This is a genomic window from Desulfosporosinus lacus DSM 15449 (assembly GCF_900129935.1).
Taxonomy (GTDB): Bacteria; Bacillota; Desulfitobacteriia; order Desulfitobacteriales; family Desulfitobacteriaceae; genus Desulfosporosinus; species Desulfosporosinus lacus.
Map to the genome: position 1 here is coordinate 1 of NZ_FQXJ01000032.1, position 40,636 is coordinate 40,636.

Sequence of the window (40,636 nt, forward strand, 5' to 3'; positions counted from 1 at the left end):
TTATCGATCATCGGCAAAACATTCCCATCCAGTCAGCTTTGTTTTGCATGTGGTTATCGCAATAAGGATGTAAAAAACTTAAACCTGCGAGAATGGATATGCCCAATTTGCGGCATGTATCATGATCGAGATGAAAACGCGGCCAAAAATATCCTTAGAGAAGGATTAAGGCTGGCAGGATAAATTTCTTTGCCGCGGGACACGCGGTTTAAGCTTGGGGAGTACACGGCATAAGCCGGTATGATGAACCTGGAATCCCCTGGATTCATCCAAGGGGAGTGTCAAAGAGTACTGGGGGAACTATTCTGACTATCTTCGCCAAAAAGAGGAAGAACGCCAAAGCCAGGCTGCGAGATACGAACAATTTGTTGCTGAACGGGACAGATTAGAACGAGCCGCTGAGGAAAAGCGCAAGCAGGCACGCAAAATTGATCGCAAAGAGAAAGGAGCAGCAAAGAAAAATAGTTCCGAAAGCGGCGGGCGTTTAGGACATCAGAAAACCATGGGGAGCAAGCAAAAAACACTGTTTAATGCCGCTAAGTCCATGGAACACAGGATTGCTGCTTTGGGGGAGGCGGAAGCTCCGGAAGCCATCCGCACCATTCGTTTTCGACAGAGTAAAGCCCTTGAACTTCATAATCCCTATCCGATTATGGGTAGAGAAATCAACAAAAGGTTTGGAGATAAGGTATTATTGGAAAACGCATCGTTCAACATCCCCCTTGGGGCCAAAGCAGCACTGACAGGAGGGAATGGTTCCGGAAAAACAACCTTGATTCAAATGATATTAAACCGTGAAGAGGGTATCTCAATTTCTCCTAAGGCTGAAATAGGTTACTTTGCCCAAAACGGTTATAAGTACAACCGTAATCAGGAGGTCATGGAATTTATTCAGGAGGATTGTGATTACACTATATCGGAAATCCGTTCAGTTCTGGCCTCGATGGGTTTTGTCCAAAAAGATATTGGCAAAAAGTTAGCGGTTTTAAGCGGCGGCGAAATGATTAAATTGCAGCTGGCTAAAATGGTTATGGGCAGGTATAATATCCTGTTAATGGACGAACCGAGCAACTTTCTTGATCTGCCCGGCTTAGAGGCCTTGGAAGTACTGATGAAGGGATATGCGGGAACTATCGTGTTTATCACCCATGACCAGCGGCTGCTTGATAATGTGGCTGACCTGGTTTATGAAATCAAAGATAATAAATTGAACTTAATCCGGTAAATTGATTTACTGAGTCTATAAGATTTGAAAAAGGAGGAAGCATTCTATGCCCGGACCGGATAAGAAAAAACTTTATCCCAATGAAAAGATAAAGACGGTTTGCTATATAAGTAATCTGCCTAAAAGACCCAATGTGGAGATTGGGGAATACACTTATTATAGCGATAACAAAAAATCTCCGGAGAAATTCTATGATAATATAGAACACCACTACGAATTCCTGGGGGATAAACTGATCATTGGCAAGTTCTGTGCCATTGCCGAGGGTGTTAAGTTTATCATGAATGGCGCAAACCACAGAATGGATGGAATTACAACCTATCCCTTTAATATCTTTGCAAATGGGTGGGAAAAGGTCACTCCTGCAAGAGAGGATCTGCCTTTCAAGGGGGACACGGTGATTGGCAACGATGTTTGGCTAGGGCAAAATGTTACGATCATGCCGGGTGTTAAAGTTGGTGATGGTGCTATTATTGCCGCTAACTCGACTGTGACAAAAAATATTGAGCCTTATACAATATATGGCGGTAACCCAGCCAAATTTATTAAGAAACGATTCAGTGATGAAAAAGTTGAGTTCTTACTAAAGCTTCAATGGTGGAACTGGGATGAAGAGAAGATATTTGATAATCTTGAAAAGCTAACATCGGAAGCTGGTTTAGTTTACGGGTGAGCCAGTAGAAAAGAACAAGAAAAAATAGCCCCGCAACATCTTTAGGGGTAGTTCGTGACAGAGTGCGGTTGGCGGAACTTTCAGCGAGCCTTTAGGCTCAGCCTGTACCCAGCCCTTATAGGGCTAGAGCAAACCACCCGCTGAGCGGGTGGATGGGGATCAACGGACACCCCGGAGAGGTATGGCATTATCCCGGGTTATCCGTTTCAATATCCATATTTGTTCTAATCGCAGGCGGATATTCCTGCAGCGTCTTAACCATATTGGTCGCAATCTCCAAGGCCTTTTTCCGGTTGATTTCCTTCCGCGCCGTGTCTATCCTGCTCTGGGCAACGAGTGTTTTCAACAGCTCATTATAGGCGCTGAGCATGTTGTCGCGGTGCAGGGCAAATTGCTCGTCGTACTTCCTGTTTTCGGCGGTTGGCAGCACGGTTTTGGGCTGTATTTTTCTAAGCTTTTGGGTTACCCTTACGATCGGGACCAGTTCCTCGCGCTGTTTCTTTTCCTGAACAGCCGCCTGCAGTTCCCGTTTGCTCATATTTTCAACATCGTGGCAAGCCATAAATTCTTCCCGCTCCTCCGCCGGAATGCCCAGGAGGACGACCGCCTGGGAGAAACTAAGATTCGAATCCAGATTCGAATCTGGCAAGTCCTCGCCGGGGGAGGCGAGTTTGGACCCGAATTCCCGGTAGATCCGCATCAGGTGCTCGGCTGTCCGCTGGGAATAACTGACTTCTTCCTTCAGCCATTTCCCCCATTCCCCATACGGAAGCACTGCCTTGGCCTCCGTCAGGCAGTGCCCGATTTGAACGCAGTTTTGGAGTATGATTTTGTCGGTCCGGCTTTTAATTAAGTTAATCTCGGAGGCGATTTGCGCCGACGTTCGGGCAGATAATACAACACTCATTCTGGTTATACTCCCTTTACTGGTGATATTTTACAGAACATGCTATAAAATATTCCGGTCCCCAGGCGAGTGTGAGAGCTTCAGTAAATACGGCAGGCGGGCGTTACGCTATGTTACAAATATCGACAGACTGCGCTATTTGCGGAGAATATATGAGTATATTGCAGTCGCCTTGATTGAACCTGAGATTGCAGCAGGGCAAGTGCTAAGCAGAGAGTATTTAACACATATACAAAATAAAAAGAGTATTTCATTATATTTTCTATAAAAAATAGCGGGAAAGGAATAGCAGAACAGGATTTGCCGAAAGTTTTTGACAGATTCTATAGAGCAGACCCCGCCAGAACACAGGAAACCGAAGGGTATGGCTTAGGGTTGTCAATTGCGAAAACAACGTCAACACCTCATAACCTGAATAAATTAAGTAAAGGCAGGCTGTATACTAATTTGCAGTCTGCCTTTTTTATTTTCCAAAGTCTTATGGAGACAACTGAAGATAATAATTTTTAGGCGCTTATTTTTGACAAAAAGAAGGAAAACAAAGAAAATTGAAGAATCTTTCGAATGGGTTTAATTTCTGCTGGTAAAACCAGAGGTGACACAACATCAGTCGAATATCGGACCAGTTTAAAAAGGGGGTTGGAAAATGAGTAAAGAAACAAAGAATCTAAGTTGCGCAGACTGCGGACCTGTAAATTGCTATAGGAGAGAAAAAAGCTTTCCGCAATTCTGCCTCACAACGAATACTGATAGTGAAATGATCGAAGAAGCGAATAGGCTTTATCTAAAGGATGAGTTTGTTTCTAAGTTCTCCCATGCGGCAGCAGAAATTGAGGGGACATACTTTGGTAAGATAACTCGTGTAGAGGAAATTATTCTCTTTGCTAAAAGAATCGAAGCAAAAAAAATTGGGATCGCAACTTGTGTTGGATTAATGAGTGAAGCTAAAACCTTTGCAAAAATACTTAATGCAAAAGGGCTGGAAAGTTATTGTGTGATCTGTAAAGTAAGCTCAACTGACAAAACAGAAATCGGAATAGACGAAGAGTTTAAAATTAAAAAGGGCAGTCATGAATCCTTATGTAATCCTGTTTTGCAGGCAAAGTTACTTAATAAAGAAAAGACAGACTTAAATGTGATAGTCGGGCTATGTGTTGGTCATGACTCAATATTTATTAAGTACTCAGAGGCACCTGTGACAACGCTTATTACTAAGGATCGTGTACTTGCTCATAATCCTGCAGGAGCATTATATACAAGTGGATTTTACTATACGAGATTGCTTGAGGAAAACGATAGCGAATAAAAGAACACATCCCCCTAATTCAGGGGGATGTGAAGGTTATTGAATTTTAGCTTATATAGTATGATAAAAAGATGACAATGAAAAGTGTGAAAATTAAAAATAAAATTATTATGGAATAACAGATGCGATCTTATCCGAGAAGTATATTTACGGTTTTTTTAAAATTTCAGAATAATTAATATACTATTTGGAAGTGATGCAAGAAAGTGGTGAATAGTCAATAGATTGGGAAATGGCGGGGGATGAACTATGTTTGAACCTATGATTGCGTTATTAAAGAGGAAGCAGCGAACGCTCGTTTTTACTGAGGGATCTGATCCCAGGATTCTTGAGGCAGCAAGTCGCCTGCATAAGGAAGGTATCCTCGTGCCAATACTTCTCGGCAATCACTCTGAGGTAGAAGCTGGGGCCGAAGACATCGGTTGGCCTGTAGACGGGATTGAAATTATTGATCCCCTCACCTATGCAGGTATCGATAGAATGGCTGCTGAATTGTATGCCCTGAGAAAGGGAAAAGTGGATGAGGCTACTTGCCGTGCTCTTTTGTCAAAAGCCAATTATTTTGGCATCATGCTCGTAAAGATGGGTTATGCCGACGCTCTCCTGGGCGGAGCCACTTATTCCACGGCTGATACGGTTCGCCCCGCTTTGCAGATTATTAAGACAAAGCCTGGCAATAAGCTTGTCTCAAGCTGTTTTGTTCTGCACCGCTCTACTCCGGATGGCGAGGAAACATATCTCATGGCCGATTGCGCTATCAACGTTAAACCCACAGAGGATGAGTTGGTTGAAATTGCTGTGGAAACAGCGAGAACAGCAAGGTATTTTGCTGTAGACCCGAAGGTGGCTATGCTTTCCTACAGTACATTAGGCTCCGGTAAAGGTGAGACTGTCGATATGATGCGTAATGCTGTGGAAAAATTAAAAGCAATGAGCCTTGATTTTCCAGTCGACGGTGAGCTGCAATTTGATGCAGCTTTCTCTCCTGTTGTTGCTAAAACAAAAGCTTTTGATTCGCCAGTAGCGGGTCAGGCTAACACCTTCATTTTCCCGGATCTTAATTCAGGGAACATCAGTTATAAAATAGCGCAGCGACTAGGAAATTTTGATGCTTTCGGTCCGATTCTCCAGGGTCTGAACGCTCCTGTTAATGACCTTTCAAGGGGGTGCACTGCCGAAGAGGTTTACAAGATGGGTATAATCACTGCCAGTCTTAAGTAATGGCTAACTCAAAACCGGGAAGTTATTCAAAACAAAGGCAGGTTTATTCGAGCTGTTAATCATGCAGATGAGAAAAAATGTAAAACAGCTATTTCCAGAACGGACAAGTCAACACTTATAAAGAAGATAGCACAACTCATACTTACCTTTATCCTAAAAGTCTTGCCGCCTGAATAATAATATATTGCGATTTATTGCAATATGCGAAGGCTTGCAACATGCTAATAACAAGATCTGCAGCGAAAGGTCGCGGTAAGAGTGGAGTATCTGACAATAAAGGAAGTCGGTGAAAAATGGGGACTCGGCAATAGAATAGTGACGTTGTATTGTGCGGAGGGCCGTATCGAGGGTGCAACAAAAAAAGGAAATCTGTGGCTCATCCCAAAAGATGCTCCGAAACCAGATGACGGAAGGCGGAAAAAAACTCGTATTTTGAGAGAAACGGCTGAAGCATGTGAAAAAGATAATCGTAAATCAAAGGAAGATATACAAAACAGCTTTGCTTTGCCGTTTGAATCACTGAACGCAAATGATGCTATGCTTTCAAGAATTATAGAATTTTTCCCCTATCCCATTCATGTTTACTCTCCGGATGGAATGATGGTATTAACGAATGAAGCGTGTCTAAGGGTGATGCATATACCCTCTAAAGATCATATCGTTGGAAAATTCAATGTCTTGAAAGATACTGTCATTGATAAGTGGGGAGAAGAAGTCAGAGCACAAATCGCAAGGTCATTTCAAGGAGAAATCGTACATTTTCAAAATTTGAACATGCCAATCCGAGGGATTATTGATCGCTTTGAGACGGGCGAATTATGTTTTGACAGCTGCTATCAGAACATCATCTGTTACCCAATTTATGACGATCAGGATCGACTGGCCTATGTGGTGCATGTCTTTGTTACATCCAAGCTGTATGATGGCAAAGAGGAAATGGTGAAGGCGAAGGAATACATAGAAAACAATTGGCTGGAGGACTTCGACATAGATGAATTGGTAAGCGTTGTGAAGCTGAGCAGATACCACTTTACCAGGCTTTTTAAAAAGCATACAGGCATGACACCATACGGTTATTATCAGGATGTCAAGGTTTGCAAAATCAAGGAAAGGCTATGTGATAAAAACCTGTCTGTGACGCAGGCTTTCGAAAGCTGCGGCGTGGATTATGATGGAAATTTCTCGAGAGTATTCAAAGCAAAGGTAGGTATGACACCTTCTCAATACCGAAATTCAGTAATTTAGACCTGAAAACCACAGGAAAAAGGGCTTCCATCGTTATATGGAGGCTCTTTTTGTTTGCAATGTAGCCATAAATTACGGAAACTCAGCACTGGATTACTATCTCGATCCCTATAACGGTTATATATTTGATTTGCAGCAAGCACATAGGGGAGGTGAGTACCTGCGGTGAAAGAAAAAAAGACAAAAGAGCAGGCCATTGAGGCGCTTGTCGAGCCGCTAAATACCCTGCGAAAAGAAAAGCATGTCCAGGATATGGTGGTGGGTCGATTTCAGGAGCTGATTCTGGAGGAGGGATTATTCTCGCAGACAATCCGAGAATTTATCTACCCCATGGCAGTCTTTCGGCAGGATGGTACTATAGTGTTTGTCAGCAATGCGTTAACGGAAGAAACAGGGTTATATATAACCGAATCATGTGTAAAAATGCATAATATTTTAAACCGTATTACCGACTCAAACTTTCAGATTCTTGATGCTGTAGAGGATGTATTTTCTGGGAAAACCAGCTTTCTAACGAATCTATTTGATCCACTGGCGATGTTTATCAGAGAAAGTTCCAGTAAGCAGGCAGATTGCTCAAAGCATCAAAGCGCAATTTTCTTTCCCATCGCAGAAGATGGAGGCCAAATTACTCACGGCGCTGTGATATTCATTAAGTAGGGGGGATGTTTATGAAAAAGTATTTTAGAATAGCTGGATTAGAAGCAATCCTGCTCTGTCTGATTCTCGTGCTGGCAGCTTGCGGCGCAGATAAAACGAGTCAGAGCGGTGGTGCAACCCAAAACAAAGGGAATGCGCAGAATGAACCTTCTATTAATCTCGGAGAGGATTTAAAGTGGCCAAAGGATCTTATGGGGAATCTCCCTGAACCCAAAGGGAAAATCACCGCTGTCATTAGGGATGAAGCAACAAAGCAATGCACGGTGACCTTTGTAGAAATGTCCAAAGAAGAGGCTGGTGCGTATGCGAAAAAGATTGAGGAACTTGGCTATGCGGGAGGTTTGAAGGTAGCTGCTGACGATCTGATCTCCGCAAACGGCGAGGATACAACCGGTGCAAGAGTCGATTTTTTATACAATGTAAGTCCAAAGGAAGGTGTGATCTCCTTCCGGCACAAAGACACAGCTAAAGACAGCGCTGGCGGGACATCTTCTGCCAGGCCTGTGGATATGACGGATTTGGCTGCCTGGCCCTCCGAGTATATGATCGGAATTCCTGAGTTGGAGGGGAAAATTATTGATGTCCTGAAAAACGGCGAGTCTGTTTCCGTGGATTTGGAATATGTCGAAAAAGCCGATTTTGAAAACTACGTAAAACAACTGAAGGAGAATGGCTATACCCAAGACATCGATGAAACCGGCAGTCTAAGCGCCATTGATTTCAGGGCTTATAACGAAAGCGGCGATTGGGTACACGCTTATTGGACTTCCGGTGAAGATAAAAATCTGGCAAGCGTAATTATGGAAAAAGTGAAATAAACAATTTGATTTCCGCTTGGAAATCAGGTTGCCGTATTTTTCCAAAATAGATGATGACTGGGAAAGATCGGACGGCGGCTAATCAGAATTACTTAAAAAGCACGTGGGGGAGTGAAAATGAAAAAAATACTCGCAATGTCTTTGCTCTCCATTCTTTTTTTGACCCTTGTCACTGGGTGCAAAAGCAGCGAATTGTCAGAACAGGAACCGGTACAAATAAATGATTTGGGCGATGTGTCCTTCACATTAAGTAAAACAACCGTATCGGAGGAATACAGACCGTCCCAGGGAGCGAAAACCTTGAGCCTCGCCGATCCGGACGGAAACGAATGGCAGCTTGTAATTCCGCAGAATGCATTGATGTATGACGAAACAATATCGATGCAGTTGGTAAGTGATGTCAAGCAGGATGTCTTAAATGGAAACAAAATCGGAGGTGTGGTGCTGAAACCAGAAGGGCTGCATTTTATCAATCCTGTTTATCTCAATGTAAGGGGGCCCCTCGTATCTGAGCAGTCTTGTGTGTTAGGAGGGACATCTGAGGGAAAGGCTTTAAATTTTTCAAAAGCAGTATTTTCCAATAATACCCTTATTGCCGAAATTGAGCATTTTTCTTCCTACTTCACCTACACGCCAACCTCGGAGCAGGAGCTGCAGGAGCTTGCTGAAAAAGCAGAGGCAGACTATGCCGAAACAATCAAAGAAGTAAAGGCTTTTTTAAAAACGCCTGTTTCCGTTCCTCCCATTCCGCCCAATTTTGAATTTACCTGCGACATACTGTCGGAAAGGCGGCCGGTCAGTCTCTACATCAGTCTGGTCATGCAGCCGGAAAAGGATTTGATCGTAAAAATGCTTGCAGCTGGCAACCGAACCCATCTGATGGGCGGCAGTGAAGAATCCATTGAGTATGCGCGGCAATTGCAGGAACGGCTGATCAAAAAGGTGGACAAATTGATCCGTACCTATAAAAACGACAATGAGAAATTAGTACCGGTGATGAACCTGTCATTTATCGTGCTGAAAGCGGCCCACAGATTGGGGATGGACGCCTCTTTTAATCCGTATTTTGAAACTTTCTCCGACTGGATGGAGAGATCCGCCGAAGAGCAGGTCGAAAGGATAAAGAAAAACCACAACTACACGGCGTTATGCAAGGTAATGGCCTTGCTGCAGGGGAGGGCAATTATAGCTCAGGACTTTAATCAAACCATGGAACTTTCGGAGAAATTCAAGGAGAAGCTGCGGGATGCTCTCACCTTTACGCTTTCGATTGAAGGGGAAGTGACAGATACGGACAGTGAGGGCGACACATCGGTCTGGAAAACGTCGGGTGAAGTGTTGCTTGAGTTTGATATGGAGACCTTCACGCATAAAAGACAGTTTTTGACCGGAGGGGGTCAGTGTGAATTTACGGACTACACCTTAAACGGTAAGCGGGATACAAAGCTTGCAAACTCACCCACTGAAGTAAAGGCGCATGCTTATCTCATAAGTACCGATAAAGATAAATACGAAATAAAGCTGTCAATAAACAGAATAGCTCCTGACACAATTAATTACACAGCGTCAGATGGATTTCAGTTTTCATTAAACGGCAACCATTACCTTTACGCTAATCTTTTCTCAGAAAACTATGATGGAATAAACTTTTCAATACCTATGAATTTAAAAAATGGCTTAGATCAAATGACAGAAGCTATCAGAGGCACAGAAGAAAGCAGCACGGGTATTTACGAGTTTACGCTCAAGCATACGCCAAGATAGGGAGTGCGAAATGGATTAGGGATTCATTCTCCTCTGTTTTTACTGACAGAAGAGAATACCAAATAAATTTGAAAAGGAGAATCATTATGAGAAAAAGATCCTTTAAAACCCTTACCTCTTTGGCGGCGGCGCTTATCATGACCGCCTTGTTTTCCACCACCGCCTTCGCGGCACTTCCAGAGGGTGTTCCCGGAGCAATTGAGCCGCCCATGGTGGAAAAAATCGAGCCTAAAAACGATGAGAGCGGTAAGCCTTATTTTTTGCTGGAAGTGAAGATACCTCAAAGCGTTCTGGAACTTGACAAGACCCGCCCCACCGATGGCGCCGTATTCCTTGACTACTATGTGAGTATCGACAAGGGAGCGTTTGAGAAATGGGACGGAGGATATCTGGATGTCATTACAGAGAACGAAGATGCCTCTGTGGCTGGGAAATCCGGCAGCTATCAGGTCAGCGTTTACCCTGTGATAGATGAAAGTGTCAGTGCGATCGATATCTCCAAGCATACCTACGATTTAAAACTGCAGCTCTTTTATCAATACTACTATGGAGAGGGCGCTGGCGAGTGGGACTATATCTACTCGGCATTTTCCAACCAGGTGGCGATTGGAGCAGTCCCGCCTCAGAAGCCGGCAGACCAGCCACAAACAGCGCCAAAGCCGGAACAACAAACTCCCTCTGTAACTCCCGCTGTAGCTCCCTCTCTAGCTCAATCCTCCGTAGTTCCGGTGGACAAAACGGAAACCAAGCTCGACGATGTGCCTAAGACCGGCGATGATAGTCTACTGTATCTTGTGTTCCCTGCAGCGAATCTTTTGCTTGGAGCAACGGTCATTTTTGCCAAACGTGCTCTCAAAAAAGCATAATATATAGAAAATGCAGAAAGGCGGTGGTCGGCATAAAACGTAAACTGTGGATTATCGCCGCCGTCATTTCTGCCTCTCTGTTCGCCGTATGTGCGGGAATTTTGGCAAGCAGTTTTATGGAACATAGAGCGCTGCAATGGGAAATGGATGCCCTGAGGAAGGCAAAAAGCACCGCCGCAATGTCGCCATGCGATATGCCGAAGGCTTTTCTACCGGAGCCATCCTCCGCCCTGTTACCACAGCACCCTGTCATACTTCCGGGGCTAAAAATGCTATACGAGCAAAACAACGACATGATCGGTTGGCTTGCGATTGACGGCACGGAAATTGATTACCCTGTTATGCAAACGCCTGATAATGAGGGGTACTATCTTGACAGAGGCTTTGATAAGAATGCCAAAAAAAATGGTCTGCCAATTTTGGACACAGCCTGTGATTTTATGTGGCCGAGCGACAATCTGATCATCCATGGTCACAATATGAGAAACGGAGCGATGTTTGCAGGGCTGTTCGCCTATAAGGACGAAATGTTTTGCAGGGAGCATCCGTTCATCCGTTTCGATACCCTATACCGCCCAGGTAATTACCGCATTGTCGCTGTGTTTTATTCCAAGGTATACAATAAAACCGAGCAGGTATTTAAGTATTATCAGTTCACAGATGCCGAGGATCAGGAAAGCTACAATCAATTTATTAAAAGCATCAAGGCGCTGTCGCTGTATGACACCGGAAGTGTTCCTGAATATGGCGATGAACTTATTACGCTGTCCACATGCAGTTATCACACAGAAAATGGGCGTTTTGTCGTGGTAGCAAAAAGAGACGCAGAAGACGAGATGAGGTAAATGCCGCTTAGATATGAACGATCTTAATAAGAACGAGGTGAAACGACTGATGAAACATAAGATGATTGCGGTAACACTGATGCTCTGTTTTATGTTCTCTCTCTCGGGATGCGGGGAAACAGTCACGGGAAAGGATAGTGAGGGTGTAGAACAACCTACCGCTGAAGGCGGTTGGGTTATTAAAATCGATCAAACTATAACGGCTCCGTATATGGGCAGTTTAGGTGGGCAGAGCGAAATTATGTCGGAAAACATAATGAGGATGATTGCCACCAACCATAACGATTCCCCTTATGATGGCCAATTTACCGGGACAGCTTATATTACCAGTTTCACTGATATGAAGAAAAAATTGGAGGATCCGGAAAATATCGATTTCTTAGAGTATAAGACCAGCCATGAGGCACATGGTTTTACATTTGTATTGAAACCAACTGATCTTGCCGCTCTTACACAAGACGATAAAATAGATGAAAGACTTGCTGATGTGTCTACGGCCGAGTTCCTTATGCCCACAAAAGGAGAAAATCCAGCCACTGTAAAAGGTTCTGCAGGGGGTTACCAATTTGCATGGGGTGATAAGCTGGATTTTTCGCTTACATGTGTTATGCAGCAAACAAATAATATAATTGAGCTTGAAACAGATATGTTTGGAATCTTTGTAGGAACGATTAAAAGATTGAGCGAGGACGAATTAGATTTTGAAATAGCACCGCTTACACCTTCTGAGTCGGCGAAAACACAATAATTCAACAATTAGGGTCCTGCCAAAAGGCAGGGACTGAAAGCCAAAGGATCTACGCGCTCACCAAGCGCTATGATAGACTGGCTGCCGAAAGTTACACGTAAAAACAGGGGGGCATAATGATGTCTGTGGACATTCAGTGAAAAGGCAGCTCCTTTTCACTTTTGAAAACAATGAGAGAGTAAAATTTGCTGAAATAGCAAATTTTACTCTCTTACTTGTTTTTATGGACACCAAAAAGGGGTTCTTGTCGTTCTTTTCAATAGCCACTAGTTTTTTATGATTGGCACATAGATTCATACCTCTGTGACCTGATGAAGGGCTTTTGGTTATGTTTCTCACGATAAAATTGTCAAATGCCAAACTTACTAGTATCATAATAATGGATACGTGACATTCAGGCCTAAAGGGGCTGTGATTTTGAGAAACTGACAAACAGAAGGATTTGAAATAGATTATGGGCAAATTAGTCATTGGAATATTAGCACATGTGGATGCAGGCAAGACGACATTGTCTGAAAGTCTGCTTTATCTGAGCGGAAAAATAGGCAGATTAGGCAGGGTGGACAATAAGGATGCTTATTTAGATACCTATGATCTAGAGAGAGCAAGAGGAATCACCATTTTCTCCAAGCAGGCGATCTTCGAAATAGGTGAGACTCAGATTACCTTACTAGATACCCCGGGACACGTAGATTTTTCGGCTGAAATGGAGAGAACACTTCAGGTGCTGGATTATGCCATTTTAGTGATAAGCGGTGCGGATGGGGTGCAGGGGCATACCAAAACACTATGGCGGCTCCTTCACACGTATAGGATACCGGTTTTTCTATTCATCAATAAGATGGATCAGAATGGGACGGATAAGGACAAGTTAATGAAAGAATTGAAAAATCAGTTGGATGATGGGTGTATTGAATTTGGAGAAGTACAGACGGAGGATTTCTATGACCAACTGGCCATGTGTGAAGAAATAATGATGGAAACCTTTCTGGCAACGGGACATATTGAAACTTCCCAGATTAAAAGAGCGGTCACTGGGCGCAAAGTTTTCCCCTGCTTTTTTGGTTCCGCTTTAAAATTAGAGGGCGTTGAGCAATTTATGCAGGGTATTGTGAAGTATGCCATGACCCCTTCTTATCCCGATCAATTCGGGGCTAAAATATTCAAAGTAGCAAGAGACGAGCAGGGGAACCGTCTTACGTATATGAAGCTTACAGGTGGAAGACTCAAGGTGAAAGATGTCTTAACGAATAAGATCTGGAAAGAGAAAGTTAATCAAATTCGTATCTATTCCGGACAGAAATTCGAGGCAGTGAATGAGATAGAGGCAGGTTCTGTATGCTCAGTAACAGGACTTAGCCAAGCCAGGCCCGGAGAAGGTTTAGGGATAGAGGAAGCTTCAGATACTCCAGTATTGGAACCCGTGCTGTCCTATCAGATTCTTCTGCCCCAAGGGTGTGACCCAAGAGTGATGCTTCCTAAGCTGCGTCAGATTGAAGAGGAAGAGCCGGAACTTCATATTGGCTGGGATGAACAGCTGCAGGAAATACAGGCACAGATTATGGGAGAGGTACAGATTGAAATTCTGCAGAGTCTTATACAAAGCCGTTTTGGTGTGGGTGTGGCCTTCGATGAAGGAAGGATTGTCTATAAGGAGACGATTGCTAATGTCGTCGAAGGGGTGGGGCACTTCGAGCCCTTGCGTCATTATGCGGAGGTCCACCTGATACTCACGCCGGGTGAGCCGGGAAGCGGTCTGCAGTTTGGGGCGGAATGCAGTGAGGATAGCTTAAGTAAAAGCTGGCAAAGGCTTATTTTAACCCATCTGGAAGAAAAGGCCCATAAAGGAGTTCTGACTGGGGCGGCAATCACAGATATGAAAATAACTTTAGTTTCAGGTCGAGCACACAATAAACATACCGATGGAGGAGACTTTAGAGAGGCTACCTATCGTGCAGTGCGCCAGGGGTTAAAGGAGGCTAAGTCCATATTGCTGGAGCCGTTTTATGCTTTTCAGCTGGAATTGCCCGCAAAAATGGTGGGAAGAGCTATGAGTGACATCGAGAAAATGGACGGCACGTGCGAAATATCCGAGACCAATGGTGAGACAGCAGTTCTGATGGGGAGTGCCCCCGTTGTAACCATGAGGAATTATCAGAAAGAGGTAATGGCCTACACCAAAGGACTGGGCAGGTTGTTTTGCAGCCTGAAAGGGTACGAGCCATGCCATAATGCAGACGAGGTCATAGAAAATACCGGCTATGATTCGGAAAGGGACCTGGTAAATCCGACAGGATCGGTATTCTGTGCCCATGGTTCGGGCTTTTTGGTGGAATGGGATGCCGTCAAGGATTATATGCATGTTGAAAGCTATCTTCGGCAAGAAGACTCGTCGATAGAAACAGCCCTAAACCAGGCCTCATACACTGAAGAGCGGTGGATCAGTTTAGAGGAGATTGACCAAATTATCAATAAAACTTTCTATGCAAACCAAGGGAAGAAATCTGCCTGGAAAACCCGCAAAACAGCCCGGGACAGTTATTATGAACCGGTTACCTATGTCGGAGAGAAGGAAAACAAAGAAGAGTATCTCCTTGTGGACGGTTATAATATTATCCACGCATGGCCTGAACTGAAAGAGCTTGCAGAGGATAATATGGATGGTGCCAGAATGAAATTGATTGATACTCTAAGTAATTATCAGGGGATTCGAAAATGCCGGATTATTGTTGTGTTTGATGCTTATCGTGTTCAGGGGCATTTTGAGGAAGTAATGGACTATCATAATATCCATTTGGTATATACCAGGGAGGCACAAACGGCGGACCAGTATATCGAAAAGTTCGCCTATGTTAATCAGAAGAAATATAATATTACAGTTGCAACCTCAGATGGTTTACAGCAACTCATTATCAGGGGGGCGGGAGGCGCCTTATTATCCGCCAGAGAACTGAAGGTTGAGATCGAAGGGGCTAATGAAAGACTAAAGCAGGAATATCAAGAGGCAAAGGGAATAGATCGTAATTATCTGGTAGATGCATTGTCTCCTGTCGCGAAACAGCAGATTAAAGAAATAGTTAACAAAGAAAATGATCAGTAAATCTTAATCCTCGAAGTCACAGAGAGGATTAAGATTTCCAGCAGGTTGAGGAGGAAATATATGTTTCAGTCACGTCAGCGTTTTATATTCTACGTCTCAGGTATTGTTATCATGACCTTCGGGATAGCATTAACAATTCGTTCGTTAATGGGAACCTCCCCATTTGACGCACTCCTAGTAGGATTATTTCAGACCTTTGGATTAACGATTGGAAGTTGGGAAATTGTTGTAGGTCTAGCTCTGGTATTATTTAATGCAGCAGCTCAGCGCCGAAAGCCTGAATATTTCGCCTTACTTACCTCTTTGATTACGGGTATGGGAATAGACCTTTGGCTTTTTGTATTGGGCGATTTGATTAGTCCTATAACATTGTTTGGTCAAGCTTCTTGCTTAATACTTGGAGTAGGGTTTGTGGGTTTAGGAGTTGCAGTTAATTTACAAGCTGACTTTGCACCAAATCCCATGGATCGATCTATGCTAGTCATCAATGAATTAACGGGTCTTAATGTCGCAATTTCACGGGCACTAGTGAGCCTTGTCCTTGTAATACTTGCTTTCCTATTTAGCGGCCCTATCGGTATCGGCACATTATTTTCTGCCCTTATCACCGGGGTATTTATTAAATTTTTTATGCACTACACAACGCGTTTAAACAAGAATATGAACACCTATCTTAAGAGCATAACTCCCTAAAAAACCACAACCTGGTGTTTGATGCCTGACACCAACTTATCTCAAGGTTTAGCGAGAACTAGCTGAAATATACCGCAGTACTGACTAACAAAGACCGATCAAATGATGATCGGTCTTTGTTAGTCAGTACTTTAATGATCATTTGAAGGCCGCTGAAATGATTTGTAGGCCGGTCACTTCGTTTAATTTCGCACCTTCCAAACCAGCATCAGTCAACCAATTGGTATACTGCTCCAAGGTCCAAGTACCGCCATTCGTCGTATTGACGTGTCTCACAGCATGAATGACAAGCAGTATTAGTCGCGCAAGGATTTGAGAGTGCTAAATACATTTTCAGAAACGACACTTGTACCACCTAAGACGACGATTTTCTTGGGTGAAAGGGTGTTGAGGTAGACCGAGCTTAATTTCTCAGGGATCTCGTTTGGTTTAACTAAAACGATAGGGGATAGGGCCGAACCAGCAAAAATTGAACCGGCTAGAGCATCAGGAAAATTTGTACCAGTTGCCACAAAAAGATTAGGACTTAGGTCACCAAAGAGAGCATCGGCTATCATAGCTGAGGTTTCATACTGGTCAAAGCCTCCAAAACGTCGGAAGTTTGCATCTGGGAAAAGATCTTGGAGTTGTCGCTCAACCTGAGCACTAACCGCACCCACTCCCCCAACTATCGTAATTTCGGTTGGTTTAAGATCTTTGAGATAGGCTAGAGGCTCAGCGGGGATGTTGTTCTTCTGAACGAGAACCATTGGGATACCTAGGGCAGAAGCATAAGGGGATATCGACAGAGAATCCGGGAAATTTTCTCCGGTAGTGATGATGACTTCCCCGCCTCCAGAAGGCATAATTTGTTTAGCGATCTTGGCAGCAGTTCCATAACTAGTTACACCAGCAAGACGCTGAACAGTAAAGTGGTAATATGGCTCATCTTTTAGCTCAGCTTCAAGAGCTGAAGATACGACTGCTGTTCCGCCAAGAATATAGATTTTACCCTCTGGGATTAGAACTCGTTTAATCTCGTCGATTATTTTCTGATTATCACCATAAGGGTCAACCAGCAAAAGAGGCGCATTTTCTAACACACTGAGGCTTGCTCCGGCTAAAGCATCTGGGAAATTATAGCCGGTAGCAACTAGAACGGCATTAGTACTAAAATCAGCAGGAAACATTTTTTGAGAAATAGCGATAGAGGTATCAAATCGGTCATAACCAGCAAGTCTGGTACTGGTTGGAAGAAGGGTGTCCACTACCGGACTAGGGGTAGTCGTGAGCTTAGTTCCGGTACCATTTCCTAAAATCCCTTGTATATTATTACCCCAGGTTAAAATTGTGCCATCAGTCGTTAAGGCGATATAATTACCTGGTCCGGCAGAAATTCCTTGAACATTAGTTAGGCCGGGCACCTGTGTCGGGCTTAATAATATATCATAACCGAGAGGAGAGTGATTTGATGGCTTGGTACGATCGATACCCCAAACCCATACAGTTCCGTCCTGGAGTGTAGCCATTGTATGACCACTTCCTGCGGTTATGACTTTGACGTTAGTAAGGCCTGAGACTTGAACAGGTATAGCCCAATTGTTCGTTGTTCCATCAAAGAAGTTATGCCTGTTGAAGGCTATGTAGATTCTGAAATGTTCGAAGAGGATGGAGTTATGACCTCGTCCTTAAGGACTACTACAATGAAGATAAGTGGGATGCAGCAGACTTACTTTGTAAGTTAAAAATCAATTCCGAAGGAATCATTCAAGTTGTTGAACACGATATTCCCCCTCTCTTTAACGATATAAACAAAAAAATAGCTCTATTGCTTTCAGGTCTTGTTGGGAAGAAGTTGGATTATAAAGTTAAGGATGGCAATATTGACCCCCTTGAGACGGTGGTTGATTATTTGTATGACGAAACGAAAGGTTTATAATAGGTTGAAATTCTCGTGTATTCTGTTGACTTTAGATGCAGACTTAAGCGAATGATGATTTTAGTCTTTGCAGCTGGGGACTTTATAAAGTACGGAGAGAATGGGTCAAAAATGTATAAAGGAAAGTGACAAGGATATATAGCTGAGATTTGCTACGGTTTATTGGAGCATTAAGTTTAACATATGCTCGATAATTGAATTTTATCTAAATTTAGAGTAGAGGAAGTTGTGTTTTAAATACACCGCTTCCTTTTATGCTTATTAATATGGGTATTTACTAAAAAAACTTTAATCATAAGAAAGAAGCACAGGATAGAATGAATATTCCGGCTTACATGTTAACATGTAAACCGCTGTTTGAAAGGCCCTTTGAGCATCTTTTTAAATTACAAGTTGACAATTAGTTTAAAGTTTCTAAATGTTTTATTTATAGACAAAAGACTTTTTTTATGTACTTTAACGTGACAGATGGTATTCAGATATTAAAATAAAAAGAGTTGAGTTTACTCAATAAGCATTTTGTAAGAAAGGAGCTCTATCTAAATTTCTCAAAAATTGTTTTATAAGAAAAAGTTATTACCCATGTTAGAGATTAGTTTAACAAATCATAGTTATATTGTTCAACTCGTGAGGTAATTGTTCTTTCCTTGAGAGGGAAACTCGTCATAATACTCCAAGATTTAATTGTACTAAACAACTATTATTTAATTGCCCAACGTGTATATAAGTGCAAAAGTTCACAAAAACAAGTGAATACTTTCACCTATTAGACAATTCTAAAAATATCTAAATAATGTTTGCAAAGAGAGTTCAATAAAAAAAGGTGGTAAAACACATGGCAAGCAAAGTAGGACGAGTAAAAAGTTTGTCCAGACGTTCTTTCCTTAAGTTTGTTGGAGGAGCAAGTTTAGTCGGTGTAACGTTAAACTTGACTGGTTGTGGCAAACCAATTACACCCGATAAAGCAATTGGTGGAAACGGCTGGATGCCGACCCAATACAATGCACCAGGCAACTGGCCAACCAGCGTTCGCGGTCGCGTTCCAATTGATCCAGAGAACCCGGCTATTGTCAGAGATGACCAAAAGTGTATTCTTTGTGGCCAATGTATCGAAGTATGTGAGAAAATTCAATCGGTTTTTGGAAATTATGAACTACCCATTAAAAAGGAATTCGTTTGTGTAAATTGTGGCCAATGTATTCAATGGTGCCCATCCGGAGCAATTTCAGAACGGGATGATGTTAATAGAGTATTCAAAGCTCTCGCAGATCCAAACGTCACAGTTGTAGTGCAGACTGCGCCGGCAACTCGTATTGGTCTGGGCGAAGAATTTGGTATGCCTGTAGGAACTAATGTTCAGGGCAAACAAGTTGCCGCCTTGAGAAAATTAGGGTTTGACGTAGTTTTTGATACTAACTTCACAGCTGACCTGACCATTATGGAAGAAGGCACAGAGCTTGTTAAGCGTGTCACCGGCGAATTGCATCACCCTATTCCGCAGATGACATCATGCTGCCCGGGCTGGGTTAAGTTTGTGGAATATTTTTATCCTGAGCTTATTCCTAATTTATCATCAGCCAAGTCTCCTCAGCAGATGGAAGGGGCTTTAATTAAAACCTATTTCGCAGAAAAGAAAGAAGTAGATCCTAAAAAGATCTTTTCAGTTGCCATCATGCCTTGTACAGCCAAGAAATTTGAATGTCAACGCCCGGAAATGAATTCAGCCAGCAAAGAGTTAAATGACAGTAATGTTTCCCCTGATGTAGATGTAGTTCTTACAACAAGGGAACTTGCCAGAATGATCAAGCGATCGGGTATCGATTTCGCATCTCTTCCAGAAGAGGAGTATGATAAGTTGATGGGTACCGGAACAGGTGCAGGAGTAATTTTCGGCACGACCGGCGGCGTTATGGAAGCTGCAGTGCGTTCTGCCTATTACCTGATAACCGGGCAACAGCCACCCGCGGCGCTTTGGAATTTAACCCCGGTAAGAGGAATGCAGGGTGTTAAAGAAGCAGCAGTTAATATTCCAGGTGTTGGAGATGTAAAAGTTGCTGTAATTTCCGGTCTGGCTAATGCCAGAAAGGTAATGGATCAGATGAAAGCAGGTCATGCTCCCTGGGCCTTCATGGAAATAATGGCTTGTCCCGGAGGGTGTGAATATGGCGGCGGTCAACCCCGTGCTTCATCACCTCCTTCAGACGAAGATCGCAATAGACGTGCTGCGTCTTTATACAATATTGATGCCAAGGCAAAACTGCGCAACAGTCACGATAATCCCGAGATCAAACAAATCTATGCCGATTTCTTAACCGCTCCGATGAGCGAAAAAGCAGAAGAACTTCTGCATACACATTATGTTTCCAGAGCTGATGATTTTATTCCTAAAAAGTCCGAAGAAAACAAACTATATTAAGTTTAGGAGGTGGAAAAAATGGCAAAGGGAGTACTCGTAGATATACCGAAATGTATAGGTTGTGAAAGCTGTTCAGTCGCCTGTAAATTGTGGAACGAACTTGAATGGGATGAGCAGGAGAAGAACAAGACTGCTATCGACAGAGCAAAGGAACCAAACAATGGCTTATGGCCTGAAGAATGGACATCAATAAATCGTTATGACCTGGAGAAGGACAGCGAATCCGTCGCACGATATGTCAAAACCCAATGTATGCACTGTGAAGATCCTGCCTGTGTATCATCATGTTTCTCCAAGGCATTCCAGAAGCTTCCTGAAGGACCGGTTATCTATGACCAGAGTCTGTGTGTAGGTTGCCGCTACTGCATGATGGCATGTCCATTTGACGTACTGAGATACGAATGGAAGAAAGCCATTCCTGGAGTAAGGAAATGCCAGATGTGCGCCACAAGAGTTGCTAATAACCAGGAAACCGCATGTACCTCAGTGTGCCCGACAGGAGCAATTATCTTTGGGGACAGAGAGGAATTGCTGGCCGAAGCAAAAAAGAGAATTAAAGAAAACGGTTATGTCGATAGAGTATTTGGAGAGAAAGAAGCAGGAGGAACTTCCTGGCTATATATCTCGGATACGCCATTTGAGCAGATGAGATTCAGAACGGATATAACATCCAAGCCGTTGCCTTCTTATACAGAAGGATATATGAAAGCTACACCATTTGTGGGAGTCGGCTGGGCGGCCATATTAGCCGGATTATATGTATATAACAATAAGGGCAAGGAACCTCTAGATTAATACAGCAAAAATAGAATGGAGGGAAATGTATGGAACTCGTCACTACCGTTGTAAGTAAAGCAGGCGCTAAAAAGTCCACCGTGAAGTGGAAGTTTAAAATGACCCCCATGAGATGGGTGTTTACGGGCATAGCGGCTGCAGCTATAGCAGTAATCCTAGTGCGTTTTGTCTTAGGCTTGGGAGCGACAACCAACCTTAACGACCAGTGGCCATGGGGACTCTGGATTTCATTTGACGTATTGTTGGGGGTAGCTCTGGCAGGAGGCGGATATGGAACAGCCCTTATAGTATACGTACTTCGCCGTGATAAGTTTTATCCCATCGCAAGAAGTGCAATGTTGACATCATTATTAGGTTATATTGTTGTTGTACTCGGTTTATTGATTGAAGTAGGACAATGGTTCAACTTCTGGAGACCTTATGTATCATGGGGACATGCCAGTGTATTATTTGAAGTTTTTTGGTGCATTTCCTGTTATACAGTGATTCAGATCTTGGAATTCTGCGAAGTAGGAACCGAGAAAGTATTTAAAGGGGCTCACAAATACCTGAAGAAAGCAATGCCTGTAATGCTGATAATCGGTATTACTCTGCCAACCTTGCACCAATCATCTCTGGGTCAACTGTTTTATCTAATGGTAGGTAAAGTGAACCCACTCTGGTGGACAGCATTTCTGCCGGTGTTCTTCCTGTTATCCTCATTCTTCGTCGGGGCAGGTATGATTGTTATCGAAAGCTCTCTAGCCGGGAAGGCACTCAATCATAAAGTAGAAATCCCTGTTTTAAGAGGGTTGGTCAAAATATCTGCCGGAGCTATGATCTTGTATCTGATGTTAAAGATCACGGATATGGTGGTAAGAGGGACCTTTGCCAATGCTTTTGCCTTTGATTTGCCTAGTATTATGTTCCTGAGCGAACTGACTTTTGGGGTAATAATCCCCATAATCATAGCATTCAGTTCCTTGTCCAGCACCCGTAAAGGCCTGATTTGGTTTGGAATACTTACCGTCAGCGGAGTTATTATGAACAGGTTTGATGTACTGTTCACAGGAATGGGAAAATATCTGAACCAATACGGCGGGTCTTATGTCCCTGCCGTGTCCGAGTTTATAGTCAGCTTAGGACTAGTGTCAATAGCTTGTTTAGCCTACCTATTCTTAGCCGAAAACTTCAATATCTTGGGCAATCATGAGTCAGAACATGCCGATGATATTGAGATTAAAGATGGTAAATACGCTTCCACCGCAAAATAAGCATTTAGCTTAAGTTATCCACTTAATCCCTCTGATTAATTTCAGAGGGATTGAGTGGATATATTAATTAATGACTTGCCCAAATTTATACGATATAAGATATACTAGATCTAGATAGAATGTTTACTAAACGTACGAGGTTAGATAAGCTTCTGCTTGAAAGAGCTTTTGAAAGAGTCAACTCAACTTATGCCAGGTCAAATTAAATATCTGTGCTATAGTTTTAGTTATAAATAAAATTGAATAACCCTTCAGAAGAGGTGTCTTTAGTGATATATAATTGTCAGATTGTTTATAATCAAAATAATTGTCTCAATGCAAAAAGGGCCTCTGATAATCTTTGCCGGTTATGTATCGACTCCTGTCCCCATCAAGCCATTTCCATCTATCGTGAACTTGATGCTAAGCGCTGCACAGAGTGCGGGATTTGCACCGCGGTGTGTCCCAGCGATGGATTTGTGTATCGCGAGATGGATAAGCTCTATGAGTATCTCAAAAATTCAGAGAAGAATGTTTTAAACTGCCCACAAGCAATTCCGGCAGGTCATGAAATCCCTTGTCTGGGGATTTTTGACCGGGATTTATGGCTGGCCCTAATGTTATATGCCCGGGAGAAGGAATTAACTATATTCACCGGAGTGTGTACAGATTGTCCGGATAAAAAAGCATGCGGAATAAGTGTGCAGATTTTTATAGAATTACACAACGCATGGGAAGATCATCCGCCGGTATTGATAAAGGTTGCAGCTGACGATGGAGACAGCGAATCAACGGTGTCAGTTCAAGCCCAGAACGAGAGTAGGGGCTGGCGGGACATCGGACGTGAGAAATTTGAAGAAATCCGAGGGGGGAATACTTTCCTTGAGCCCTATCTTATTCCAAAGACTAGGCAGTTTTTAGAGGAAACCTGGAAATCCTTAAAATCCGAAATTGAGGTACTCCCTTTACCCGCATTAAAGGTGAGCGAACGATGTACAAATTGTGGTGAATGTCCAGAGATTTGCCCGCAGGGAGCACTAACCAAAACGGACACCAAGGAACAGTTAACCTTGATTTATGAACCACTGAAATGCGTCCACTGTCAAAGATGTGTCAGTATATGCCGTTCAAAAGCAATAAGTATGGAAGTTAAATCCTTATCCTATCGTTTGCTAACTGGCAAAGTTCTTTTGTATCAAGGAAAGCGACGGTTTTGCACTTCATGTAACAAGCAAGTGTTTGACGACTTAGAGCCACCCTTGTGTATGGCTTGTGCAACGAGTAACCCGTATGGAAGTTTTATGATTACACAACATTCAAGAAGCCAGGTGTAGAAAATCGACAGTTATCGAATTGTGGTAAAAAATGTAGGGGCTAAACGATGGATATTAAAAAAACGGCAAAGATAGGAGGAATACATGGCCTGGAGCAAAATGAAGCAAATTCTGGAGAGCTTTCTTTGTCCTGCATTATATGGAAGGGTTGAATACTGTGCAACCAGCTACCGTTATTTACCTGATAAAGCAGGCTTTTGTTATATTACGGTAAATAAAAAGAATGTCTTCAATATGAGTGATGTCACTACCTTGATCAGATGGTATCAAACGGAGCAGGAAATAAAGAATGAGCCGAATCTTATAATTCCAATCGACAAAGAAGAAATTGAAGCGGTCAGAAAAGATACCAACGGGACAGTCCCTGAGGATCGCCTAGTTGTAATTGCGAGAAAACGAAAAATATCGGAATATGCGAAGACGATATTGTCAGCGCAGTCGGCATTATGTAAATCAAATTTTTATGTTTTAGCAAATAAGTTTTTGGCTGCTTCTATAGAAGAAAATATAGAAAGCGATGATATATTATTGAATATATTGGCTTTGGTGGATAGAAGGGTCGGGAAAAAGCGACTTTTAAGCATGACTGAGAATATGAAGTTGAAGCATCCGATTGTACAGTATTTTTATGAGCTGCGGCTTAGTACGCTGTGATATTAGGATTATATGCAAGGAGGTAAAACCTTGGAAAATTTACGAGCCCCCGAACTTTTTATTGATAAGGATGGACTATGGTATGCCGATGGTGTACTCATGATCAATAAAGAAATTATTAAGTTATTTGCTGCCAATCTGAAAAAAGATAGTCATGATAAATATCATATAGATTGGCAGAATCAATTGTACCCTGTGAGGGTGGAGGATGTTCCTTTTTTCGTTCAATCAGTAACCGAGCAGGTTGGTCAGCTTACGATACAGCTTAATGATGGCCGAAAATTCCCCCTGCCTCCTGGCAATATTGTCATGAAAAACAATATCCCCTATATCTCTCTGTTCTGGCAGCGTGATACGAAACTATCTCGCCCTTCCTATTCTGAGTTATGTAAAAACCTGATCGAGCGGAATGGTCAGTATTTTATCAAACACGGCGATAATGAATGGCTCGTTGAAGACGAATAATCTTATCGGGGATGAAAGTGGATGTCTCGAAATTGATTAAAACAAGCGAACGTACAGAGGTAGTCTGTGGGTTCGCTTGTTTTGAGTTGCAGCTCCAAAGCACATGATTCTCCCGTTCGATCGTAAGCCCTTAATATTCCGGAAGGTCAACATAAAGCTCAGCAGAAGGCTGAAATCTTCCTCATCTAAGGGCATAAGATATTAGGTATGATGAGTGCCTAACCTAGTATCGGAGGTGCATGTTATGGAGTGGGCATTGGCCATTCCTCGTCTTCAAACATCGACAAGATTAAAAGACCTTTGGTTTGGGCCTAAAGGAAGCCTTTTGAATGATTTAAAAAAGGACTTTGAAGACCGATTCGGCTTTATAAGATTTACCCGCCTTTATTATGGGCAAGAGTTTTGCGAAAAAGCAATTTCAGGAAAAGAAGATATGAAGAAAGCCTTATACCTCTCAGAAGAGGAAGGGATGAATTTCACTTGTGTTACCCCGTATGTAACTGAGAAGGGATTGACTAAAGTAAAAGTGCTATTGTCCCAACTCGCCAAAGAAAGACCTGAGTCTGAGGTTGTTATAAATGATTGGGGAGTGCTCGATTGGATAATTGATGAACAACTAACATTCACTCCTATTTTAGGGAGGCTCTTGAACAAGGTGTTAAGGGATCCCCGTATACCGAAGAACCTTATGAATTCGTCTAATTCAGAGAAAACCCACTATTTTCAAACCAGTTGCCTAGCAGGGCTTGGAATGAAGAACTTACTCGATCAGTATAGTGTAAAGCGCATTGAATTAGATCATCCACCCCAAGGATTAGATCCAGAGCTTTTAGATTGGGGCTATCAAACATCCCTTTATCTTCCTTTTGGAGTTGTGACAACAGGTCGACTTTGCCTCATTCAGTCCTGGGGGGTGGAAGTAAAGGATAAATTCAGGTCATCAAGCAGGTGTGATCAAAAGTGCCTGCCCTATTGGCTGGAGATGACCGATCTAAGTGGACGGGTTAGAAAAAATGCAGATTGGGAGTTAATGCAAAAGGGAAATACCATCTTCTATCGTCTGAGTAGGGAGTCCGTAGCAAAGGCCATAGACAGTGCAGATAGTACCGGGGTGAATCGGATTGTTTTTCAGCCTGAACCGTTGTGAATTCACATGCTGTATAGAATGACAAGAGGAGGTGGTAGAGTGAAAATCTTAGCACCTGTAAGCTCGATCCACGAGGTAGAAGTGCTTACCTCGAAGGGCGCTGACGAGCTCTATTGCGGCGTAAGTCTTGAGGCCTGGGAAAATAAGCATGGTCAAGATGTTTGGCTTAGCCGACGTGGGCCGGGAAAAGCGAACATTCGCAATCTAGATACTTTGAGTGAACTTGTAGATAAGGCTCATCATAATGGAGCAAAGGTATTTCTAACTCTAAATCAGCCGGGGTATGTCAAGGAACTCGCAACAGAAATCCTCTCCTTTGTACAAGAAGTAAGGAGGAATTGTGTTGTTGATGGGTTTATAGTGGCTGATCCCGGGCTTATCCGCACCCTAAAGGAAAAAGAACAGGATACTGTCATTCATGTGAGCAGCCTGGCTGCCGTTTTAAACAGTTCCTCAGTCAATTTCTTTAGAAAGCTTGGAGTGGAACGGATCATATTTCCTCGTTACTTGGATGTGAATACCTTAAGAAAGATCATTGCGGTTGGTGGAACGGATATGGAGTACGAAGTATTTATTCTGAATGATGGCTGTGTCTTTGAGGAAGGGTATTGCAATGTAAGCCATGCCTACGGCGGAGCCTTTTGTCACAACCCAGCCTGGGCCTATAAGCTTATTTCGATTGATGGAGAGGAAGTTGGCGGAAATATAAGGAAGGCTAGGAATTTTAAAGGGGTAGAGGAGTCCTTTTGCCAGAGCGTAGATGAGTACAAAAGGTGGTTATGGGTTGGTATTAAGAACTTTGGTGGTCTTTCAGGATCAAACGGATATCCATTAGGTATGTGCGGTCTATGTACTCTGCCTGAATATGAAGAATTAGGCATAACATCCCTTAAAATTGTAGGAAGAGAGGCTCCTTTTCGTAAAAAGGTCAAGAGCGTAGAGCTTGTCAAACGTATTCTTGATTATGTAAAAGAAGGGCATCCTCCGGAAGAAGTTCGTGAATATGCAAAGAATATTAAGGGAGTAAGAGGGCTCTGTGAGACAGGTTATATGTGTTACGATCGTTAGTTCTTGCATCAAATAGGCACTCTCTGATGAGAGTGCCTATTGTTCTACTGTAAGGTTACGAATGTATACGATGTTGTAAATTGTTAATTCTTTTGGCTCATTGACTCTTTGAGGGCTAGGGCCTGGGGCAACTGTACTTGCAGCTTCTCGTTGTCGGTAGGGTAATTCTAACAGCGCATATCAGAAAAACTAATAATAATCAGTTGGGTGGGGATAATTATAAGAATACACTTAAGTATCCAATACAAAAACAAATAGAGAGGGTGGCAAAGAACATGGAAAGTCGTGAGCAATGGGGAACGAGGGCTGGTTTTATTTTAGCAGCCGTTGGTTCAGCTGTTGGACTAGGAAACATTTGGCGTTTTCCGTATGTGGCATATGATAATGGCGGAGGCGCATTTTTCATTCCGTATTTATTTGCACTTTTAACCGCTGGCATTCCACTTCTTATTATGGAATTTACAATGGGTCATAAATATCGTGGTTCTGCACCCTTATCTTACGCCCGCATGAATAAGAAGACAGAGTGGATTGGTTGGTGGCAAGTATCCATAGCCTTCGTAATTTCTACGTACTATTCCGTTATTATCGCTTGGGCAATGGCTTATACGTATTTTGCAGTGGGGTTGCAATGGGGAGAAGATACAGGTGGATTTTTAATGGGGGAATACTTACAGCGCGTTGATATTGTTAATAAGGCCGCGGTCGGTTCTGTTGGCTCAATTGTTCAGGGAGTATTTATCCCGTTAATACTTGTATGGATAATTACTTTAGGAGTATTGTTTAAAGGTGTTAAAAAAGGAATCGAAAGAGCAAACCGTATTTTTATTCCTACGTTACTTGTTATGTTTTTAATGATTGTGATTCGAGCACTTACGTTAGAAGGTGCTACTCTTGGTCTAGAAGCGTTGTTTAAACCGAATTGGAGCAAAATTGCCTCTCCAGGGGTTTGGGTCGCAGCTTATGGGCAAATTTTCTTCAGTTTATCGATTGCATTTGCAATTATGATAACCTATTCTAGTTATTTACCTAGAAAATCTGATATTAACAACAATGCATTCATTACAGCTTTTAGCAATTCAGGTGTTGAGCTTTTGGCAGGTTTTGGTGTCTTTTCAACCTTAGGATTTATGGCTACCCAAGCAAATGTTCCTATTGAAGAGGTAGCAACGGCAGGTATTGGCTTAGCGTTTGTTGTATTTCCAGAGATATTAAACTCTTTTCCGGGTTTAAATGGGCTTTTTGGTGTTTTATTCTTTGGCTCGTTAGTTTTTGCAGGGCTATCGTCATTGATTTCGATTGTTGAGACGTTCATTGCTGGGGTACAAGATAAATTCAAATTGTCACGTACAAAGGCGGTTATAATAGGTGGCGGCCTTTCAGCACTAATTTCGATTTTATTTGCAACTCAAGGAGGGTTATTCTTCTTAGATGCAGTCGATTACTTTATTAACACATTTGGTGTTGCATTAGCAGGACTTGTTTCTGTTGTTACTGTTGCTTGGGTCGTTAAGAACTTAAAGCCATTCCAAGATCATGCTAACGCAATTTCGGACTTGCGTACAGGTTTATGGTGGAGAATCTGCTTAAGTATAGTGACCCCAGCAGTATTAGGTTATATGTTCGTACTAAATCTTATCGACAACCTAAAAAACAATTACGAAGGTTATCCGACTACATTTCTTATTTATTCAGGTTGGGGAGTTGCAATTGCTACGATCATTGTTGGCTTTATCTTGGCTTCTTTGAAGTGGGGAGCAAAAGATTTAGATATAGCCGCGTACTCTGAAGATAAAGGAGTGGATAAATAATGAGCGGCAGTGCAATTGTGATGATGTTAATCGGTATAATTGTCATTTGGGGTGGACTTGCAGCAAGCATTTGGAATGCTGTAAAAGTATCTAAACAAAAATAGACAGTAACCTTTACGCACAGTTATCCTCTATTACTGGATCATATAAACAGAGAAGCCCAATTTTATCTAAGAGCACTTATGAAGATTCAAAAAAGAGTAGACTTTAATTTAGTAGGAGAGGCAGTCGAGCAAGAAGCCTTTTGGAATCGAATAATGGGCGAACATGCCAAATTTGTACGTGGATTTCTTGATCCTACTGAAGAACTGTTATTTGATAAAGCACACCGTTTCGGAAAAGAGTTTGACCGACTCACGATTGAGGCTATTTACTTTTTTTATTGTCTATTTTGACATAAATAATGTTTAGAATTCTGTCTTTTGCAGAGACTAAATTTAATTTAGATGTAAAGGAGATTAAAGCATGGCAACCTTAGGTAAAGGCAACAATACAAATTACTTACCACAAGGAAATACTCCTAAACCAGGAATAATAACACCAAAGTCTAAGGTAATAGCGGAAAAGACGGATGTCCCTACTAATGGAAATACAGATCCTAGTCATAATTAATTCTTCAAGAATTCACAGGGCAGCTTTGGCTGCCCTGATTTATTTACCACTTAAAATGGCCTCTCGCTAGGTTTTTTAATCAGCTAATTTTTTGAAAACGCCGAAAACGGGAAGCTTGGAGAATTCAAGATCTCCCGCTATAAGTAGAATTAACGTATAGACAAAGGACTATAAAAATGATAAAATATATTTGGATTATTCAGAAAATTCAAAAGGCAATACAGCCTTGTTAATTCATGAAAAAAGGGGAGGGTACTATATGATTGAATCCAAAAAAACAGGATTATTCCTCCGCCATGAACGCCAATTTGAAGTAGGAGATCGCGTGGAGACGTTTAATCACTGCGTTGGAACAGTTGTACGAGTTGATCGCGATAAAATTGGAATCTTTATTGTAGTGCGGTTAGATATCTTACCTCGTGAATTTGCATACGAGCCCTGTGATCTGAAAATAATCGAATAAATATCTTAGGTTTGTATTCAAATTAGAAAAACAGCCTCTTCGCAATGGAAGGGGCTGCCTGCATGTGTATAATGCAAATAGAAGTAAAATCTTAATCACGAGCTTCATCTTTTTTTTCTGCTATGAAATAGTCAATACTCTCTTTGCGGCGGTCATTTTTTGCTTCAATAGCTTGCTTCTCATCAGCTTTAATCTCATCTGCATGTTCATCCAGGTAATCCTCAGCAGCATGTAATTTAGATAAAGTGTGGTTGATATGCTCTTGCAGGTGCACCTCATTATCCGCCCGATTATCAGGTTTGGCCAATATAATCCCTCCTATCTAATTATGACTGCCTTTTTATGATTACCTAATCTGCAAGATACTATGCGAGAAGTCATCAATAAATAATAGCACCAGACGTCTTTGCATAGAATGCTGGTGCTATCAGGATGACACTTGTATTTGAGCGCGATTTTTGCTCTTTCGGATTAAAATCTTCTTTGTGAAGAAAGGCTACCATAGTTTGCATATAATTATTCACCTATGCTTGGTTTAAAGAGTTTGAACATTCGTTACAAATACTCCAGCAGGACTCCTCAGTAATTGAAATATCATCTAGCTCATTGGTATACGTGTAATTACAACACACCATCTCAGTCTTTTTTTCTTCCCCACAAACATCGCAGTATGAATACGCAAGTATTAAATTCTTGAGCAACATTATAATCCACTCCTCTCAATGAATAAAAACCTTGTGTTAGTTACAGCATATGACAAAAATTAAGTTTTAGGTATCCAGAAGAAAGAAAAATCAGAATATTTGAATAAGTACTTGCGAATGTGTTTTGGTGTATTGTTATTGGTGAGGATATGGTTATATTAGTGAGTAATAAATTAAATATAAGCAGTTAGGGGGGGCGGAATGGCGATAATTAAAATAAATGGAATAAATTTGAATATAGATATACAAGGCGAGGGATATCCTTTAATTCTTATACACGGACTTGGTTGCGATAATACTCAATGGAAAGGGGAAGTCCAACGACTATCTAAATCCTATAAGACAGTTGCATTAGATTGTCGAGGACATGGTAAATCTGATAAACCAGACAGTTACACTTTGAATGATCATATCCAGGATGTGTTATCACTATTAGACAGGCTCGAAATTACGATGACAAATCTTTATGGAGTTTCTATGGGAAGTTATATTGCACAAGGTGTGGCAATTAAACAACCCCATAGAATAAACAAACTAATTTTGACAGTTCCGAAATCAAATGGTTTGACATCTTCAACACGGAGGTTTATTCAGGAGCATGCAAAGGAATTAGAGGGACTAAGTAAACAAGAAAAAAGAACTTTTTTCCATAAACATATCGCATATGATTCGGATATATTTTCAAAGAATCCAGAACTTCTTAAAAGTTCGTTAACGCCTCAACAAACTGCAATAGCAAATAGAGCTTTAGAAGGATTCGATTATCTGAGTGAACTCCATAAGATAACGGCAGAAACTCTTGTTATCAGTGGTAAATATGATGAGCTAAATCCTCCTTCTGAAGGAAAGCTATGTGCTTCTCTAATACCAAATGCGACCTTTATTGAAATGCTATACTCAGGTCACGTACCTATGGCAGAGGAACCTGAAACTTATAACAGAATAATTGATAAATTCCTAAGCAAATAGGTGAAGCTGATCCATAGTGCTAAGGGATAGCTTCACCTTGATTTATACATAATGAATGATCATCTCTCAGAGTCAGGATAGCTCCTGATTCTTTTGTCTGGGAAGGAAATTTTCCATAGGACACTTTAACGAAAATGTTTCGTTTCCGAACTTCAACAGCGGCTCTATCTGTTTTATTCTTCGTCAAACAACGCGAGAAAGCTTTTACCAGTATTGAACCATTCCGTTTCCTTGTCAATGGATTTGCCACTTCGTTTAATGTATCGGCTAAAAGGATCTAACTCACTTTTCCTATTGATGAAACGTTCGATAAATGAATATGGATAAATAACAAAGTTGGTATTGTTGACAGTGAGTAATCCTTCAAAGTAAAACTCTGTAGATACATAACCTTGTTTGCTAAGTAACTCGACTTTAGCAAAAATACTGTTTTGTGCAACTCCTTTTTCAAATGCCGAAAGATCATAAATAGGATAATAACAATAGTCGTCATCAAGAAGCTTGAATTCCCGATAGTCAAGCTTCTTAAAATCTTTGATACCGTTGACAAGGTCAAAATTATAATTCTTTTCTACTGGACTTTCCGATGACTCAACTGTATCTTGAATCGAAATATGGACCATAAGGTTTTTAAACGGAATAGGAAAACCAATATAAATTTCCGAATTAACGATTTTTAATTGTGATGACACTGATGCTAAAGTGATTATATTTGACCCTGCTGTTAAGATGTCTGCATCTAATAGTTCGTTAACAGTTGGTAGTCGCCCAACTTTGCTGGTGCTTGTCAGAAGACCGAAAATCTTTATTATAAAGTACAGGACAAATATATCAGCGAGAATGACACAAAAAAGCAAGATGCTCCGCTCGACGGACGAAAACGACTGTTTCAAAAGATAACCCACGATAGTTGTCCATATAAGCCCACAAAATGTCAACGTGATTTGAGCGAAACTTATTATTCTGCGTAAAAACGTATTTTTTTCATTGATTATTTGTTCGTATAAAAGAAACGTTCGAAAGACTTCCTGACCAATAGCACCTTTCTCGAGAAAAAGATTTTTCTTATATGGCAACGTGAAAATGCTCCATAGGATTTCCCGACTTCGTTGTACATTATGTTGACTGTTCATGGATATAAAGATGGAGATAAGTCCGACTAAAGACAGCATACCCGAAGTAATCGCCAGTAACATCCCGATTGTTTCCCCAGACAAATATCATGCCTCCATTTCTGAATAAGTGCAACCCTAGTGTCCCAGATATTTCTCACAATATCCAAGAATTATTAAATTTTAGAATTGTACTGCCTTGAGGAATTAACGGTATAAATTGGATAAATCTAGCGGCTTATTCTATGAGCAAAGTTATTAAAATAGGAGATTGACCGAAGAACTATTGGTTTAGGAATGGGATCTGGAATAACGTCATGAGGACAAAAGTAGTGGCAATTGATATTAGCCATGCCCATAAAGGACTTTTATAGTGAATGACAAGCAGTGTAAACATGAAAGCATTAAAGATCACCGAGTATGTAAATCGCCAACCGTTGAAATAAGCAAAATGATTTATCTTTAGTGCCCAATATTCGATGCCGGAAAAAATAAAGACCCAAATAATTATATAACCGGTTTTTTTAAGGGTTCCTTTCTGAGGGAAATGGGGTAGAAATAACAGAAGAAAACAAGGAAACATAAGCAAGGACATCATAATCTCAGCTAACTGGCGCGGCAATATGGGTGTGGTAAAAAGCCATAAGGGTTTAGCTAGTGTTAGATGGAGGTAAAGGAAATTCCCTAATGCCCAAAAGAGAAATGTTGGGTAATATGCCTGCCAATTTTTAAAATTGCCCCATTTTATTGTAATTGCCAAAACTAAAATAGTTAAAATTAGATCCATGTTTATCTTTCCAATCTCTTGTTTGTATCAAGCAGTATATAGTATCGTTATTAATTCCAAATGTTATGTGCAGACGCTGTTTGATTAGTTTTCGTAAAAAAATTGCTGTTGCTCGACAAAAAAACAAATCTCAGCCAACGCATTTTTGCTTTAGAGGTGCAGTTGTAAAATGGTATGAGGGTGGCAGGATGAGGGGAAAATATGTTATATATTAAGAGGATTCTGGAAGTTATTTTTGAATGATGTTTCTTGACATCCTTTTGTTAAAGAGATACTGAGAAAGTCTATCAAATTAGGAATGAGGAACTAAGATTAATAATCAAAGTGTGATCATAAAATTACTTGTATATTATATTCCCATAATATCCGCCGTTTATATTATAACCGGGATAAAACTGCTTAGGCAAAAGAGAGGAAATCACGTTAACTATTTTTCACTTCTTATGTTTGCGACTGCAATTTATTTCTTTGGATATTTATTAGAAATCACTTCAGTATCTTTTGACACTTTATTGATGGTTCGTATTTTTCAGTTTTTAGGTATGATTCTAATCCTCACCATTGGAATCTATTATGTTGCAGATTTAACAAAATTCAAAATATCGAAAAAAATAGTAGCTATTTTATTAGCTTTCTTCGCAATTATAGGGCTTGTTTTTATAACAAATCCATTTTATTCACTGGCTTATTATCTTCTGATGGGATATGTTGCAGTGTTCTTAGTGTTTTCAAACATTTTGCTACTAAAAACATATAAAATCACTAAGGAAAAGAACAAAAAAAATAGTACTTTCTACGTACTTACCTCATTTCAGATTCCATGGCTTGCAATATTATTCTATTTATTAGGATTTAATAGATATATTGACCTAGTGCCAGTGACTATAATATTAGTATGCCTGTTATTAGTTGTTAATGAAATCAAAAATAATATGTTCGAGTTGCAAATAAATAGATGGAAGAGCACATTTGATAATATTGGTGAACCAGCTTTTTTAGTTAATGAATTAAATGAAGTTGTATGTTCAAATGTCAACGCGAATAGTTTTTTAAGTGAGCAGAAAAAAAGTTTTAAGGACATTTATAAGAATTTGAATCATAACGACCTAAATAACAGACAAGTTTCATTCATTATTAATAATGAGATCAAATGGTTTGACACTAAGAAAAACAAATTTGACATCAAAAACAAACTTACAAGTTATTTGCTGATAGACGTAACTGAAAAAAGGTTGGCACATGAAGAACTTAGATTAAGCGAAGAAAAATACCGGCTCCTTGTTACGCAAATGCAACAAGGGCTTGCAGTTCATGAAGTTATATTAGATGAAGCGGGAAAAGCAATAGATTATCGTTTTATTGACGCAAATGAAAGTTTTGAGCGGCTAACTGGACTAAAAAATGAAGATATTCTAGGTAAGACTGTACTTGAAATAATGCCAGGTACGGAAAGTTACTGGATAGAAAAATATGGTCATGTAGCATTGACCGGTGAGCCGCTCCAATATGAGAACTATGCAAAAGAACTAGGCAAGTATTACGAGATAGTTGCCTATTCTCCACGACATAAAGAGTTCGCAGTTGTTATATCTGATATTACAGAACGCAAACGATTGGAAATAGCTCTTTCAAGTGAGAAAAATCTTATTGAAACAACTCTTATATCTGTCGGAGACGGAGTAATTTCTGTTGATAATAAGGGTAATATCGTGCTTTTGAATAGAGTTGCTGAATTCCTGACTGGTTGGACACAAGAAGCTGCAAGGGGAAAACCGATTGATGAAGTATTTAATATCGTAAATGAGTTGACACGAGAAAAGAGTGAAAACAAAGTCAAAAAAGTCCTTGAAAGCGGTGAGATACTTGAATTAGCCAACCATATCATATTAATTTCAAAAGATGGTATTGAGCGACCTATTGAAGAAAATGTCGCACCAATTATGCAAGAAAACGGCGAAATTATTGGGGTGGTATTAGTAATTAGAGATTTCTCTGAGAAAAAGCAAAGGCAAGAAGAAATTGAGTATCTAAGCTATCACGATCAGCTAACGGGTTTATATAACCGTAGATTTTACGAAGAGGAACTAAAGAGACTGGATACAGAAAGAAACCTTCCTCTGACCATTGTTATGGGTGATTTAAACGGTTTAAAGCTTGTTAATGATTCTTTCGGACATGTCATGGGCGATGAGCTCCTTAAAAAAGTAGCAAAAGTGTTAAAGAAGGGATGCCGATCTGATGATATAGTTGCCAGACTGGGAGGGGATGAATTTATTATTTTATTACCTAAGACAGATTCTTCTGAAACAGAAAAAATCATTAAACGTATCAATGATCTGTCATTAAAAGAAAAAGTAGGCGCCATAGATATTTCCATTTCATTTGGTTATGAAACTAAAAGAAATGAGAAAGAAAAGATTCAAGAAATATTCAAAAAAGTTGAAGATCATATGTATAAGTCAAAACTCTTTGAGAGTCCAAGTATGAGAGGGAAAACAATTAAAGCTATAATTAATACACTTCATGAAAAAAACAAAAGGGAAGAACAGCACTCTCACAGAGTTTCAACTCTCTGCAAAATGATGGGAGAAGCACTTGGCCTGCCGGACTATGAAATTGAAGAACTTAAGTCAGTTGGGTTGCTGCATGATATAGGGAAAATAGCTATAGATGAAAATATACTCAATAAGCCAGGTGAACTTACAGACGAAGAATGGAAAGAAATGAAGCGTCACCCAGAAATAGGCTATAGAATACTTAATACAGTTAATGATATGTCTGACATTGCTAACTACGTATTGTATCACCATGAAAGATGGGATGGGAAAGGATATCCAAAAGGCTTAATAGGGGAAGAGATACCCTTTGTGTCAAGGATTATAGCTATAGCGGATGCCTATGATGCAATGACCAGTGAGAGGAATTATCGAAATGCGTTGCCGGAGGAAGTTGTAATCGCAGAGTTAAAAAAGAATGCAGGTGCTCAATTTGACCCGGAATTAGTAACATTATTTATCGAAAAGGTGTCAGGGAAAGTCAGTAGAGTATAAATGCTACTATAGGTTAGAAATTATTTATTTACCGTCTCAGAGCATGTGGAATGTCTTGATTGAAGGTCTACTTTGGGAAAGATGTTTTTGCAGATAGGGTTCAATTACTTCGAATTTTTTGTAATCTATCCAAGACGATTTCTGACTCAGTGATAATATCTGTGATTAAGTCTTTGATAGATTTGATGTCATAAACTAAACCTACGCACTGTCCCATAGAAATTGTGCCCCCGTCCAAATCCCCTTCTATATAGCAACGGCGTCGCACTCCACTGCCAATAACTTTAAGGATCTCTTCCATAGTGGCTCCTCTGGCCTCCATTTCCAAAACTTTTTCTGCTGTAACATTTTTCATTACTCTAGCAGTATTTTGAATTGACCGTTCGATTATTACTGTATCTGTTTCTTCTGCTTGTATCATCCATTCTTTAAATTTCGGATGAGCCAAGCAGTCTGTAGTAGCCAGGAAACGGGTACCCATGACAACTCCTTCCGCCCCTAAAGCTAAGGCAGCTATTAAACCACGGGCATCGGCAAACCCTCCTCCGGAAATTACCGGAATTGATAAGGTGTCTGCTGCTTTTGGCGTCAATATCAATGAAGTAACATCATCCATGCCTGGGTGGCCTCCGCATTCATACCCTACGATGATCACTGCATCCGCGCCAATGCTTTCCGCTTTTTTTGCAAAACGTATTGAGGGCACCTTATGAATTAATTTAACACCAGCCTTTTTTAGCTCAGGTACAAAACTTTCCGGACTCCGACCGGAAGTCTCGACAACAAGCACATTCTCCTCGATCACAGCTTCAAAATATTGAATTGCTTTATCCTTCTGACCTACCCCCGGCAGGATGGTGATATTGACACCGAATGGCTTATCCGTTAATTCTCGAGTTCTGCGTATTTCCTCAATCAGTTCTTTTTTGCTGGGAAATGTTGCGGCAGAAATAAGGCCTAATCCTCCCGCATTTGACACCGATGCCACAAATTCGGCTCGTGACAGCCACTGCATCCCACCCTGAATTATCGGATGTTCAATGTGTAAGAGTTCAGTAATCTTAGTTTTCATGTTCTTCTCCTCTCAAATATCGCCACCTAAGGGAGGCATTTCTCGGACGTTTATTCGAATCCGGTGCATCCATGGCATAAATAGATTGAATTAAAAATTAATTCTCACATTATACAATACCATTAATTAGCTATTTTGTAAGCAACAGTTATCTAATAACATTTTTTTTGTAACAGATTGATTGAACCTCCATCTGCCGGTTGAGGGAACCTACCTCACCGGCATTTTTAATACTCGATTACAATTGAGTAAGGTGTTTTGAAAGCGGAAAATGTCGTAAATCATCTAAAGAAAATGATAAATAGAATTAAAAGGCGAAATTATGAGATAAAAGAGGAAAAACCAGATAATGCGTAGAATCATAGATTATAAAAATTATTCAACGTTTTCAGGTATATAACAAAACGTATTTTAAAAAATAATTGGGGGAATCAAAATGGTTCGATATCAAGAGAAAAATGTAGGCTACGACTTAGATTTAAGTGCTGTAACGCTCAAAGATGTTATTGACATTGATTTTTTGCAGCAATTTCAAGATGATTTTGCTAAAGGAGTAGGCTTGGCTAGTGTATCGGTTGATCCTGATGGGACCCCTATTACTAAGCCTAGTAGTTACACTCGATTTTGTATGGACTATACACATTCTACAGAATGTGGTGACAAACGCTGCGCGGAATCACACCGCAAAGGCGGTGAAGAAGCTGCACGAACAGGGAAACCAGTAGTCTATGAATGTCACGCAGGTTTGATTGACTTTGCAGCACCGATTATGCTTGAAGGCCGACTCATTGGTACTATATTGGGGGGACAAGTATTAACTGATGCTCCGAACGATGAGAAGTATCGTAAAATTGCGAACGAAATTGGTGTAGATGAGGAAGGATATATCGAAGCAGTACAAGAAATTCGAACATTATCTCGCGAAAGTATAGAAGCCGCGGCTAATGTGCTATTTACAGTTGCAAATCATATGTCGCATATTGCATATCAACAGATGAAGCTTAAATCAGTAACTAATATGCTTACCGATGGCTTGGGGCAAATATCGGCAACTATGGAGCAACTGGCTGCATCAGCAACTACCGTAAGTGAAAATCAAGTAAATCTCAATACTGAAATTAAAAATGTAAATATTGTAACTGGGAAAATTGATGCAGTTATGGATTTCATAAAAGATATCGCGGATGAAACGCGGTTATTAGGTTTAAATGCGGCGATTGAAGCAGCTAGAGCTGGTGAAGCTGGACTAGGATTTGGAGTTGTTGCTCAAGAAATCAGGAAACTTTCAGCTGATTCGAAGGAAACAGTGGGTAAAATTAAAGATTTAACAACCAGTATAAAAGAATCCGTAGATAAAACGGTAACTATGGGCAATGAAACAACAACAACAATAGAGCAACAGACTGCTGCTATAGAGCAAGTGACAGTTAGTGTTATGGAGATTTCAAATCTTACTGAGCAACTAAATAATCTAGCAAATAATCTATAAGTTGAAAGTTGTTGAAGGGAGGGGAAATTTTTGAGTATTCAATTAGTTATATTTGAATTAGACAACAAAGAATATGGAATTGACGTTAAAGCTGTTAACGGGATTCTAAGAGCAAGGAAGTTTAAAATATCGACATTGCCGGGAACTGATAAGTCGATAGAAGGTATGATAAATTTGCGTGGAAACGTGAATTATATATTTAACTTAAGAAATAAGTTTGAGTTAATTGAAAAGGAAATCTCTGATGAGAGCAAATTCATCATGTTAAACGCCAGCGACTCTACTATCGGTTGCATTGTAGATGAGGTAACAGATATTGTTAAGTTAAATGATGAGCAGGTGCAGTCGACGCCGAATTTCATTTGTGCTGGTGATAATAACTACATTAAAGGTATTGGAAAATTTGACGATCGAATGATTATTATTTTGGATCCGGAGAAAATATTTTCCTCAGAATTTGCTACTCTTCAAAACGCTTTTATTAAGCAAGAAAATTGAAACTAACGACACCTGAATTTAAAGTCATGCATGATTTACACATTGCGTAAATTTTAGTAATTGAGGGCATGAGTGACTGCAACCGACTAGAGGTTACAGTCACTCATTATTTATACGTATATTATTTGATAAATTATGATGCAAAAAATAAAACTTCGCAGGACGACATTGGATAGAAATAACAGTTTACAACATGTACTAAAAATGTTAATCTAACTGAGCGCCGAAGAAAAGACGCAGATTAACTAGAAAAATGCAGCAATATGTTATTGACAACTTAATTTAAAAATGCTAATATTTAAATCCGGCCAGGCTAAAAAACAGGTCGTTGGTCGCCTCCGAATTTTGGAGATTGTCTCTTAGATGGCCCGTTGGTCAAGCGGTCTAAGACACCGCCCTTTCACGGCGGTTACACGGGTTCGAATCCCGTACGGGTCACCAAATAATAGAGTTCACATCGAAGCTGGCCCCGTGGTGTAGTGGTTAACATGCCTGCCTGTCACGCAGGAGATCGTCGGTTCAAGTCCGATCGGGGTCGCCATTAATTTAAGCGTTCCAATAATAATGGGTAGGTGGCCGAGTGGTTAAAGGCGACAGACTGTAAATCTGTTCCGCGAGGTACGATGGTTCGAATCCATCCCTGCCCACCATTATCGAAGGTTCGAAGATCGTGATTCGAAATACGAAGATGATTCGCTGAGAACTCTAGATCTTAGAAATAATACACTATGTTGATATTAGGTACGAGGATTACAAAAGTTCGGTTAACGAACATAGTGCGTTGAACACTAAATACGTCGCGGGGTGGAGCAGCGGTAGCTCGTCGGGCTCATAACCCGAAGGTCGTCGGTTCAAATCCGGCCCCCGCAACCAAGGTGTTAGGTCCTGGAGCAAATGCTCAGGCTTAATATATAGTTGGGGTGTCGCCAAGCGGTAAGGCACCAGACTTTGACTCTGGCATTCGTAGGT

At 40.9% G+C, this 40,636-nt stretch carries 38 protein-coding genes, 4 tRNA genes and 1 riboswitch; of the genes, 36 read left to right on the forward strand and 6 right to left on the reverse strand.

What is annotated here, in order from left to right; all coding sequences use genetic code 11:
* From BUB11_RS24520 to BUB11_RS24530, 3 genes are all read left to right on the forward strand, one after another.
* Nucleotides 1-183: zinc ribbon domain-containing protein (locus tag BUB11_RS24520; protein WP_143187709.1), on the forward strand; the 183-nt coding region annotated here is incomplete at its 5' end.
* Nucleotides 184-502: 319 nt separating this feature from the next.
* A complete protein-coding gene (locus tag BUB11_RS24525) occupies nt 503-1,225 on the forward strand; it encodes an ATP-binding cassette domain-containing protein (protein WP_427846334.1) in 723 nt (240 codons plus the stop codon).
* Between the two features lie 46 nt (nt 1,226-1,271).
* Complete coding sequence (locus BUB11_RS24530; protein WP_073033067.1) at nt 1,272-1,898, forward strand: Vat family streptogramin A O-acetyltransferase; 627 nt, start codon at nt 1,272-1,274, stop codon at nt 1,896-1,898.
* A 187-nt stretch (nt 1,899-2,085) separates the two neighbouring features.
* On the opposite strand, the gene BUB11_RS24535 is transcribed toward BUB11_RS24530, so the two are convergent.
* The gene (locus tag BUB11_RS24535) at nt 2,086-2,805 is read right to left on the reverse strand and encodes a DUF3102 domain-containing protein (RefSeq protein WP_073033068.1); all 720 of its coding nucleotides are present in this window, start codon (nt 2,803-2,805) and stop codon (nt 2,086-2,088) included.
* Nucleotides 2,806-3,069: 264 nt separating this feature from the next.
* Between BUB11_RS24535 and BUB11_RS28985 the strand changes: the two genes are divergently transcribed.
* The 12 genes from BUB11_RS28985 (at nt 3,070) to BUB11_RS24595 (ending at nt 16,071) form a co-directional block, all read left to right on the forward strand.
* Complete coding sequence (locus BUB11_RS28985; RefSeq protein WP_427846335.1) at nt 3,070-3,315, forward strand: ATP-binding protein; 246 nt, start codon at nt 3,070-3,072, stop codon at nt 3,313-3,315.
* 136 nt (nt 3,316-3,451) lie between these two features.
* Entirely contained in the window at nt 3,452-4,111 is a 660-nt protein-coding gene (locus tag BUB11_RS24545) for a DUF1847 domain-containing protein (protein ID WP_073033070.1), read from the forward strand.
* Nucleotides 4,112-4,360: 249 nt separating this feature from the next.
* Nucleotides 4,361-5,332, forward strand: coding sequence for a phosphate acetyltransferase (pta, locus tag BUB11_RS24550; RefSeq protein ID WP_073033072.1), 972 nt, complete (start codon nt 4,361-4,363; stop codon nt 5,330-5,332).
* A 258-nt stretch (nt 5,333-5,590) separates the two neighbouring features.
* Nucleotides 5,591-6,577: a helix-turn-helix domain-containing protein gene (locus BUB11_RS24555; RefSeq protein WP_073033074.1), complete on the forward strand. Its 987-nt coding sequence runs from the start codon at nt 5,591-5,593 to the stop codon at nt 6,575-6,577.
* Nucleotides 6,578-6,742: 165 nt separating this feature from the next.
* Complete coding sequence (locus BUB11_RS24560) at nt 6,743-7,237, forward strand: hypothetical protein (RefSeq protein WP_073033075.1); 495 nt, start codon at nt 6,743-6,745, stop codon at nt 7,235-7,237.
* A gap of 11 nt (nt 7,238-7,248) precedes the next feature.
* Nucleotides 7,249-8,055 carry a hypothetical protein gene (locus tag BUB11_RS24565; protein WP_073033076.1) on the forward strand — a complete coding sequence of 269 codons (807 nt, stop codon included), beginning with the start codon at nt 7,249-7,251 and terminating at the stop codon, nt 8,053-8,055.
* A gap of 117 nt (nt 8,056-8,172) precedes the next feature.
* Nucleotides 8,173-9,819 carry a hypothetical protein gene (locus tag BUB11_RS24570; protein ID WP_073033077.1) on the forward strand — a complete coding sequence of 549 codons (1,647 nt, stop codon included), beginning with the start codon at nt 8,173-8,175 and terminating at the stop codon, nt 9,817-9,819.
* An 86-nt stretch (nt 9,820-9,905) separates the two neighbouring features.
* On the forward strand, nt 9,906-10,685 hold the full coding sequence (locus BUB11_RS24575; protein WP_073033078.1) for a hypothetical protein: 780 nt from the start codon (nt 9,906-9,908) through the stop codon (nt 10,683-10,685).
* Nucleotides 10,686-10,708: 23 nt separating this feature from the next.
* On the forward strand, nt 10,709-11,530 hold the full coding sequence (locus BUB11_RS24580; RefSeq protein ID WP_242947745.1) for a class B sortase: 822 nt from the start codon (nt 10,709-10,711) through the stop codon (nt 11,528-11,530).
* Between the two features lie 49 nt (nt 11,531-11,579).
* Nucleotides 11,580-12,278, forward strand: a complete 699-nt coding sequence (locus BUB11_RS24585; protein ID WP_073033079.1) for a hypothetical protein — start codon at nt 11,580-11,582, stop codon at nt 12,276-12,278.
* Between the two features lie 2 nt (nt 12,279-12,280).
* Nucleotides 12,281-12,367: riboswitch (cyclic di-GMP riboswitch) on the forward strand.
* 365 nt (nt 12,368-12,732) lie between these two features.
* The gene (locus BUB11_RS24590; RefSeq protein ID WP_073033080.1) at nt 12,733-15,378 is read left to right on the forward strand and encodes a translation factor GTPase family protein; all 2,646 of its coding nucleotides are present in this window, start codon (nt 12,733-12,735) and stop codon (nt 15,376-15,378) included.
* 60 nt (nt 15,379-15,438) lie between these two features.
* A complete protein-coding gene (locus tag BUB11_RS24595) occupies nt 15,439-16,071 on the forward strand; it encodes a YczE/YyaS/YitT family protein (protein WP_073033081.1) in 633 nt (210 codons plus the stop codon).
* Between the two features lie 296 nt (nt 16,072-16,367).
* Here the strand turns inward: BUB11_RS24595 and BUB11_RS24600 are convergent, their stop codons facing one another.
* A complete protein-coding gene (locus tag BUB11_RS24600; protein ID WP_427846336.1) occupies nt 16,368-17,720 on the reverse strand; it encodes a cell wall-binding repeat-containing protein in 1,353 nt (450 codons plus the stop codon).
* 1,104 nt (nt 17,721-18,824) lie between these two features.
* Here BUB11_RS24600 and BUB11_RS24610 point away from each other — a divergent pair.
* The 13 genes from BUB11_RS24610 (at nt 18,825) to BUB11_RS24665 (ending at nt 29,986) form a co-directional block, all read left to right on the forward strand.
* Nucleotides 18,825-20,405, forward strand: coding sequence for a [FeFe] hydrogenase, group A (locus tag BUB11_RS24610; protein ID WP_073033084.1), 1,581 nt, complete (start codon nt 18,825-18,827; stop codon nt 20,403-20,405).
* A gap of 18 nt (nt 20,406-20,423) precedes the next feature.
* Nucleotides 20,424-21,200 carry a 4Fe-4S dicluster domain-containing protein gene (locus BUB11_RS24615; RefSeq protein ID WP_073033086.1) on the forward strand — a complete coding sequence of 259 codons (777 nt, stop codon included), beginning with the start codon at nt 20,424-20,426 and terminating at the stop codon, nt 21,198-21,200.
* Nucleotides 21,201-21,229: 29 nt separating this feature from the next.
* Nucleotides 21,230-22,453, forward strand: coding sequence for an NrfD/PsrC family molybdoenzyme membrane anchor subunit (gene nrfD / locus BUB11_RS24620; RefSeq protein WP_073033088.1), 1,224 nt, complete (start codon nt 21,230-21,232; stop codon nt 22,451-22,453).
* Between the two features lie 269 nt (nt 22,454-22,722).
* Nucleotides 22,723-23,766, forward strand: a complete 1,044-nt coding sequence (locus BUB11_RS24625; RefSeq protein WP_073033090.1) for a 4Fe-4S dicluster domain-containing protein — start codon at nt 22,723-22,725, stop codon at nt 23,764-23,766.
* 84 nt (nt 23,767-23,850) lie between these two features.
* Complete coding sequence (locus BUB11_RS24630) at nt 23,851-24,420, forward strand: SF0329 family protein (protein ID WP_073033092.1); 570 nt, start codon at nt 23,851-23,853, stop codon at nt 24,418-24,420.
* A gap of 30 nt (nt 24,421-24,450) precedes the next feature.
* A complete protein-coding gene (locus BUB11_RS24635; protein WP_073033093.1) occupies nt 24,451-24,885 on the forward strand; it encodes a DUF1285 domain-containing protein in 435 nt (144 codons plus the stop codon).
* Between the two features lie 244 nt (nt 24,886-25,129).
* Nucleotides 25,130-26,032: a hypothetical protein gene (locus BUB11_RS24640; RefSeq protein ID WP_073033094.1), complete on the forward strand. Its 903-nt coding sequence runs from the start codon at nt 25,130-25,132 to the stop codon at nt 26,030-26,032.
* A gap of 39 nt (nt 26,033-26,071) precedes the next feature.
* Entirely contained in the window at nt 26,072-27,100 is a 1,029-nt protein-coding gene (locus BUB11_RS24645) for a peptidase U32 family protein (protein WP_073033095.1), read from the forward strand.
* 275 nt (nt 27,101-27,375) lie between these two features.
* A complete protein-coding gene (locus BUB11_RS24650; protein ID WP_073033112.1) occupies nt 27,376-28,911 on the forward strand; it encodes a sodium-dependent transporter in 1,536 nt (511 codons plus the stop codon).
* Complete coding sequence (locus BUB11_RS24655) at nt 28,911-29,015, forward strand: methionine/alanine import family NSS transporter small subunit (RefSeq protein WP_073033096.1); 105 nt, start codon at nt 28,911-28,913, stop codon at nt 29,013-29,015. Before BUB11_RS24650 ends, BUB11_RS24655 begins: the two co-directional genes overlap by 1 nt.
* Before the next feature lie 78 nt (nt 29,016-29,093).
* Nucleotides 29,094-29,306, forward strand: a complete 213-nt coding sequence (locus BUB11_RS24660) for a DUF2935 domain-containing protein (protein WP_073033097.1) — start codon at nt 29,094-29,096, stop codon at nt 29,304-29,306.
* 70 nt (nt 29,307-29,376) lie between these two features.
* On the forward strand, nt 29,377-29,523 hold the full coding sequence (locus BUB11_RS27930) for a hypothetical protein (RefSeq protein WP_200797988.1): 147 nt from the start codon (nt 29,377-29,379) through the stop codon (nt 29,521-29,523).
* 259 nt (nt 29,524-29,782) lie between these two features.
* Nucleotides 29,783-29,986: a hypothetical protein gene (locus BUB11_RS24665; protein ID WP_073033098.1), complete on the forward strand. Its 204-nt coding sequence runs from the start codon at nt 29,783-29,785 to the stop codon at nt 29,984-29,986.
* Between the two features lie 91 nt (nt 29,987-30,077).
* On the opposite strand, the gene tlp is transcribed toward BUB11_RS24665, so the two are convergent.
* Nucleotides 30,078-30,293 carry a small acid-soluble spore protein Tlp gene (tlp, locus tag BUB11_RS24670; RefSeq protein WP_073033099.1) on the reverse strand — a complete coding sequence of 72 codons (216 nt, stop codon included), beginning with the start codon at nt 30,291-30,293 and terminating at the stop codon, nt 30,078-30,080.
* A 598-nt stretch (nt 30,294-30,891) separates the two neighbouring features.
* On the opposite strand from tlp, the gene BUB11_RS24675 reads away from it, so the two are divergent.
* A complete protein-coding gene (locus BUB11_RS24675) occupies nt 30,892-31,659 on the forward strand; it encodes an alpha/beta fold hydrolase (RefSeq protein ID WP_073033100.1) in 768 nt (255 codons plus the stop codon).
* Nucleotides 31,660-31,832: 173 nt separating this feature from the next.
* Here BUB11_RS24675 and BUB11_RS24680 read toward each other — a convergent pair whose 3' ends face one another.
* Together BUB11_RS24680 and BUB11_RS28895 are read right to left on the reverse strand one after the other, a co-directional pair.
* Nucleotides 31,833-32,876 (reverse strand): hypothetical protein, encoded by a 1,044-nt coding sequence (locus BUB11_RS24680; RefSeq protein ID WP_200797989.1) that lies wholly within the window; start codon nt 32,874-32,876, stop codon nt 31,833-31,835.
* Between the two features lie 178 nt (nt 32,877-33,054).
* Nucleotides 33,055-33,558 (reverse strand): CBO0543 family protein, encoded by a 504-nt coding sequence (locus BUB11_RS28895; RefSeq protein ID WP_073033102.1) that lies wholly within the window; start codon nt 33,556-33,558, stop codon nt 33,055-33,057.
* Nucleotides 33,559-33,884: 326 nt separating this feature from the next.
* Between BUB11_RS28895 and BUB11_RS24695 the strand changes: the two genes are divergently transcribed.
* Nucleotides 33,885-36,608, forward strand: a complete 2,724-nt coding sequence (locus BUB11_RS24695) for an HD domain-containing phosphohydrolase (RefSeq protein ID WP_084110545.1) — start codon at nt 33,885-33,887, stop codon at nt 36,606-36,608.
* 100 nt (nt 36,609-36,708) lie between these two features.
* Here the strand turns inward: BUB11_RS24695 and BUB11_RS24700 are convergent, their stop codons facing one another.
* Nucleotides 36,709-37,680: an NAD(P)H-dependent flavin oxidoreductase gene (locus BUB11_RS24700; protein ID WP_073033103.1), complete on the reverse strand. Its 972-nt coding sequence runs from the start codon at nt 37,678-37,680 to the stop codon at nt 36,709-36,711.
* 436 nt (nt 37,681-38,116) lie between these two features.
* On the opposite strand from BUB11_RS24700, the gene BUB11_RS24705 reads away from it, so the two are divergent.
* The 6 genes from BUB11_RS24705 (at nt 38,117) to BUB11_RS24730 (ending at nt 40,540) form a co-directional block, all read left to right on the forward strand.
* Entirely contained in the window at nt 38,117-39,169 is a 1,053-nt protein-coding gene (locus BUB11_RS24705; RefSeq protein ID WP_073033106.1) for a PocR ligand-binding domain-containing protein, read from the forward strand.
* A gap of 30 nt (nt 39,170-39,199) precedes the next feature.
* Nucleotides 39,200-39,667: a chemotaxis protein CheW gene (locus BUB11_RS24710; protein WP_073033108.1), complete on the forward strand. Its 468-nt coding sequence runs from the start codon at nt 39,200-39,202 to the stop codon at nt 39,665-39,667.
* Nucleotides 39,668-40,032: 365 nt separating this feature from the next.
* A tRNA-Glu gene (locus BUB11_RS24715) sits at nt 40,033-40,108 on the forward strand.
* A 24-nt stretch (nt 40,109-40,132) separates the two neighbouring features.
* Nucleotides 40,133-40,208, forward strand: a tRNA-Asp gene (locus tag BUB11_RS24720).
* 25 nt (nt 40,209-40,233) lie between these two features.
* Nucleotides 40,234-40,317: transfer RNA gene (locus BUB11_RS24725), tRNA-Tyr, on the forward strand.
* 148 nt (nt 40,318-40,465) lie between these two features.
* A tRNA-Met gene (locus BUB11_RS24730) sits at nt 40,466-40,540 on the forward strand.
* Nucleotides 40,541-40,636 lie beyond the last annotated feature (96 nt).

Excerpts from the sequence above, each read along its gene's own strand:
- BUB11_RS28895 (WP_073033102.1), bottom strand. The coding sequence starts at position 33,558 with ATGGATCTAATTTTAACTATTTTAGTTTTGGCAATTACAATAAAATGG.
- BUB11_RS24650 (WP_073033112.1), top strand. The coding sequence starts at position 27,376 with ATGGAAAGTCGTGAGCAATGGGGAACGAGGGCTGGTTTTATTTTAGCA.
- BUB11_RS27930 (WP_200797988.1), top strand. The coding sequence starts at position 29,377 with ATGGCAACCTTAGGTAAAGGCAACAATACAAATTACTTACCACAAGGA.
- BUB11_RS24525 (WP_427846334.1), top strand. The coding sequence starts at position 503 with ATGGGGAGCAAGCAAAAAACACTGTTTAATGCCGCTAAGTCCATGGAA.
- BUB11_RS24630 (WP_073033092.1), top strand. The coding sequence starts at position 23,851 with ATGGCCTGGAGCAAAATGAAGCAAATTCTGGAGAGCTTTCTTTGTCCT.
- BUB11_RS24665 (WP_073033098.1), top strand. The coding sequence starts at position 29,783 with ATGATTGAATCCAAAAAAACAGGATTATTCCTCCGCCATGAACGCCAA.
- pta (WP_073033072.1), top strand. The coding sequence starts at position 4,361 with ATGTTTGAACCTATGATTGCGTTATTAAAGAGGAAGCAGCGAACGCTC.
- BUB11_RS24570 (WP_073033077.1), top strand. The coding sequence starts at position 8,173 with ATGAAAAAAATACTCGCAATGTCTTTGCTCTCCATTCTTTTTTTGACC.
- nrfD (WP_073033088.1), top strand. The coding sequence starts at position 21,230 with ATGGAACTCGTCACTACCGTTGTAAGTAAAGCAGGCGCTAAAAAGTCC.
- BUB11_RS24585 (WP_073033079.1), top strand. The coding sequence starts at position 11,580 with ATGAAACATAAGATGATTGCGGTAACACTGATGCTCTGTTTTATGTTC.
- BUB11_RS24545 (WP_073033070.1), top strand. The coding sequence starts at position 3,452 with ATGAGTAAAGAAACAAAGAATCTAAGTTGCGCAGACTGCGGACCTGTA.
- BUB11_RS24535 (WP_073033068.1), bottom strand. The coding sequence starts at position 2,805 with ATGAGTGTTGTATTATCTGCCCGAACGTCGGCGCAAATCGCCTCCGAG.
- BUB11_RS24610 (WP_073033084.1), top strand. The coding sequence starts at position 18,825 with ATGGCAAGCAAAGTAGGACGAGTAAAAAGTTTGTCCAGACGTTCTTTC.
- BUB11_RS24705 (WP_073033106.1), top strand. The coding sequence starts at position 38,117 with ATGGTTCGATATCAAGAGAAAAATGTAGGCTACGACTTAGATTTAAGT.
- BUB11_RS24530 (WP_073033067.1), top strand. The coding sequence starts at position 1,272 with ATGCCCGGACCGGATAAGAAAAAACTTTATCCCAATGAAAAGATAAAG.
- BUB11_RS24565 (WP_073033076.1), top strand. The coding sequence starts at position 7,249 with ATGAAAAAGTATTTTAGAATAGCTGGATTAGAAGCAATCCTGCTCTGT.
- BUB11_RS24700 (WP_073033103.1), bottom strand. The coding sequence starts at position 37,680 with ATGAAAACTAAGATTACTGAACTCTTACACATTGAACATCCGATAATT.
- BUB11_RS24575 (WP_073033078.1), top strand. The coding sequence starts at position 9,906 with ATGAGAAAAAGATCCTTTAAAACCCTTACCTCTTTGGCGGCGGCGCTT.
- BUB11_RS24675 (WP_073033100.1), top strand. The coding sequence starts at position 30,892 with ATGGCGATAATTAAAATAAATGGAATAAATTTGAATATAGATATACAA.
- BUB11_RS24640 (WP_073033094.1), top strand. The coding sequence starts at position 25,130 with ATGGAGTGGGCATTGGCCATTCCTCGTCTTCAAACATCGACAAGATTA.
- BUB11_RS24615 (WP_073033086.1), top strand. The coding sequence starts at position 20,424 with ATGGCAAAGGGAGTACTCGTAGATATACCGAAATGTATAGGTTGTGAA.
- BUB11_RS24595 (WP_073033081.1), top strand. The coding sequence starts at position 15,439 with ATGTTTCAGTCACGTCAGCGTTTTATATTCTACGTCTCAGGTATTGTT.
- BUB11_RS24590 (WP_073033080.1), top strand. The coding sequence starts at position 12,733 with ATGGGCAAATTAGTCATTGGAATATTAGCACATGTGGATGCAGGCAAG.
- BUB11_RS24655 (WP_073033096.1), top strand. The coding sequence starts at position 28,911 with ATGAGCGGCAGTGCAATTGTGATGATGTTAATCGGTATAATTGTCATT.
- BUB11_RS24660 (WP_073033097.1), top strand. The coding sequence starts at position 29,094 with ATGAAGATTCAAAAAAGAGTAGACTTTAATTTAGTAGGAGAGGCAGTC.